This is a genomic window from Candidatus Zixiibacteriota bacterium (assembly GCA_017999435.1).
Classification (GTDB): Bacteria; Zixibacteria; MSB-5A5; order GN15; family FEB-12; genus JAGNLV01.
In genome coordinates this window covers 403,700-461,370 of the sequence record JAGNLV010000003.1, presented here as the reverse complement: position 1 = coordinate 461,370, position 57,671 = coordinate 403,700, and the positions used below count along the sequence as shown (strand labels likewise).

The 57,671-nt window shown below is 65.1% G+C and carries 50 protein-coding genes (2 of these 50 running past the window's edge); 26 read left to right on the top strand and 24 right to left on the bottom strand.

Going from position 1 to position 57,671, the window contains the following annotated elements:
• Together KA261_09985 and KA261_09980 are read left to right on the top strand one after the other, a co-directional pair.
• Positions 1-821: the 3' portion of a ribose-phosphate pyrophosphokinase gene (locus KA261_09985; protein ID MBP7698128.1), read on the top strand. Its footprint begins 139 nt before the window's first position; the window shows 821 of its 960 coding nt (coding positions 140-960); the start codon falls outside the window, past its left edge; its stop codon occupies positions 819-821.
• A 48-nt stretch (positions 822-869) separates the two neighbouring features.
• Positions 870-1,592 carry a 50S ribosomal protein L25/general stress protein Ctc gene (locus tag KA261_09980; protein MBP7698127.1) on the top strand — a complete coding sequence of 241 codons (723 nt, stop codon included), beginning with the start codon at positions 870-872 and terminating at the stop codon, positions 1,590-1,592.
• Positions 1,593-2,109: 517 nt separating this feature from the next.
• Here the strand turns inward: KA261_09980 and priA are convergent.
• From priA to KA261_09960, 4 genes are all read right to left on the bottom strand, one after another.
• A complete protein-coding gene (gene priA, locus KA261_09975; GenBank protein ID MBP7698126.1) occupies positions 2,110-4,458 on the bottom strand; it encodes a primosomal protein N' in 2,349 nt (782 codons plus the stop codon).
• Between the two features lie 139 nt (positions 4,459-4,597).
• Complete coding sequence (locus KA261_09970) at positions 4,598-6,001, bottom strand: tetratricopeptide repeat protein (GenBank protein MBP7698125.1); 1,404 nt, start codon at positions 5,999-6,001, stop codon at positions 4,598-4,600.
• A gap of 89 nt (positions 6,002-6,090) precedes the next feature.
• Positions 6,091-7,434, bottom strand: coding sequence for a DUF4139 domain-containing protein (locus KA261_09965; protein MBP7698124.1), 1,344 nt, complete (start codon positions 7,432-7,434; stop codon positions 6,091-6,093).
• A gap of 122 nt (positions 7,435-7,556) precedes the next feature.
• Entirely contained in the window at positions 7,557-8,486 is a 930-nt protein-coding gene (locus tag KA261_09960) for a squalene/phytoene synthase family protein (protein MBP7698123.1), read from the bottom strand.
• Between the two features lie 93 nt (positions 8,487-8,579).
• Between KA261_09960 and KA261_09955 the strand changes: the two genes are divergently transcribed.
• Positions 8,580-9,785: a glycosyltransferase family 4 protein gene (locus KA261_09955; protein ID MBP7698122.1), complete on the top strand. Its 1,206-nt coding sequence runs from the start codon at positions 8,580-8,582 to the stop codon at positions 9,783-9,785.
• A gap of 156 nt (positions 9,786-9,941) precedes the next feature.
• Here KA261_09955 and KA261_09950 read toward each other — a convergent pair whose 3' ends face one another.
• The 3 genes from KA261_09950 to KA261_09940 form a co-directional block, all read right to left on the bottom strand.
• The gene (locus tag KA261_09950; protein ID MBP7698121.1) at positions 9,942-11,495 is read right to left on the bottom strand and encodes a T9SS type A sorting domain-containing protein; all 1,554 of its coding nucleotides are present in this window, start codon (positions 11,493-11,495) and stop codon (positions 9,942-9,944) included.
• A gap of 111 nt (positions 11,496-11,606) precedes the next feature.
• Complete coding sequence (locus KA261_09945) at positions 11,607-11,954, bottom strand: CoA-binding protein (GenBank protein MBP7698120.1); 348 nt, start codon at positions 11,952-11,954, stop codon at positions 11,607-11,609.
• A 146-nt stretch (positions 11,955-12,100) separates the two neighbouring features.
• Positions 12,101-12,454, bottom strand: coding sequence for a VOC family protein (locus KA261_09940; GenBank protein ID MBP7698119.1), 354 nt, complete (start codon positions 12,452-12,454; stop codon positions 12,101-12,103).
• Between the two features lie 252 nt (positions 12,455-12,706).
• Between KA261_09940 and KA261_09935 the strand changes: the two genes are divergently transcribed.
• The 5 genes from KA261_09935 to KA261_09915 all read left to right on the top strand — a co-directional run bounded on the left by KA261_09935 (position 12,707) and on the right by KA261_09915 (position 18,896).
• Positions 12,707-13,933 (top strand): ABC transporter permease, encoded by a 1,227-nt coding sequence (locus KA261_09935; protein ID MBP7698118.1) that lies wholly within the window; start codon positions 12,707-12,709, stop codon positions 13,931-13,933.
• Positions 13,934-14,032: 99 nt separating this feature from the next.
• Positions 14,033-14,725, top strand: coding sequence for an ABC transporter ATP-binding protein (locus KA261_09930; GenBank protein MBP7698117.1), 693 nt, complete (start codon positions 14,033-14,035; stop codon positions 14,723-14,725).
• Positions 14,726-14,743: 18 nt separating this feature from the next.
• Positions 14,744-15,274 (top strand): UvrB/UvrC motif-containing protein, encoded by a 531-nt coding sequence (locus tag KA261_09925; protein ID MBP7698116.1) that lies wholly within the window; start codon positions 14,744-14,746, stop codon positions 15,272-15,274.
• 28 nt (positions 15,275-15,302) lie between these two features.
• Positions 15,303-16,352: a protein arginine kinase gene (locus KA261_09920; GenBank protein ID MBP7698115.1), complete on the top strand. Its 1,050-nt coding sequence runs from the start codon at positions 15,303-15,305 to the stop codon at positions 16,350-16,352.
• Between the two features lie 75 nt (positions 16,353-16,427).
• Entirely contained in the window at positions 16,428-18,896 is a 2,469-nt protein-coding gene (locus KA261_09915) for an ATP-dependent Clp protease ATP-binding subunit (protein ID MBP7698114.1), read from the top strand.
• 94 nt (positions 18,897-18,990) lie between these two features.
• Here the strand turns inward: KA261_09915 and KA261_09910 are convergent, their stop codons facing one another.
• Complete coding sequence (locus tag KA261_09910; protein ID MBP7698113.1) at positions 18,991-19,842, bottom strand: hypothetical protein; 852 nt, start codon at positions 19,840-19,842, stop codon at positions 18,991-18,993.
• Positions 19,843-20,162: 320 nt separating this feature from the next.
• On the opposite strand from KA261_09910, the gene rpmA reads away from it, so the two are divergent.
• The gene (gene rpmA, locus KA261_09905; protein ID MBP7698112.1) at positions 20,163-20,432 is read left to right on the top strand and encodes a 50S ribosomal protein L27; all 270 of its coding nucleotides are present in this window, start codon (positions 20,163-20,165) and stop codon (positions 20,430-20,432) included.
• 85 nt (positions 20,433-20,517) lie between these two features.
• Here rpmA and KA261_09900 read toward each other — a convergent pair whose 3' ends face one another.
• The gene (locus KA261_09900) at positions 20,518-21,096 is read right to left on the bottom strand and encodes a hypothetical protein (GenBank protein ID MBP7698111.1); all 579 of its coding nucleotides are present in this window, start codon (positions 21,094-21,096) and stop codon (positions 20,518-20,520) included.
• Between the two features lie 183 nt (positions 21,097-21,279).
• Complete coding sequence (locus KA261_09895; protein MBP7698110.1) at positions 21,280-21,861, bottom strand: hypothetical protein; 582 nt, start codon at positions 21,859-21,861, stop codon at positions 21,280-21,282.
• 128 nt (positions 21,862-21,989) lie between these two features.
• On the opposite strand from KA261_09895, the gene KA261_09890 reads away from it, so the two are divergent.
• The 4 genes from KA261_09890 to KA261_09875 all read left to right on the top strand — a co-directional run bounded on the left by KA261_09890 (position 21,990) and on the right by KA261_09875 (position 27,119).
• Positions 21,990-24,197: a UvrD-helicase domain-containing protein gene (locus KA261_09890; GenBank protein ID MBP7698109.1), complete on the top strand. Its 2,208-nt coding sequence runs from the start codon at positions 21,990-21,992 to the stop codon at positions 24,195-24,197.
• 370 nt (positions 24,198-24,567) lie between these two features.
• Positions 24,568-25,176: a sigma-70 family RNA polymerase sigma factor gene (locus KA261_09885; GenBank protein ID MBP7698108.1), complete on the top strand. Its 609-nt coding sequence runs from the start codon at positions 24,568-24,570 to the stop codon at positions 25,174-25,176.
• Positions 25,173-25,988 carry a zf-HC2 domain-containing protein gene (locus KA261_09880; protein MBP7698107.1) on the top strand — a complete coding sequence of 272 codons (816 nt, stop codon included), beginning with the start codon at positions 25,173-25,175 and terminating at the stop codon, positions 25,986-25,988. Before KA261_09885 ends, KA261_09880 begins: the two co-directional genes overlap by 4 nt.
• 81 nt (positions 25,989-26,069) lie before the next feature.
• Entirely contained in the window at positions 26,070-27,119 is a 1,050-nt protein-coding gene (locus tag KA261_09875) for a bacterial transcriptional activator domain-containing protein (protein ID MBP7698106.1), read from the top strand.
• Positions 27,120-27,310: 191 nt separating this feature from the next.
• Here KA261_09875 and KA261_09870 read toward each other — a convergent pair whose 3' ends face one another.
• On the bottom strand, positions 27,311-29,596 hold the full coding sequence (locus tag KA261_09870; GenBank protein ID MBP7698105.1) for a DUF4388 domain-containing protein: 2,286 nt from the start codon (positions 29,594-29,596) through the stop codon (positions 27,311-27,313).
• A complete protein-coding gene (locus KA261_09865) occupies positions 29,593-30,675 on the bottom strand; it encodes a type IV pilus twitching motility protein PilT (protein MBP7698104.1) in 1,083 nt (360 codons plus the stop codon). Before KA261_09865 ends, KA261_09870 begins: the two co-directional genes overlap by 4 nt.
• A 213-nt stretch (positions 30,676-30,888) precedes the next feature.
• Between KA261_09865 and KA261_09860 the strand changes: the two genes are divergently transcribed.
• Positions 30,889-31,254 carry a septum formation initiator family protein gene (locus tag KA261_09860; protein ID MBP7698103.1) on the top strand — a complete coding sequence of 122 codons (366 nt, stop codon included), beginning with the start codon at positions 30,889-30,891 and terminating at the stop codon, positions 31,252-31,254.
• 227 nt (positions 31,255-31,481) lie between these two features.
• On the top strand, positions 31,482-31,661 hold the full coding sequence (locus tag KA261_09855) for a hypothetical protein (protein MBP7698102.1): 180 nt from the start codon (positions 31,482-31,484) through the stop codon (positions 31,659-31,661).
• On the opposite strand, the gene KA261_09850 is transcribed toward KA261_09855, so the two are convergent.
• Positions 31,655-32,149, bottom strand: coding sequence for a DUF1579 domain-containing protein (locus KA261_09850; GenBank protein MBP7698101.1), 495 nt, complete (start codon positions 32,147-32,149; stop codon positions 31,655-31,657). The genes KA261_09855 and KA261_09850 overlap by 7 nt on opposite strands.
• A gap of 276 nt (positions 32,150-32,425) precedes the next feature.
• Here KA261_09850 and recO point away from each other — a divergent pair, with 276 nt between their 5' ends.
• Both recO and KA261_09840 read left to right on the top strand, forming a co-directional pair.
• The gene (recO, locus tag KA261_09845; GenBank protein ID MBP7698100.1) at positions 32,426-33,217 is read left to right on the top strand and encodes a DNA repair protein RecO; all 792 of its coding nucleotides are present in this window, start codon (positions 32,426-32,428) and stop codon (positions 33,215-33,217) included.
• Between the two features lie 62 nt (positions 33,218-33,279).
• Complete coding sequence (locus KA261_09840; GenBank protein MBP7698099.1) at positions 33,280-34,590, top strand: glycine--tRNA ligase; 1,311 nt, start codon at positions 33,280-33,282, stop codon at positions 34,588-34,590.
• A gap of 82 nt (positions 34,591-34,672) precedes the next feature.
• On the opposite strand, the gene KA261_09835 is transcribed toward KA261_09840, so the two are convergent.
• Both KA261_09835 and KA261_09830 read right to left on the bottom strand, forming a co-directional pair.
• The gene (locus KA261_09835; protein MBP7698098.1) at positions 34,673-36,478 is read right to left on the bottom strand and encodes a DNRLRE domain-containing protein; all 1,806 of its coding nucleotides are present in this window, start codon (positions 36,476-36,478) and stop codon (positions 34,673-34,675) included.
• 288 nt (positions 36,479-36,766) lie between these two features.
• A complete protein-coding gene (locus tag KA261_09830; GenBank protein ID MBP7698097.1) occupies positions 36,767-37,024 on the bottom strand; it encodes a hypothetical protein in 258 nt (85 codons plus the stop codon).
• A gap of 307 nt (positions 37,025-37,331) precedes the next feature.
• On the opposite strand from KA261_09830, the gene KA261_09825 reads away from it, so the two are divergent.
• Positions 37,332-37,913, top strand: coding sequence for a superoxide dismutase [Fe] (locus KA261_09825; GenBank protein ID MBP7698096.1), 582 nt, complete (start codon positions 37,332-37,334; stop codon positions 37,911-37,913).
• A gap of 283 nt (positions 37,914-38,196) precedes the next feature.
• Here the strand turns inward: KA261_09825 and KA261_09820 are convergent, their stop codons facing one another.
• Positions 38,197-38,448 carry a hypothetical protein gene (locus KA261_09820; GenBank protein ID MBP7698095.1) on the bottom strand — a complete coding sequence of 84 codons (252 nt, stop codon included), beginning with the start codon at positions 38,446-38,448 and terminating at the stop codon, positions 38,197-38,199.
• 560 nt (positions 38,449-39,008) lie between these two features.
• Between KA261_09820 and eno the strand changes: the two genes are divergently transcribed.
• A complete protein-coding gene (gene eno, locus KA261_09815; protein MBP7698094.1) occupies positions 39,009-40,307 on the top strand; it encodes a phosphopyruvate hydratase in 1,299 nt (432 codons plus the stop codon).
• Positions 40,308-40,614: 307 nt separating this feature from the next.
• Here eno and KA261_09810 read toward each other — a convergent pair whose 3' ends face one another.
• The 6 genes from KA261_09810 to selD form a co-directional block, all read right to left on the bottom strand.
• Positions 40,615-41,574: a DUF362 domain-containing protein gene (locus KA261_09810; GenBank protein MBP7698093.1), complete on the bottom strand. Its 960-nt coding sequence runs from the start codon at positions 41,572-41,574 to the stop codon at positions 40,615-40,617.
• 228 nt (positions 41,575-41,802) lie between these two features.
• Positions 41,803-44,490 carry a protein kinase gene (locus KA261_09805; GenBank protein MBP7698092.1) on the bottom strand — a complete coding sequence of 896 codons (2,688 nt, stop codon included), beginning with the start codon at positions 44,488-44,490 and terminating at the stop codon, positions 41,803-41,805.
• Positions 44,491-44,730: 240 nt separating this feature from the next.
• Positions 44,731-46,359 carry a chaperonin GroEL gene (gene groL / locus KA261_09800; GenBank protein MBP7698091.1) on the bottom strand — a complete coding sequence of 543 codons (1,629 nt, stop codon included), beginning with the start codon at positions 46,357-46,359 and terminating at the stop codon, positions 44,731-44,733.
• A gap of 37 nt (positions 46,360-46,396) precedes the next feature.
• Positions 46,397-46,687, bottom strand: coding sequence for a co-chaperone GroES (gene groES, locus KA261_09795; GenBank protein MBP7698090.1), 291 nt, complete (start codon positions 46,685-46,687; stop codon positions 46,397-46,399).
• A gap of 262 nt (positions 46,688-46,949) precedes the next feature.
• A complete protein-coding gene (locus KA261_09790; protein MBP7698089.1) occupies positions 46,950-49,142 on the bottom strand; it encodes a hypothetical protein in 2,193 nt (730 codons plus the stop codon).
• The gene (gene selD, locus KA261_09785) at positions 49,054-50,106 is read right to left on the bottom strand and encodes a selenide, water dikinase SelD (GenBank protein MBP7698088.1); all 1,053 of its coding nucleotides are present in this window, start codon (positions 50,104-50,106) and stop codon (positions 49,054-49,056) included. Before selD ends, KA261_09790 begins: the two co-directional genes overlap by 89 nt.
• Positions 50,107-50,275: 169 nt before the next feature.
• Here selD and KA261_09780 point away from each other — a divergent pair, with 169 nt between their 5' ends.
• From KA261_09780 to KA261_09765, 4 genes are all read left to right on the top strand, one after another.
• On the top strand, positions 50,276-51,286 hold the full coding sequence (locus KA261_09780; GenBank protein ID MBP7698087.1) for an isocitrate/isopropylmalate dehydrogenase family protein: 1,011 nt from the start codon (positions 50,276-50,278) through the stop codon (positions 51,284-51,286).
• A gap of 78 nt (positions 51,287-51,364) precedes the next feature.
• Positions 51,365-51,676 (top strand): hypothetical protein, encoded by a 312-nt coding sequence (locus KA261_09775; GenBank protein ID MBP7698086.1) that lies wholly within the window; start codon positions 51,365-51,367, stop codon positions 51,674-51,676.
• Positions 51,677-51,784: 108 nt separating this feature from the next.
• Positions 51,785-52,336: a peroxiredoxin gene (locus KA261_09770; protein ID MBP7698085.1), complete on the top strand. Its 552-nt coding sequence runs from the start codon at positions 51,785-51,787 to the stop codon at positions 52,334-52,336.
• 327 nt (positions 52,337-52,663) lie between these two features.
• On the top strand, positions 52,664-53,434 hold the full coding sequence (locus KA261_09765; protein ID MBP7698084.1) for an FAD-binding oxidoreductase: 771 nt from the start codon (positions 52,664-52,666) through the stop codon (positions 53,432-53,434).
• A gap of 17 nt (positions 53,435-53,451) precedes the next feature.
• On the opposite strand, the gene KA261_09760 is transcribed toward KA261_09765, so the two are convergent.
• Both KA261_09760 and KA261_09755 read right to left on the bottom strand, forming a co-directional pair.
• The gene (locus KA261_09760) at positions 53,452-54,081 is read right to left on the bottom strand and encodes a hypothetical protein (protein MBP7698083.1); all 630 of its coding nucleotides are present in this window, start codon (positions 54,079-54,081) and stop codon (positions 53,452-53,454) included.
• A 7-nt stretch (positions 54,082-54,088) separates the two neighbouring features.
• The gene (locus KA261_09755; protein ID MBP7698082.1) at positions 54,089-55,030 is read right to left on the bottom strand and encodes a hypothetical protein; all 942 of its coding nucleotides are present in this window, start codon (positions 55,028-55,030) and stop codon (positions 54,089-54,091) included.
• A gap of 124 nt (positions 55,031-55,154) precedes the next feature.
• Here KA261_09755 and KA261_09750 point away from each other — a divergent pair, with 124 nt between their 5' ends.
• The 3 genes from KA261_09750 to KA261_09740 all read left to right on the top strand — a co-directional run.
• Positions 55,155-56,027: a decaprenyl-phosphate phosphoribosyltransferase gene (locus KA261_09750; GenBank protein MBP7698081.1), complete on the top strand. Its 873-nt coding sequence runs from the start codon at positions 55,155-55,157 to the stop codon at positions 56,025-56,027.
• Positions 55,988-56,956 (top strand): hypothetical protein, encoded by a 969-nt coding sequence (locus tag KA261_09745; GenBank protein ID MBP7698080.1) that lies wholly within the window; start codon positions 55,988-55,990, stop codon positions 56,954-56,956. The genes KA261_09750 and KA261_09745 overlap by 40 nt, the downstream gene beginning before the upstream one ends.
• A gap of 171 nt (positions 56,957-57,127) precedes the next feature.
• Positions 57,128-57,671: the beginning of an SGNH/GDSL hydrolase family protein gene (locus KA261_09740; protein MBP7698079.1), read on the top strand. 1,001 nt of this gene lie beyond the right edge of the window; the window shows 544 of its 1,545 coding nt (coding positions 1-544); the start codon lies at positions 57,128-57,130; its stop codon lies off the right edge, out of view.

The window sequence follows — 57,671 nt, the reverse complement described above, 5'->3', positions numbered from 1 at the left end:
TCAACGACAACATCCGGGGCGCCGACGTGTTCGTCATTCAGTCCACCAACCCCCCGGCGGAGAACATCATGGAGCTCCTCATGCTCATCGAGGCCGCCCGCCGGGCCTCGGCCATGCGCATCACCGCCGTCATCCCCTACTACGGCTACGCCCGCGCCGACCGCAAGGACCGCCCCCGCGTCGCCATCACCGCCAAGCTTATCGCCAACCTCATCACCACCGTGGGCGCCGACCGCGTCATCACCATGGACCTCCACGCCAGCCAGATCCAGGGCTTCTTCGACCTCCCCCACGACCACATGTACTCCTCCGGCATCTTCAACAAGTACTTCCGCACCCTCAACCTCGACCCGCTGGTGGTGGTGTCCCCCGATGTCGGTTCGATCAAGCTGGCCCGCGCCACCGCCAAAGCCCTCAATGCCGAACTCGCCATCGTCGACAAGCGCCGCCCCCGCCCCAACCAGGCGCAGATCATGAACCTTATCGGCAACGTCGAGGGGAAAAACATCCTGATCCGCGACGACATGGTGGACACCGCCGGCACCATCTGCCAGGCGGCCCATTTCCTGAAAGAACGCGGCGCCCGCGACATCTACGCCGCCGCCACCCACGGTGTGCTCTCGGGCAACGCCATCACCCGCATCATCGAGTCCCCCATCAAGACCATGATCATCACCGATTCCATCGACCACAGCGGCAAGCCGCTCACCGATAAATTCGAAATCCTCACCTGCTCCGAGCTGATCGGGGAGGCCACCAAGCGCATCTTCGACGAGGAATCCGTCTCCTCTCTCTTTGAGGACCAGCCGCTCGTCGTGTGACCGAAATGAAATGTTGTTTATAGTCTCAACGAAGGACGTGTTTGCGCCATGAAAGAAGTACCTATCGCCGCCCGCCCCCGCGACCGGTTCGGGAAAGGTCCCGCCCGGCGGACCCGCATGGCCGGCGAAATCCCGGCCGTCGTCTACGGCCCCGAGGTCGAGTCCCGGACTATTGCTCTCGGCGAGCGGGAATTCCACGCCACCCTCAGGGCCGGCTCCGGAACCACCATCTTCAACCTCGCCGTCGAGGGCGTTACCAACCGGGTCATCCTGCGCGAGGTCCAGCGCGATCCGGTCAGCAGCCGGATTACCCATGTCGACTTCTACGCCATCAGCGAGTCCAAACCCCTCAACATCGATATTCCCCTGACCTTCGTCGGCACCCCCAAGGGCGTGAAAGATGAAGGCGGCATCATGCAGATCACGATGCGCGACATCGAGGTCTCCTGCCTGCCCAAGAATATCCCCGAGGTGGTCAACGTCGACGTCTCAAACCTGGGCATCGGCGACGCCATTCACGTCTCCGACCTCACTATCCCCAACGTCGAAATCCTCGCCGAATCCGATCGCACCGTCGTCGTGATCAGCGCGCCGACTGTCATCAAGGCGGTGGCGGCCGAGGCGGCGGAAGCGGCGGTGGCGGCTGAGGGCGAGGCCGCCCCGGCAGCCGAGGGAGAAGAGGGCGCCGAGGGGGCCAAGGACAAGGACAAAGAGAAGGAAAAGGGCAAGGAGAAGGAGAAGGGCAAGGAGAAGGACAAGGGAAAAGACTGAGCCCCTCCTTCGTTCCACACGATCACCATCAGCCATCAAGTGGCAGTTCGTTCTCGAAAGCCGCCGGTTCACCCCGGCGGCTTTCTGCTGTCCGGCGATGGCGCCCGCGACCACTCCCCGGAACGGCAATTCGTTTTTTCTCACGACCAAACCGGCCGATTTTAGGGGTGATTCGTGCGTCCGCGCGAATGCCCGCCGAAGCCATCAATTGGTTAAGTTCTTGCCGTACTGTGCGATCGCCGAATGTTGGGAATTGCGGAAACGATCCGGCACAAAACTTGTTACATACGCATGCGACGGGCGGATATGGAAGCCCGCCCGCGCTTCCTCACGCGGACCAGTCGGAAGGGAATTCCGGCTGCTCTGCAAAGAGGAGACCTCTTTGTGCGTCCTTCTTCCGAGAGAGCCACAGTGTCACAGTCGGAAGAACCGCCGGAGTCGGCTCTACGAGTGCTTTGAGGGGAACGAAAGGCATGGCCGGACCGGCGGTTTTTCTGTCTTGGCCGCCCCGGCCTGGCTACATCATATCGTTCGGATCGACATCCACGACAACCTTGATCTTCGCCGGCAGCCCGAACCGCGCGGTCTGCTGCTCCCAGGCCGACAGCATCACCACCAGCGCCCGGATCTGCCGCGTCTTGACAAAGAGGTGCCGGCGGTAGGTCGACCGCAGGTAGTACAGGGGGCAGGGGGCCGGACCGAGCACCCGCCCGTTCACCCCGGCCTCGCGCATGCGTGCATCGAGTTCCTCCCGGAATGCGAGCGCCGCCTCCTCGAGCCGCTTGGCGTCGTCGCCCGACAGCACGAAATTGACCAGCCGGGAGTAGGGGGGATAGCCGAGTTCCTCCCGCTTGCGGATTTCGGACTCATAAAACCCCCGGTAATCCTGGGCCGCGGCGCGGTCGATCACCGGGTGCTCCGGGTCGTAGGTCTGAATGAGCACCTCACCCGGCTTGGCCGCCCGCCCCGAGCGTCCGGCCACCTGCAGCAGTTGCGCAAACGCCCGCTCCGAGGCCCGGAAGTCGGGGAGGTCCAGCAGGGCGTCGGCCGCCAGCACCCCGACCAGCGTCACGCCCGGCAGGTCGAGCCCTTTCGTCACCATCTGCGTCCCCAGCAGCAGATTCGCTTTGCCTGCTGAAAAGTCCGTCAAAATCTCGTGCAGTCGCCGCCTGCCGGTTGCGGAATCGGAATCCAGCCGGAGCGCCGCCGCTCTCTCGAATAGCCGCGGGATCGTTTCTTCCACCCGCTGGGTTCCCGCGCCGACCGGAAAGAAGTGCGGGTCGCCGCACGAGGGGCAGGCGTCGTAGCGCTGCTCCACCCACCCGCAGTAGTGGCAGGACAGTTTCCGCCCCTCCTTATGATAGGTCAGTTTCACCTGGCAGTTCGGGCAGCCCGGCACCCGCCCGCAGCGGCTGCACTTCAGCTGCGGCGAGTAGCCGCGCCGGTTGAGAAACAGGATCACCTGCTCGTCGCGGGCCAGCCGCTCGTCAACCTCCTTCTTGAGCGAGTAGGAGAGGAAGGGGAGGTCGCCGCCCAGGCGGTCGGTTTTCATGTCGATCACCCGCACCGCCGGCAGCGTCGCTCCGGCCGGCCGCTCGGTCAATTCCAGCAGCCGGTACTTCCCGGTCTGCGCCTGGTAGTACGATTCGATCGAGGGGGAGGCGGAGCCGAGCAGCACCGGGACATCCTTGATCCGCCCGCGCATGATCGCGCAGTCCCGCCCGTGGAAGCGGGGCGCCGGATCGTCCTGCTTGTAGCTCGGATCGTGTTCCTCGTCGACAATCACCAGGCCGAGATGCGCAAGCGGCGCAAAGATGGCCGAGCGCGGCCCGATCACGATCGGGTATGTGCCGGCACGGATCCCGTTGAAGCTGGCCAGCCGCTCGCGGTCGCTCATCGCCGAGTGAATGACGGTCACCCGGTCGCCGAAAAATCCACGAAAGTACGCCAGGGTCGTGCCCGTGAGTGCAATCTCCGGCGTGAGCACGAGCACCGTCCGCCCGGCCGCGACCACCTCGCGCGCCAGGTGGCAGTACACAATCGTCTTGCCCGAGCCGGTCACCCCGTGGAGGAGGTGGACGCCGAAGGCCGGGTTGGCCGCCGCCGGGCGGAGTTGCCGGAAGATCGCCTCCTGTTGGTGCGTCAGCCGGATCTGCTCGAGGTTTTCGCGCGGTGCGATCATGTCGTAGAGGTCGGCGGTCTCCTCGCGGTAACAGGGCTCCAACAGCCCCTCGCGGATCGCCTTGGCCACATAGTGCGCCGTCCAGCCGGCGGCCAAGAGTTCGGCCCGGCTCTTCATGCCGTCGAACGGGTACGGCTTGACCTTGGCGCGCGCAAACCACTCCTCCCAGGCCGGGAGGCGGGCGGCGCGGTAGCCGACCACCGGCTGCCCGGTGTGGGCGTTGGCCTCGGGCCAGCGCTCCACCACGGCGCCGGCGGCCACCAGGCGCGCCACCGGGAGGCGCCGCCGCCGAAGCGCGGTCAGGTCGGACGGCCGCAGTTGCCGCCCCGGCCGGATCAGGTCGCGCAGCTCCGGAGCGGCCTCCGCCGCCGCCTCCGTCCACACCAGGTGCGCCTCGGCCCGGTTCTTGATCGTCGGCGGCAGGGCTGCGCTCAGGCAGTCGGCCGGGTTCGCCAGGTAGTACTCCGCCATCCACACGCACAGGGCAAACAACTCGTCGGAGAAATAGCTGTAGGGATCGATCGCCCGCCCGAGCGGCTTGGCCGCGATCCCCTCTGGAGGGCGGCCGGCCGGCCCGAGGTAGAAGCCCACGGTGCGGGAGCGCCCGAACGGCACCAGAACGCGCTGGCCGGGGGAGAGGGGTGCCGACCCCGGCGGCAGCGCATAAGTGAACGTTCGCTGCATCGGTCCCGCGACCGCCACGTTTACGTACGGTCCGCCTGAAGCGTGTCGTGCCGCCATGGTGGAAGAAAAACGGCAGGCCGAAGCCTGCCGTGGGTGAATCTCACAACATCGTTGCCGATGGTTCGCCGGGGAGTCCGGCTCATCCCTGCCCGGCCGCCGACAACTCCTGGACTTTCTTGGCCGCCTCGGCCGCTTTGTCCGCCTGGCCGGTCTCCTTGTAGAGGGCGCCCAGGTTCTCCCATATCTTGAGTTTGCCGGGCTGGAGCGCGGCGACTTTCTCGTACGCCCGCACGGCGTTCGGGAAGTCCGCCATCCGCAGATAGCAGTCGCCCAGCGAGATCCAGTTCTCCGCGTTGTCCGGTTTGGCCTCCGCGACCACCTCGAATCCCTTCACCGCCGCGGGGCAGTCCTCCAGCAGGGCCGAGGTGAAGGCAAACTGCTCGGCGATCGCCACGTCCGCGGGCGCCTGCTCCCAGGCTGTCCGGAAATAGGTCCGCGAGGAATCGAACATGGCGCGCCGCAGGAGATCGAACTGCGCGGCCGCGGCCGCATCCTGCCGGGTGCGCGCCGCCGAGGCCGAGTCGGACATGTCCTGCGCCTTGATGAGGAAGTACCGGCCGCCGGCCGCCCACACGTTCGGGTTCTCCGGCGCCCGCTCGAGGATCACCCGGTAGATCGTCATGGCCGAGTCGACATAGATCCGCTTCTCCGGCGCCAGGCCGCAGTTGTTGTAGCAGGCGGCGAGGTAGTTCATCGTGTTCAGCGAATCGGGATACGCCTTCAGGTACTCCTGGAAATACGGGATCGCCCCGCAGTAGTCATCCTGACGCACATGGTAGTACGCCAGCTGTTGCGAGAGCAGCAGCGGGTTCTTCGCCCGCTCGTAACCGCGCGTCATCCACTCGATCGCTTTCTCGTAGTTGCCCGCCCGGTCGTAGGAGTCGCCGATCGCCACATACGGGCTGTAGTCGCTCGAGTCGATCAGGATCGCCATGCTCATGTTGGCGATCACGGAGTCGATGTTGGTGTTGATCTGGTCGCGGATGTAGGCCAGACGCGTCGAGTCGGTTTCCCCCTCGAGGCTGCCGGCCAGCTGTTCGAGCGTCTTCACCTGACCGTGACCAAGATTATAGAAGAACCGGAAGTACTTGACCTTGGTGGAGTCGGCCAGCTGGATGTACTTCGCGCAGTCTTTCAGATACTTCTTGTCCTGCACCGGAATCTTCCCCTCGCAGGTCAGGTGCAGTGAGTCGATGTACGCCAGCATCTTCACCAGGTGGGGCCGCTTGGCGTCCAGTCCCGCCGCGCCCTCCATCTTGTCGGCGTACACCCGGAACGTCCACTGGTAGGCCTCCGGCACCGCCCCGAAACTGATTGCCACCGTGTCGAGCAGGAGCAGCGCTTCATCCGGCCGGCCCTCGATGATCGCGATCTTGGCGCCGCTGATCATCGCTTTCAGCGGTTTGCCCCCGCCCAAAGAGCTGCCCGCCAGCAGGGCCGCGGCCGCGAGCATCACTATGACTATCACAGCTGTTCTTTTCAAAACGGTACCTCCTGGGTTCATTCAGAGACCTTCCTCATTCGCTGGGCGAATCTACAGACTCGCACCGGGCTTGTCAACCGCTCTGTGCGTCACCACTTCACCCGCACTGTGTAATTCAGCGTCGTCGTGTCGCGGGCCGGAACCGGGACGTCAAACGTCAACGTCCGCGCATCCTTCCTCTCGTACCGGAAATCGGCGGCGATCACCTGCCAGTCGCCGGGAAGCGCCTTCTCCACGTGCACGGTCACCGGCTCATCTTTCCGGTTGCGCAGCTGGAGCTCGTAGGCGCGCTCTTCCACCTGCTGCGACACGCGCGTCTGGTTCATGAGCTTCTCCTCGGGCACGATGTCGAAGGCGTACCCGACGCGGATGTCGATCTTCTCGTCGCGCGGCGTGTGGTTGATCCGGTCCTCCCCGAGCAAAATCAGGGAACCGTCGGCATCCGCCTGGAAAACCCGCACCCGTCCCTCCGGCAGCGGCATCCCCAGCCCCGCCTGCTCGGCATTGACCACCTGGAGCGCCACCTCGACCTGCTGCGCATTCTGTTCGGGACGGTACACGAACCGCTTCTCCGCCGCCGTCCGCGCCGGCTCAAACAGAGAAATCTGCTTGACCTCCTTGCCGGCCACCGTCGACGGGCGCGGCAGCGTGTAGAGGTGATATTCAAAGAAGGCCTTTTCTTCGAACCCCGCTTCCGCGGTCGCCAGCATGTCCATCCGCGCCATGCCGGCCGCTTTCGCCTGCGGCGCCCGGCTGATATCCCCCGCGACCAGCGTCAGCGTCGCGTCCGCGAACGTCTTGCTCGTGTTGTTGGTGATCGAGGCCCAGCCCGAGAGGTCCAGCGTCTTCTCGTCGGCGCTCAGCACCCCGACATATTCCGCCTCCCACGACAGCCCGTAGGTCTGGTAACTCACGCGCGCCGGAAACGATCCCCCCGTTTCCGCCGCATACCGCCAGAACAGCGTCGGCCGCGTGATCAGCCCCTCCGGGAGTGTCGGGAAATTCACCTGCGTGACATTTTCCAGGAGAACCACTTTCACCCGCCCGGAGGCGTCCCGCAGCGTGATCGCTCCCTGGCCCGCCGCCAGGAGCGTCCCGCCGATCAGGTTCCCCTGCTTGTCGAGCACTTCGATGTCGTAATCCACGTAGCGCGAGTAGATCTTGTCGACACTCACCAGGTCGTAGGCGTAGTTTTGTTCCAGAATGGAAATGCCCTGCCGCGACCCCACCAGTTCGAAACGCACCGAAGCTGGATCGATCTGATCCGGGACGTCGCGAAACGCCACTTCCCCCGTCCCCGTGACGAACGACAGGTCGCGCACTTCGCTCACCACGCCGAGGTTGCTGTTGTACACCGTGACCGCGACCTCTTCCGCGCCGGCTGCGGCCGCCGTCAGTACGCCCACACAAATTATGCCGACTAGACGAGCCATTCGTTCCTCCACTGTTATACACCTTCCCGGCGGCGTTCACGCCGGCCTTTCGCCGGATCCTTCCGCCGCCGTCAGCATCACTACCAATGTAGGGCGGGGTTTCTTCCCCAGAAAGTGCAAACTCAGGCGGCCCGGAAAGTCCGGATGGTCGCCTCGATGCGCGCCTGCACGGCCGCCGGCGGGGGTTGCAGCTCGGCGGCCGACCAGTCCCCGTAGCGCGGGTCAACTCGTTCGAATATCTGAAGATAGAGCTGGTAGATAATCTCCAGACTGAGCCCGTAGCGGGGCGCCAGGTCCGGCTGGACCCGGTCGAGCATCCGCCGCGAGATCCGCCGGTAACGCTCGGCCAGCTCCCGGTACCGCCCCATCAGGTCCCGGACCGGGCGCACAATCTCTCCGCCGCGCGCCGCCTGCTGGAGATCCTCAGGGGCGGCTCCCTCCTCCGCCATGAGGTCGTCGGCGAAATACTGCAGGTGCGCCGTCTGATCTTTCCGGAAATCGCGCATGATATGCACGAGGTAGGAGAACACCGCCAGCGGCCGCGCCGCCCGGCGAATGTCAAAAGCCGGCTCGAGAATCCCGGTCGCGTGCGGCCGCACCGCGCACAGGTGCATAAACACCGAGGCCGGCGCTACCGCCGCCCCTTCCGTGTAGCGAAGAAACTCCCGGAAGGTTGCGAATCCGTTGTGGTACAGATCGTACACCATCGCCTCGGCCAGCTTCTCCCAGGGCCACAGGGGCAGCCGGTAGCGGTGCAGCGTCTCCAGAAACTGCTCCTGGAACGCGTCGGCCGGCCGGCCGCGGCGCAGCGAATTGATCCAGTCGTCGATCATCGAGGCGAACAAACACTGCTCCTCCACCGCCAGCGTCCGCCCCCCCGCCTTCTGATTGTCCACCAGGTCGTCGATGATCCGCATCGACCGGTAGCATACGCGGAAGGCCTCGTACCGGTCGTCCTCCCACACCCGGGCCGCGATATCCAGAATCGGGTTGGTCAGAATCTCGCGAAAATCGAGATCGAGCGCGAAATCTATCGGAGTCCGGGTCTTCATAGTCACCGCCGAGTAAGCCGGAGTATAACACATAAGCGCGCCGCCCGAAAATTATATTTGGCGCGGCCGCGGCCCTTTTCCTACTCTGCGGTGATGGCGAACGCGATAAACCTGCTCGTCCTGACCCACAACTACCCCCGCCGGGCCGGGGATCACGCCGGCGTGTTCATCGCCCTCCTGGCGAAACACCTGGAGCCCCACGGTCTGCGTCCCATCGTGCTTGCCCCCCACGATCCCGGCGCCGCCGAGCGCGAGGACCTCGAGGGCGTGCGCGTGCACCGCTTCCGCTACGCTGCCCGGGATCAGGACGAGGACGTCGCCTACCGCGGCCACATGCAGCACATCGTCCTCGGCTCGGTATCGGGCGTCTTCCGGTTCCGGCGCTTCCTCCACTGCTGGCGCGCCGCCGCGTTCGATCTGCTCGTGCGCGAGCGCATCGACGCGGTTGCCGGCCACTGGCTCGTCCCCTCCGGGTTTGTCCTGAAAACAATCGCCGACCGCACCACCCTGCCGCTCGTGCTCTCGTCGCACGGCACCGATGTGCGACTGATCCGCAAGTTCGCCGGCGCCGCCTACCGCTATTTCCGGCCGCTCGGCCGGCGGCTCGACCGCTGGACTTTCGTCTCGACTTTCCTCCGCGACGCTATCGCCGGGCTCGATCCCGGGCTGGCGCCGATTCTCGAGGTCCTCCCGCTGCCGCATGACGAGACCGTATTCCACCGCGACCCGGCCGTCCCGCGCGAACCGCACACGATCGTCGCCGTCACCCGCTTCACCCCCCAGAAACGCGTCGACGCCCTCGTGAAAGCTTTCGCTCTCGTCGCCGCGCACCGCCCCGACACCCGCCTGGAGATATACGGCGCCGGTCCGGGTGAACACGGGATCCGCGCCCTGATCGACCGTTTCGGCCTGGGCGAGCGCGTACGCATCTCGCCGCCCATTCCCCAGGACCGCCTCCGCACCGTCTACAACCGGGCCGGCATGGTGGTCCTCAACTCGCACGAGGAGGGATTCGGGCTGGCGCTCTCGGAGGCGATGCTCTGCGGCGCCCCCGTGATCGGCGCCGCTTCCGGCGGCATCACCGACATCATCGCCCACGAACGGCGCGGCCTGCTCGTCGAACCCGACAACACCGCCGCCCTCGCCGAGGCGATCCTCCGCCTACTCGCCGACCATCCTCTGCGCGCCCGCCTCGCCGAGGCGGGGTGCGCTTTTGCCCGCGAGCAGTTCGCCGCCCGGCCGCTCGCCGCCCGCTACGCCGCCATCATCCACGATGCTGTCGCCCGCCGCACGGGGTGACGTCCCCGCCCGCCGCGTCCGCCCCAGGACCGTCAACGTGACACACTGCGACAGAACCCCGCCCCGCCCTGATCTCCTGTAGGTCAGGACCCTTGTGGTCCTGACATTCTTCGCGATCAACGCAAATGGTCCCGTCAGGACCATAACGGTCCCGGTCTACCTGAGCAACACCATGCGCCGGGTCGCCGCAAAATCCCCTGCCCGGAGTCGATACAGGTACACGCCCGAGGCGCATTGGCCAGCGTCCCATGTCACCGCCACCCGGCCGTCAGCGTGCCCCGCGAACATCGCCACCCGCTGCCCCAGCACATTGAGAACGTCCAATTGCCAGTCCACCGCCTGCGGCAGCACAAACTCGATGCACGTTGTCGGGTTAAACGGGTTCGGGTAGTTCTGCGCGAGCGCGAAAGTCTGCGGCAGGGGGGATGCTTCCTTGACCGCCACCGTTTCGCCGGAGGGGCCGACGAGTTCCGCCAACGCCGCCTCGGCCGCGGGATCCTCTACGCGGATGGTGACCGTCTCGCCTGGCGGCACGGCCAGCCGGAGACCGTCCAAATCCGCCAGCAGTACACTCGCCCGTCCGTCAAACCGGCCCAACGCCGCCGGCGCGCCGGTCACCGCAATCGCCGCCGCCTCGTCCGCGTCGAACCGCAGCCAGCCGGCTCCGATCCCGGACGGCGCCGTCAGCGTGAACGTCACCCCGGCGGCATCCCGCACCGCTGTCAGCGTCGCCTCCGCAGTTTTCGAGCGAGCCGCTTTCCACGTCGCCGGGTACCAGTCGCCCGCGATCCGCCGCATCATCGCGTAGAGGTCGTGAACCGAGAGGGTGCTCCCGTCGCAGTCGATATCGCTCGCCGCAATCTGCCCCTCGACACTCACCCGGAACACACCCAGCCCGAACTGGAAGTAGTCTGCATAGAGGACAAGGTCGGAGGCCTCCAGCCGGAAGCCGTTGAGATTGAGGTCGCCGCTGAAGTCGTTGCAGTCCCACGCGCGGTCGGAGCAGACAAAATCGACTCCCCCCCAGTGGCCGTTCAGTCCGCGCACCAGCGTCACCCCCGCGGGCCCCTCACACGATGGATCCGGAGGACCGAAACCGGGGAATGCGTAAAACGTGCTGATGTCCTCCCCTTGAAGGGAGAACAGCGCCCCGACCGCCTCCATGGTGTCTCCCTGTCGGCTGACAAGAGCGTTGTCGAGACAATCCCGCCAGAAAAACACCACCGGCACGGCGAGGCACTCCCAATCCCGATCGTTGGTGGCCAAGAGGTGGAGGCGGGCCAGTTCGACCGTCGCGCCGGCACCCGCGCAGGGGTAGTCGCCGCCCGGCGCGGCCAGCGTCCCCGTGATCTCGATCAGCCGCGTGAACGGTCCCAGATCGTAGTTCCCCGCGGTATCGGTTATCAGGCGGTAGCCGAACTGCTCGTACCCGCACGCTGCGAGCGTGGCTCCCGGATCCACCCGCACCGGCGCCGTCGCCGCCTCATTGACCGCAATCAGCAGGCGGAACCGACCCAGCGCGAAATCGAGATTCTCAACGGAAACGGAGACGTCCCCCGGGCAACCCTGATAGGCGAGATACGCTTTCTCAATTTTCAGATCGGCGCTCAGACCGGCCACCGGCAGGCCGACCATTGCGAGCGCCGCAACCGCGGCGGCTAATCTGACAATCTGCATGGCACTCCCCCGGATTTCACGGATCGTGGACATGACGGTATCCTTGCCACAAGATACCGCAAACAGCCCCGATCGTCAACCGGTTTTATGCGCGTCCCTCGCGGCCCCTGCGCGCGCCCCCGTTTGCCCGGGCACACTCCGCGGTCAGAACACACCTGTCCGCAACATCACCAGCGTGCACGCCTCCACCACCTCGATCCCCTGCGCCCGCAGTTCCGCGGCCAGATCATCGTTCTCCGCCCCGGGGTTGAATATCACGCGCCGCGGGCGAAGGCGAAGCATCGCGTCACGGAGATCCGAGGAAATGCCGGCGTTGACATAGACGGTGAGCGTGTCGGGGGGCGGCGCTACCTCGTCCAGCGAGCTCACCCCCGGGACGCTGTCGACCGCATGCCCGGCCGGGTGGACCGGGATGGGGTGAAAGCCGTGTTCCTTCAGCAGACGGACCGCCTGGAAAGAGGTGCGGTCCGGTTTGGGCGATGCGCCGAGCACGGCCACGCGGGCGGCGGCGGGAGCTTGGGTCATGGCGATCGTTCCTCCTGGTTGTCGCAAGCACGTTTAAAAGTCAATCTGTCATCCCCCTGCCCCCCAACACGCCGACTGCCGCCGGGGTTCCGGCGGCGGGTGCGGTCCGGCGCCTACTTCGCCTTGAACAGCCCGATCACGTTCCCGTCGGGATCGGCGAACATGGCGAATTCCCCGATGCCGGGAATGGGCGAGGGCGGCGTCACGGTTTTCCCGCCGAGCTGCTGCGCCCGCTCGAGGTAGGTCTGGAGATCGTCGACCATCACGTACACCGTCACCCCGGGCCGACCGCCCGGCGCGACCGGGCTGATCCCGCCGCCGATGGCCCGCTCTCCGGCCGCCTGCACCATGCCGTAGGGAAAGGCGCCGACCTCTTCGATCGTCCAGTCAAAAAGGTTTCGATAGAACGCGATTGATTTCCGGTAGTCCCGCCCGGCGATTTCAAAATGCACGACCGGCTGTCCCATTTGCTCCTCCTTCAGCCGCGGCCGGGTCGGACGCCCCCACCCGCGGCTCGGTTGACTGCTGACCGGATACTTCAGGTTCTTGCCGGCCTCAACTTCGCATGTGCTCCGTCTGCTGTCAAGGGGGCCGCATGGTCCGCCGGTCCGAAAAAGATTGCGTTGCCTCCGGCGGGGCGTATAATACCCTGAGTGCCGCTGCGCACCGGCCTTCACAATGAGTGCCGTGCCGGTTTTGCACCAGGGATGGATGGATGCATGGGCTATGAACGTTTTGTGGCGCGACGATATCTTCGGTCGGGGCGGTTCTTCATCTCCGTCTCGACCTGGATCACGATCCTCGGGGTGGCCCTCGGCGTAGGCGTCGTCTGTTTCGTCATGTCCATGCACAACGGGTTCGAGGCCGAGATCCGCACCCGTCTGCTCGGCACCACCTCCCACATCTCGATCTTCCCGGTTCGGGAGGAGTTCATCGCGAATTACCGCGCCCTGGTCGATTCCCTCGCCCGCGTTCCCGGCGTCGCCGCCGCCTCGCCCTTCATCTACTACAAGGCCGCCATCGCTTCCGAAAGCGCCGGTGACGGCATCATCGTGCGCGGCATCGTCCCCGAACTCGAGCGCCGCGCCTCCCAGATCGAAAAGAACATCGTCGGGGGAACCTACAATTTCAACGAGATCGTCATCGCCGACGACACCGTGCCGGGCATCATCCTCGGCAAGAATCTCGCCGACCGTCTGGGCGCCGTCCTCGGCTCCGAGGTTGTCCTCTACTCCCTCAAGGGCGATGAAATCCGCAGCAACACCCGCCCGCGGGTCGCCAAGTTCTATGTCGCCGGCATCTTCGAAAGCGGCATGTTCGAGTTTGACTCCGAGCTCGCCTACATCTCGCTGCCCGCGGCCCAGAGACTCTTCCGTACCGGCGACGCCGTCACCACCATCCACCTGCGCCTCGACGACGTCTACCGGGCCGAGGCGATCCGCCCGGTCGTCGATTCACTCCTCGAGCACCGTTTCGAAGTGGTCCCATGGAACGTCCTCCACCGGAATCTGTTCGCCTGGATCGCCATCGAGAAGAAGGTGCTCTTCCTGGGGTTCATTCTGATCGTGCTGGTTGCCGCTTTTTCCATCATCTCGACACTGGTTATGTTGACGATGGAGAAGCGGGCTGAAATCGGCATTCTGAAAACGATCGGTTCGACTCCCGGATCGATCCGCAAGATATTCGTGTACAAGGGCTTAGGGATCGGCGCGGGGGGCGTCGCGGGCGGCTGGGGGCTGGCGCTGGCGGCTGCCTGGCTGCAAAACCGGTACCATCTGGTCAGCCTGCCCCCCGACATCTATTTCATCAGCTACCTCCCGATCGATATCCACCCGGTCGATTTCCTGCTGGCCGGCCTGGTGACGGTGGCGATCTGCTTTTTGGCCGCCCTGTATCCGGCCCACCAGGCCTCGCGGGTGTCGGTCGTGGAGGTTTTGCGGCGCTAAATGGCGGAAAACACGCGCAATGGTAAACGTTTACGGAATTCTGGCGAAAATACTACTGTATGCCCGTAACGGGGCCCAAGAGGACGAGTAAACCGAACGATGGACACCCACGACGACACCATCTTGCGAGCCGTTGACCTCCACCGCGAGTTCCGGACCCCGGACGCGACCCTGCACGTCCTGCGCGGCATCAACCTGACCATGCCTCGCGGCGACACCGTGGCTGTCACCGGCGCCTCCGGGGTCGGCAAATCGACCCTCCTGCACCTCCTCGGCGGCCTGGATCGGCCGACGGCCGGGGCAGTCGAGATCGACGGGACCCGGGTGGACAACCAGTCGGAGGCGGACTTGGCGGCGTTCCGCAACCGCAATGTCGGTTTCGTGTTCCAGTTTCACTACTTGCTGGAGGATTTCTCGGCGGCCGAAAACGTCATGATGCCCGTCCTCGTCGCCGGCCAGAGCCGCACCCAGGCCCGCCGGCGGGCGGAACTGTTGCTCGACATGGTCGGTTTAAGTGAGAGAAAGAACCACCGCCCGGCGCAGCTCTCCGGCGGTGAACAGCAACGGGTGGCGGTCGCCCGGGCCCTGGCCAACGATCCCCGGATCGTTCTGGCCGACGAACCCTCCGGCGACCTCGACAGTGCAACGGGACGGATGCTTCACGAACTGCTCTTCCGCCTCAATCGCGAACAGAGCATCGCCCTCCTCATCGCGACCCACAATCGCGAACTGGCCGACCGCTGCAACCGCACTTTGGAGATCGTCGAAGGCAAGTTCTGCGAGCGCTCGTAACCGCATGGGAATGTGACTATGTTGTGTCAGGACTGCAACAAGAACGAGGCGACGGTTCACCTCACGCAGATTGTCAACAACCAGAAGACGATGCTGAACCTGTGCAAGCAGTGCGCGGCCGCCCGCGGCTTCCACTCCCCCCTGGAAAACGTTCCCTTCCCCCTGGCCGAAATCCTCTCCGGCTTCGCCTCCTCCCCCCAGGGCGCGCCGCCGGTCGACACCGGCGACCCGCTCACCTGCCCCGGCTGCGGCCTCACCTTCCAGGCTTTCACCCGCCAGGGCCGCTTCGGCTGCGGCGAATGCTACAAAGCTTTCCGCTCCCGCCTCGAACCGATCATGCGCAAAATCCACGGCGCCTCCCTCCACCGCGGCCAGCGCCCCGTCACCGTCATCGACGGCGCGGCGGACGATGATGCCATCCCCGTCAAAGAGGAGGAGCGCCTCGAGGCGGAGCTGGCCAAAGCTATCGAGAGCGAAGATTTCGAGCGGGCCGCTGAAATCCGCGACAAACTCAAAACGATCCGCGAGGAATCATCCCTTCACCGGTAGCCGCGGGGGGAGATGGGGAAGATGGACGATGTTTGAAGATATGGTCAAGTCACCGGCCGTCTGGCTGTCGGGCAAGGGCGAGGAATCGGCCGCCGTGCTGTCCAGCCGGGTTCGCCTGGCCCGCAACATCGCCGGCTGCAAATATCCCCCCTCGGCCGACAGCGAAACCGGCACCCGCATCGTGAACTATGTCGACTCCACCGTCTCCCGCTCCGACCTTCTCGGCCGCGGCCGCTACGTCCGCGCCGGCGACATCAGCCCCCTCGACCGCGACTTCCTCGTCGAGCGCCACCTCATCTCCCCCGCCTTCCTCTCCGGCGACCTCCCCAAAGCCCTCTACATCGGGTCGCAGGAACAGGTGTCGATCATGGTCAACGAGGAAGACCACCTGCGGATACAGGCGCTGGCCTCCGGACTCGACCCGCGGGGTGCGTACGCGGCGGCCAAGCAGTACGACCAGGAGATCGGCCGCCACCTCGAGTACGACTACGACCCGGACTTTGGTTTTCTCACGGCCTGCCCGACCAACGCCGGCACGGGCATGCGCGCCTCGGTCCTCATCCACCTCCCCGGGCTCGTCCTCACCCGCGAGATCGACCATGTCATCCGCCACATCACCGCGACCGGCCTCATCGTGCGCGGGTTTTACGGGGAGGGTTCCGACGTGCTGGGGAACCTCTTCCAGATCTCCAACCAGAACACGCTCGGCATCACGGAGGACGACATCCTGGCGCAGATCATGCGCGTGACGCGCGACATCATCGAGAAGGAGGCCGCCGCCCGCCGGCGGCTGGTCGACGAGGCCTCCGATATGATCGAGGACAAGATCTGGCGGGCTTACGGCATCCTCAAACACGCCCGCGTGCTCACGTCCGAAGAGGTGATGAACCTGCTCTCTGCCGTGCGGCTGGGCCAGGCCATGGGCATCATCGACTTCCTCAGCGTGGCCCAGATCAACGACATGCTCCTGCTGTCGCAGCCCGCCCACCTCCAGCGGTTCTACGGCTCCGAGATGGACAACAACCGGCGCGATTTCGTCCGCGCCCAGATGGTGCGCGAGAAACTCCGGAACACATAGGCCCGATATGATGTATTTACAGGTGCATATTGGCGTGACAAGAAGTCTTGGACATAGACGCAAGGAAGGTTCGCGATGAATGAGATGTTCACCGAAGGTGCCCGCAAAGCCATCGAGTACGCCCGCGACGAGGCCTCCCGGCTCCGGCACGACTACATCGGAACCGAACACCTGCTGCTGGGACTGATCCGGCTGGGTGAGGGCCGAGCGGTCGAGATTATCGTCAACCTCGGACTCGACCTCAACGACCTGAAGCAGTCCGTGGAAGAGGTGGTCCAGCCCTCCGGCGGCACCATGACCATGGGCCAGCTGCCCCTCACTGCCCGGGCCAAGAAGACCCTCGAGGTGTCCGGCCAGGAAGCGCGGGCGCTCAAATCGAAGGATATCGACACCGAACACATCCTCCTGGCGCTGCTCAAGGACGAAGAGGGCGTCGCCGCCCAGGTCCTCTCCACCTACGAGATCGACTACAAAGAGGCCTACGAGGAGCTCAAGAACATTCAGAACGGGCGTCCTTCCTCTTACAAGAAGAAGCGCAAAAAGTCGAAGACTCCGGCGCTGGACCACTTCGGCCGCGACCTGACCGAGCTGGCCCGCCGCGGCAAGCTCGATCCCATCGTCGGCCGCGCCAACGAAATCGAGCGCGTCGCCCAGGTCCTCTCGCGCCGCAAGAAGAACAACCCCGTCCTCATCGGCGAACCGGGCGTTGGCAAGACCGCCATCGTCGAGGGCCTCGCCCAGCGCATCGTCGAAAACCGCGTCCCCCAGACCCTCGAAAACAAACGGGTCGTCACCCTCGACATGGCCTCCCTCGTCGCCGGCACCAAGTACCGCGGCCAGTTCGAGGAACGCCTCAAAGCCGTCCTCAACGAGATTATCAACGCCGAGGACGTCATCATCTTCATCGATGAAATCCACACCATCGTCGGCGCCGGCGGCGCCGAGGGTTCACTCGATGCCTCCAACATCTTCAAGCCCTCGCTCGCCCGCGGCGAACTCCGCTGCATCGGCGCCACCACCATGAACGAGTACCGGAAGTACATCGAGAAGGACGGCGCTCTCGACCGCCGCTTCCAGACGGTCATGGTCGACCCCCCCTCCGAGGAAGACACGATCCGCATCCTCAAGGGGCTTCGCTCGCAGTACGAGAAACACCACCGCCTGGTGATCTCCGACGAGGCGATTGAAGCGGCGGTGAAGATGTCCAACCGGTATATTACGGGCAAATTCCAGCCGGACAAGGCGATCGACCTCATCGACGAGGCCGGCTCCCGCGCCCACCTCGCCACCTTCACCCGCCCGGCCAGGTTCGCGGAAATCGAAGGCCAGATCCAGGAACTCCAGCAGCGCAAGGAGAAATCGGTCAAGAACCAGGCTTTCGAAACCGCCGCCCAGCTGCGCGATGAACTGAAAGCGAAAAAGGATGAACTCGCCCGTTTGACCGAAACCTGGGAAAAGACCCGCGAGAGCGAGACGGTCACCCTGACGGCCGATGATGTCGCGACCGTGCTGTCGAAAATCACCGGCATCCCTCTCTTCCGCCTCGAGGAGAGCGAGTCCAAGCGCCTCCTGCGCATGGAGGAAGAGTTGCGCAAGGCGATCGTCGGCCAGGACGAGGCCATCTCGGCCATCTCCAAAGCCATCCGCCGGGCCCGCGCCGGCCTCGGCGACCCGCGCCGGCCGATCGGCACCTTCATGTTCCTCGGCCCGACCGGGGTCGGCAAGACCGAACTCGCCCGCGCCCTGGCCATGTTCCTCTTCGAGGACGCCAACTCCCTCATCCGCATCGACATGTCCGAGTATATGGAGAAGTTCGCCGTCTCCCGCCTCATCGGAGCGCCCCCGGGATACGTCGGCTACGAAGAGGGCGGCCAGCTGACCGAAAAGGTCCGCCGCAAACCCTACTCGGTCGTCCTCCTCGACGAAATCGAGAAGGCCCATCCCGACGTCTTCAACATCCTCCTCCAGTTGTTCGACGACGGCGCGCTCACCGACAGCTTCGGCCGCAAGGTCGACTTCAAGAATACCGTGGTCATCATGACCTCCAACCTCGGCACCCGCCAGTTGCGCGACCAGAAGACGGTCGGGTTCGACGCCGAGGCGGTGGATCTGGGGTACGACTCAATGTCCCGGAAGATTCGCGAGGAGCTCAAGAAGGCCTTCAATCCGGAACTGCTCAACCGGATCGACGAGACGGTCGTGTTCCGCTCGCTGACCAAGGAGGATATCAAGCAGATCATCGATATCCAGGTGCAGGACACCGCCAAGCAGCTCGCGGAGAAAGGCATCGCCTTCAAACTGACCGACTCGGCCAAGGAGTTCATCTGCGAGAAGGGCTGGGAACCCGAGTACGGCGCCCGGCCGCTCCGCCGCTCGCTGCGCAAGTACCTCGAGGACCCGCTCTCCGAGGAGTTGCTGCGCGGGCAGTACGCCGGCGACTGCGAACTGGTGGTCACCGCCGGCCGCACGGAGCTGATCTTCAGCTTCAACACGAAAGAGCCTGAGGCGGCCGGTTCGGGCGGCCAGCACGCTCTCGAGCGCTAGCCGCGCCGGCGCCGGAATAGCCCCCGTCAACACCACGGCCGGGAGCCTCTTGCTCCCGGCCGTTTCACGTTTTCTCCGGCCGCACCGCCGGTCATCACCGCCGCGGCTGCCGCATGCTCGCGCGGATATTCGGCGGCTCCTCGGTCATGTACGAATCGCATCCTTCGCACAGGAGCACGCGCAGCACGAAAGCCACCGAGTCCTTGACTCCCTCGCGGACCGGGGGTGTGTAGCGGCTCCGCAGGAGCGCCGACTCCACCTCCCGGCCGAATCCCTGCCCGGCCGGCGTCTCGCTGAGAATCCGGTACCGGACTGTCCCGTCCGGACGAATGAGCAGCCAGACATACACGATCGCCGTATCGCGCCGCTCGCGGCCGAGGCGGGCCCCCGGCGGCCAGCTCGGCGCCCAGAATTCCACTGCGGCGTCCCGCGTCTCGCCTCGCGGAAGCTGCTCCATCCCCCATTGCGGCGCACGCCGAGTGGCCGGCAGGTACGGCTCCGACGGCGCCAGGCCGAACGGATCATCCCCTAAGCCGTAGCTGTCCCCCCGGCCGCCGCCGGTCGTGGCGGGGAAGTCAAGTTGCGCCAGCATCGGTGCGGCCGGTGGATCCTCGCGGCCCCGTTTCGGGACCGAGATTCTCGGCCACTCGACATCGCGCACAATCCTCACCGCGCCCACAAAGCCCAGCCGGAATTTCCCGCCCGGCGCGCCTCCCCCGCTCATCGGCCGGGGCAGACGAGTGCCGGCGGCGGCGGGGCGTTCGGCCGAGGCTGTCGGCGCCCCCGCGGCCGCTGCTCCCGCTGCCGGCGCCGGGCGCTCCACCCCGGATCCCGACAGAAGAAACAGACTCCCCCCAATGACTATCGCGTAAGTGGCCAGACACGCCAGCAGGAAACTCCCCTGGTACCGCCGTTTCTGCTCGTGCCCGATATACCAGCGTCTCATCGCCTCACCTGTGGCGTAGTTCCCGGTGATTTTCGTCCGTTGCCTGCCTGCCTGGAAGACGCGCTCCTCTTGGGGATCGTGCAGAGGATTTGCAGGCAGACGACCACGGCGCGTCTCCGCACGGGGGCGGCTCACCGCCCGGACGCCGATGTAAGCGTCACGCAGAGAGTGCGTTACACTTTCCACTTGCCTTTGGGCGCGGGTTTTATATATTGGTTGGCTGTCGCCGGGGGTCACCGCGGTCGGGAACCTGACCGCGCCCCCGATGTTCCCTGGTCCGGAGAGGCGAGAAGAAAACGAGAGACTGATAGAGGTTTACCATGGCCCACAAGAAAGGCGTCGGCTCCTCCAAGAACGGCCGTGACTCCCGCGGCCAGCGGCGGGGGACCAAGCTGTACGACGGCCAGTTGATTTCGGCCGGCTCGATCATCGTCCGTCAGTGCGGTACCCGCATCCGCCCCGGCGCGAACGTCGGCATCGGCAAGGACAACACGCTCTTTGCGAAGATCGACGGCATCGTCAAATTCCAGCGGGTCGGGCGCGAACACAAGCAGGTGTCGGTTTTCGCCGCCGCCCCGGAAACCGCCTGATCGGCGCACCGCGCCAGACGCTATAAATGCGAAACGCCGCCCGGTCGACCGGACGGCGTTTTCTTTTCTTGGTGGTCCCGCCAGCTTAGCGCATTGCCTCGACCGCCCCTGCAAAATCGATCTTTTCCGCCAGCGCCAGCACTTCGTCCGCCGTCGCCGGTCCGGTCGCTTTGACCGCCGCCAGCACACCGCCTTTCAGCTCGGCGAGCAGCACGATCTTCTCGACCGAACCGTCCTCGTTCGTCTTGACCACCAGTCGGGCCGGCTGGTCTCTCACGGTCACGTCCCGGATCTCCTTGTTCGGCTTGACCACGGCGCTGTCGATAGGGACAAACAGCAGATCGAACGCCGGACGGAGCACCTGCGAGCTGACGAATGAGACAGTCAGCGTGACCAGCTGGCTGTCGGCGGTCTGCCTGGTGAAAGTGCGGGTGACCATCTCCGCCGGCGTCGTCGCGCCGAGACCGGTCGAATCCCATCCGCTGTGGTGCACCTCCGAGGCCGTGTACCCCGCCAGTTCGGCCGGGAGAAACGCCTCCAGAGCGCTCAGGTCGAAAGTCTTGTCATTCGCTTCCGCGGGCGTGTCCCCCTGGATGTCGGCCAGACCGATTGTCGGGACAGCCCACAGGAGGGCAACCCAAAAAACACGACTCAGCGTCTTCATGACATCACTCCTCCTTGCACGCTTGAAACCGATTCTGCTCATCCACGATAACAATGGCCGCGGAGCGGAGCGCTGTCAAGCGAAATGACGGCGCTTCACCCGCCCCCCCGAGGGCCCAAAAAAGAACGCGGCCGATCTTGTGCTCGGCCGCGCCCCGGGCTTTCCGCATGCCCCGATAACCGGTTACTTCTTGGCCTTCATCGCTTTCTCAAGCCCCTCGAAATCAATCGCGCCGGCCACCCCGCGCACTTCATCCATATCCCGCACCCCTTCGCCCTGTACAATCACCGCCAATCTTTCCTCCACCAGGACATACACCAGGCCGAGCGCGATATCGCTCTCGCCATACTCAATGATCTGTGTCGCCCGGCGCCCCTTGATCTCCACCGTCTGCCGGTCATCCGACGGTACAAAGCTCAACTCCGGCAGAAACGGGTCGAGCACGAGCCGACTGCGTCCGGCGTCGACAATCGTCACGTTGATGAAGCTCTGCTCCCCCTCGGCCGTCTCACGAATGTAGCTGCGCCGGACGCTGCTGTGGGTGATCGAGCGTTCGGGCGAGGCCGGGTCCTCCACGGCCCGCGATCCGCCCGTCGGTTCGCCCGCGGTGTACCCAGGGATGCTCTCGGGGAGAAATTCGGCGAGCGTTTCCCAGGCCAGGGCGCCGGAGGGTTTCGAGGTCTTGTCCGCCGACTGCTGCGCGGCCAGGGGCAGCACCGCCGGCGCCGCCATGAGGCCAATCACGGCCAAGCGAATTAGGTTCATGCTTTCGTCTCCTGATCCAGGAAGTGTGACTGTCCTGTCATAAATATGTCTTTCGCCGTTGCGCCCGGCCACAGAAAAATCGTGAAATCCGATTGCGCCGACCCCGGGCGAACCTATATTCGCTCGGTATGAGTCGCCTTCTCGATGACCTCAACGACGCGCAGCGGGAGGCGGTGCAGACGACCGAGGGCCCGCTGCTCATCATCGCCGGGGCCGGTTCCGGCAAGACCCGGGTCCTGACCCGCCGGCTTGCCTATATCCTGACCCGGCGACTGGCGCAGCCGCACGAAATCCTTGCTGTTACTTTTACCAACAAGGCGGCCGGAGAGATGAAAGAACGGGTGGCCGCCCTGCTCGGGGGGGCCATGATGGACATGAACGTCTCGACCTTCCACTCGTTCTGCGCCCGTTTCCTCCGGCGTGAGGGCGGGGCGATCGGCTACGGAGGGGATTTCACGATTTTCGACGCCGCCGATTCCGAGACGCTCATGAAGAGCTGCATCAAAGCGCTCAACCTGCCGGTCTCGCAGTTCGCGCCGAAAGCCCAGTTGCGCAAGGTCTCGAACGCCAAGAACCGGTTCCAGTCGGCCGAGGGTTTCGCCCGCAGCGCCGGCGGCTACTTCGAACAGCGCACCGCCCAACTGTACTCCCTCTACCAGGCGCGGCTGCGCGAGTGCAACGCCATGGATTTCGACGACCTCCTCCTCAACACCGTCGCCCTCCTCCAGCAGCACAGCGAAATCGGCGAGCGCTACCGGTCCCGCTTCCGCTATCTCCTGGTGGACGAGTACCAGGACACCAACCACGTGCAGTACCTCCTGCTGAAAAGCCTCGTCGGGCCGCACCGGAACATCTGCGTGGTCGGCGATGAGGACCAGTCGATCTACGGCTGGCGCGGCGCCGATATCCGCAACATCCTCGATTTCGAGCACGACTTCCCTGGCGCCAAAGTGATCAAACTGGAAATGAACTACCGCTCCACCGACGTCATCCTGGCGGCCGCCTCGGCCGTGATCGCCCACAACGTCGCCCGCAAGGACAAGGTGCTGCGCACCACGCGCCGCGGGGGGGAGAAGATCAGCCTCCTCTTGGTCGATTCGGCGGAGGAAGAGGCCGAGCGGGTGATCGATCTGGTCGTCCGGGACCGGAGCCGCACGCCGCTGTCGGAGATGGTGATCCTGTACCGCACCAACGCGCAGTCCCGCGCCTTCGAGGAACAGCTCCGGCGGCGCGCCATCCCCTACCAGATCGTCGGCGGCATCTCGTTCTACCAGCGCAAGGAGATCAAAGACCTCCTGGCCTACCTCAAGCTGATCGTCAATCCGAAAGACGACATCAGTTTCGGGCGCATCGTGAACTACCCGAAACGCGGCCTCGGCGACAAAAGCCTCGCCGACCTGGGCGAACTCACCGCCCGCGAGGGGAAGTCGCTCTATGAGACGGCGACCCTGCCTGACCCGGATCTCTCCGGGCTGGGCGCCCGGGCCGTCCGCCAACTCCGCTCCTTCACCGCCCTCATTGAACGCTACCGGGAACAGCAGGACGCCGTCTCGACCGATCTGCTGGTGGGCGATCTGATCCGCGACCTCGGCCTGCTCGAGGCGATCCGGGCGGAGGAAGAGGAGATTGTCGCCGCCACCCGCATCGAGAACCTCGAGGCGTTCATCGGCGGCGTGGCTGATTACACCCGGCACCGCCCCCACGCCACCCTCGCCGAATACCTGGCCGAGATCTCGCTCTTCACCGACATCGACGAGTACAATGAGTCCGAGGACAAACTGGCCCTCATGTCGGTCCACTCGGCCAAGGGGCTGGAGTTTGACACCGTGTTCATCGTGGGGCTGGAAGAAGGACTGTTTCCCCTCGCCCGTACCGTCGGGGAGGAAATGGAGCTGGAAGAGGAGCGGCGGCTGTTCTATGTCGGCTCCACCCGCGCCCGCCACAAGCTGTACCTGGCCAGCGCTACTGCGCGCTTCCGCTTCGGCCAGTCGGTCTCGATCCCCTCGCGATTCATCAAGGAGGTTCCCGACCATCTGATTGAGCGCACCGACTTCCGGACCAACCGCCACTACGAACTCGTGTCCGCCGGCGACCGCCCCGCCACGGCCCGCGACCTCCCGTTGGGACGGCTTCCGGCAGAGGAAGGGGTCCACTATGAGTACGAAGAGGAGGAGGCGCTGCGCGTCGGACGGCTCGTGCGCCACCCTACTTTCGGACGGGGCAAAGTGCTCAAAGTCGAAGGGCGCGGCGAGTCGCTGATGCTCGAGATCCATTTCCAGGGACTCGGGGTGAAGAGAGTGATGGCCAAGTACGCCAGGCTGACCGTCATCGGCTGAGGCCGGAAGGCGCGGGAGGCAGGCCCCTGGGGGAGGTTGAGGGCAATCTCCATGGAAACTATCCCGATATTCTCGGCGGTCGGCCTTCTGGGTGGTACAACTTTCAGGATGCCGGAACCGTCGAACCGACCAAGGTCGGTCCGAATTCTCTTGTAGGGGGCATGCGGGCGGCTTATATTGAATTGGTGGATGGGATTAGCCTTTGGCGGCCGGCCCACGCCCAGGGAGTCTCTCAACAATAAGGATGGAGATCAGCCGGCGGCCGGGAACAGAGGGTGCAACCACGGGAACTTTCGCGACCGCAGCCGTTGTTTCTAAGTATAGGCAATGGCTTGCTTTACCGGTCGCGGGGAAGTGAGATATGGTTTCCATGACGGACGGTAAAGCGAAAACCGGTGACGATAAGAGGAAGGAACTCGAGAAGCGACGGGCATTCGAGAAAGAGGCGCTGCCCCACATGGACGCCCTCTACCGCACCGCTCTTCGGATGACCAAGAACAACAACGACGCCGAAGATCTGGTGCAGGAGGCGTATGTCAAGGCGTATCGCTTCTGGGATCGGTTTGAGCCGGGGTCGAATTGTCGGGCATGGTTGTTCAAAATCATGACCAACATTTTCATCAACGACTACCGCTCCAAGTCCCGCTCCCCGATGTCGGTCAATGTCGACGAAATCGACGACAGCTTTCTCTACGGTCAGCTCGCGGCCACCGCCCCGAGCGACAATCCCGAGAAAGAGTTGTTCGCGAAGATTTTCGACGATGACGTGAAACGCGCCATCGAAGGGTTGCCCGAGGATTTTCGCCTCGTCGTCGTGCTGTCGTTCCTCGAAGGGTTTTCGTATCAGGAGATCGCCGATATTGCCGATCTCCAGCTAGGGACGGTGAAATCGCGCCTGCACCGAGGGAGGAAACTGCTTCAAAAAGCCTTGTATGACTACGCAATCAAGAACGGCTACATCAAGGATACGGCCAGATGAATTGTCAGGAAGCGCTGAACCTGTTGTACGACATAATCGATAAAGAAGCCTCGGAAATCGACACCAGACAGGTCAGAGAACACCTCGAAAGATGCAGCGACTGCTTCGAGAAGTATCGCCTTCAAACGGAAATCCAGAATTTCCTGAACGAGAAAATCCGGCACGGGCAAGTCGAGGTCGCCCACGAGCGGCTCAAATCCCGCATCCTTGACCGTCTCGACGCTCTGGACGGGGCAGGGGAGGCGGCCGATCGCGGACATACCAAGGCGCGGGGGAACCCCCGCCCTTTTAGGCGCGCCGCCATCTCCCTGATGGCGGCGGCTGCGGCACTCATTCTCATCGGCGCCGGCATGCTCGGCGTCCGGCTCTACTCCCACCAGACAAAATTCGCCCCGCTCCAGCAAGCTCACGTGAACCTCGCCGCCGCTGTCCGCGAGGGCGGTTCTTACGACGCGGCGCGCGCGGCGGCCGGGGCGCGGGAGAAGTTCGGGTACCAAATCCGCCCGGCCGTGGGCGAATTCCACCTGATCGCGGGGCGCAGCGAGACCATCATGGGCGAGCAGATGCTGCACTTTGTCTACGCCCGCGACCGGCAAACCGTGTCGGTCTTCCTCGCGCCGGCGGCCTGGTTCGCACAGGTTAACGACGGGCGTCTCAGCGAAGTGGTCCGCGACAATGTCCGCTTCTTTGACCACAACTGCCGGGGCTGCCGAATCGTCTTCCACCGCGCCGGGGACACCATGGTCGTGGCGGCCTCGAACGACCACCGCATCGACCTGCTCGCGTTCGTGCCGGGACGGCCCGCGATCTGACAACCGCCCCGGCCGCCTCCCGGCCGAGCTGCCAACTTTTCCCCCGCTCAATCGCCGACCCTATTGGCCGATACTAGGCATGTGACGGTCCGGCTCACATACTCCCGGCGTGCGACGGCCGCGGTCGTCGCCGTAGTCCTGGCGGCGCTCCTCCCCGCGCACACGAGCGCACGGGCAGCCGCGTACCCGGATTCCCAGCAGGTGCGGCTGCTGGCCGCGCTTCAGGAAGACCTCTACAACGACCGGTACGACGCAGCCGAGAAGGTCGCGCGACTTATGGTGTCCTCGTACCCGGATGACCCGCTGGGACACCTGTTCACGGGCATCACGCTGGTCACGGCGGCCTACGACGCCGAGGAGGCGCTGCGCGAACGCGAGTTCCGCACAAGCCTCGCCGCGGCGGAGCGCTTGGCGGGATTACAGATCGCGTCGGGAGATCGGCACACGCGGGCCTGGGGATTCCTCGTGCTCGGACACGCCGCCTCCTACCGCGCGGTCTGGGAAGCCAAGTTCGGATCAAAGCTCACCGCCGCGCGCGCCGGGAGAACCGCGGCCGGACTCTACGAACGGGGACTGCGGGCCGACAGCACGGTGTACGACCTGTACTTTGGGTTGGGGCTGTACCATTACTGGAAGTCGGCGAAGGCGGGAGTACTGCGATGGCTGGGAATTGTATCCGATGACAAGGAACGGGGCCTGCGGGAGCTGGAGACGGCGGCGGAGGGGTCGCTCATTTCGAGGGAGGCCGCGAGATCATCGCTGGTCTGGGTGCGGCTGGATCGTAAGGAGTACCGGGAAGCGGTTGCGCTCGGCGACAGCCTGATGCGCCGCTACCCGCACAGCCGGAGCTTCCTGTGGCCGGTGGCCGAGGCGCAGTATCGCCTGGGACGCTATGCCGATGCGGCGGCGGCGTACGGCCGGTTGCGGGAAATGCTGCGCGAAGAGCCCGGCAACTATTACAACCTGATCGAGTGCGACTATCGGATCGCCCGGTGCTTTGAGATGATGGGCCTGCCGGGCGAATGGGCGGGCACGGCCGCCGATGTGTCGGGATACATGGGAGAGGTGTCGGAAGAGACGCAGGAGCGGCAGCGGGAGCGGCTGGAGTATCTGGGGGTGGCCGGGGAGTAAGCCGCCGGTGAAGGCGATCGCGACACGGGCCGGATAACCTCCGCGAAATAGGTCTTGTAAGTCAGGACCTTTATGATCCTGACGGGGCTGCTCACATCGATGGTCAGAATGTCAGGACCACAAGGGTCCTGACCCACAAGAGATCCGGGGGACGGCTGTTACCTGTGTGCCCGGCGCCATCGGAGGAAAGGTCAAAACAACTTGCCGGCGTGGAGGCGTTCGTCGAGGAGGCGGCAGCCTTCCATGAGAATCGACTCATTGGAGAGGTCGTTGTTCGGAGCGGGAAGGGCCTCGCGGGACACCGGTTCCACCGACCAGTACCCATCCGCCCAGCCGATTGTTTCATAGACCGCCTCGGCGCCGATTTTGTCCCGGTACTGGGCGAAGACGATCGCTCCGCGGTCGAGGTAGAGGATGAGATGGTCGTTCAGGCGGCGGTCTTTCTGGTCGGGGCGGCGATCGGGCCGGCCGGGAGTGCTTCCGGCGCTGGCGGCGTCGCCGGAACGGCCGGCGCGCGAATTGTCGGAGAAACCGCCGCGCGGGTCGGGCTCAAGGCCCGGGCGAGAATCGTCGGCTCGGGCGGCGGAGGGGCCGGGGGTGACGGTGATGCGGGCCGTCCTGCGGCTCGGGCCGAGGGCCTGCAGGAGGTCGATGAGATTCATGTCGGCGAGACGGCCGGTGGCGCCGGACTTGTGGTCGGCGGTTTCGCGCTGCTTCTGCTTCGCCTGCAGCACCGCCTGGATCTTCTGCATCTTCACCACCAGCAGGTCGAGGCCGGCATCGACGGGAAGAATGTCCTCGATCCCCTTCTCCAGGAGCCCGGTGAGCGAGGGGACAACGGCGCTGTCGACCAAAGCAAAGGCTGGGGTGTGATCGAAATCAACGTCGCGTTGGCGCAGGCGCTCGATGAAAGCGACGACGTCCTCGGCCGACCCGGAGACCGCGAGGACAATGATGTCGGGGCGGCTGCGGCGGTAGAGATCGACGAAGGAGTCGAGGCCGGCAGGGGCCATGGTGCGGAAACCCTCGTTGCGCAGGCGGAGGTAAGCGGGGGTGAGAGAGCCGGGCCGATCGGACAGCAGCATCACCTGGGCGACCTGCAGAGAGGTCTGCTGCGCCAGCAGTTCCTCCTGGATGAGGCCGATGAAGGCCTCCGCGACTTCGGCCATGAAGAGGCGGCCGGTGAGGTCGCGGAATTTCTTCTTGATCGCGTCGAATTTGTCCAGGAGGAGGCGCTCGTTGGCGGCGACATTTTCGCAGTAGAGGTCGACGATGGTCAGGATGTTGCCGCCGAGGGCCTCGATGGGGAGGCGCTTGGTGTACTTGCCCTTGAGGTCGACGTACATTTTCCGCAGCATTTCAACGACCACCGGCGGGTAGTTCAGCGACTGGAGGAGACGGGTGGTGAGTTTGATGGTCGTGCGGGTGTCGCGGGTCTCGGACGGGGTGTAGTGGAAGCGGGCGAGGTCGTGGAGGTAGGCGGCCGAGACAATCTGGAGGCGGTCTTTGTCGGGCAGGCCGAGGCGGCGGCAGAGGCGGTCGGCGTAGTGGCCGACGCGGCCGCTGTGGTTGTCGGGCTGGCGCGCCTGCGTCGACATCATGGCCGTGAAAAGGTCGAGGTTCTTGACGAGGAGGTCCCCCTCGGTCGTGAAGAGATCGTCGACCAGGAGCAGGCGGGCGGCCGATTCGTAGTAGCGCACCCGGGTGCGCGGCGAGATCTTGCGGAGCCTGTCGATCAGGTCGAGGTAATCGCCGGGGACGGTGTCTTTGATGAAGACGCTGTGGAAGCGGCGGTTGCCGATCGCCTCAATCGCATCGTCGGCGGAATCGGTCGTGGTCACGTCGAAATTGTCGCGTTCGAAGATCGCCTGAAGGAGCGGTCCGCAGTACTCCTCGTCGGTGACGAGGAGGATAGCTTCGCGGTCGGACGGGGCGGGGCCGTTCCCGGCGGCGGCCGGGACCGCGATCGGGCCGGTGTCGGTGGCGGCGTCCGGAATCGCCAGGGCGAGGCTCTCCTCGAGCGACCGGGACTGTTTGAGGTAGCAGCGGGCGATGGCGACGTCGAGGGCGAGTTCGGCGGCGACGCAGAGTTTCACGGGGCGGCCGCCCAGAGCGAACTGGAGCTCGCGCTGGAGAGCGGCGTCGGTCGGATCTTCGCAGGCGACGGTGACAGTCTGGGTGGCGCCGTCGAAAGCGACGGGGAGGACGCGCCGGGCGAGGGCGATCTTCTTGGGAATCAACTCGAGGATGGAGTCCGGGATGTCGAGGTTGGCCAGGACCACCCCTTCGCAGGCGAACTGAATGGCGAGGGCCTTGACCAGGCCGGCCTCGTCGACATAGCGGTGGTAGAGCAGGTGGGAGCCGAGTTTGCCGCCCCGGGCTTTCTGGCGCATGAGGGCCTCGCGAATCTGCGTGTCGCTGGCGAGGCCCTCGGCGACGAGAATCTCATCGAGTCGTTTTTTCGGCGACGGGCTCATGGCGCGGGCACCATCTCTTCCGGCTGCTCGGATTTGGCGAGGAACGGCGACGGGTCGTGGGCGACGCGCACCGCCTCCTCGGGTCTGATAATCCCGGCATCGACAAGCGCCTTGAGGTGATTGTCCAGAAGCCGCATGCCGAGCTTCCGGCTGGATTGGATGATCATCGACAACTGGTGCGTCTTGCTCTCGCGGATGAGATTCTGCACCGAGGGCGTGCGGACGAGCAGTTCGTACGCGAGGACGCGGCCGGGGCCGTCGGCCCGGGTGAGCAGGTGCTGGGAGACGACTCCGAGCAGGGTATCGGCGAGCATGATGCGAATCTGCTGCTGCTGGTCCGGCGGGAAGACATCGACGATGCGGTCGACGGTGGCGGCGGCGCTCGTGGTGTGCAGGGTGCCGAGGACCAGCAGGCCGGTCTCGGCGGCGGTGATAGCCTGGGCGATTGTCTCGGTGTCGCGGAGTTCGCCGACCGTGATCACATCGGGATCCTCGCGCAGCGCGGCGCGCAGACCGGCGGCGAACGACCCGACGTGGCGGCCGACCTGGCGCTGGGACACGAGCGAGTTCTTGCTCTCGTGGATGTACTCGATCGGGTCCTCGAGGGTGAGAATGTGGCGGGCGAAACCGGTGTTGATCTGGTCGATCATGGCCGCCAGGGTCGTGGTCTTGCCGGAGTTGGTGGGGCCGGTGACCAGGATCAGCCCGGAACGCTGTTCCGTGAGGCGGGCGACGGTGTCGGCGAAGCCGAGGGAGTCGAGGCTCGGCGGCCGGTCGGGGATGAGCCGGATCGCGGCGGCCACGCCGCACTGCATGTGGAAAATGTTGATGCGGAAACGGGCGCCCCCGGGAACACCATACGCGACATCGAGATCCCCCTCGCGCTCAAACAGGCGGATCTGATCGTCCGAGAGCATCTCGTAAACGAGCGCCTTGATCGTCTCGCTCGTGAGGCGCTTGTGGCTCGTCTTCTCCAGCCGGCCGGAGACGCGCACGATCGGGACGCTCCCGGCGGCCAGGTGGAGGTCGGAGGCGTGGGCGTCGCGCACAATATTCAGGAGTTGGTCGATCTTTGCCATGTGGGTCCGCCGTCGCGTGATCAATCTCGGACGTTTTGAGTAGTATCGGCAGGAAGGGCGGAGGGATGAAGGGGACGGGGTGCGCAGAAGTTGCACAGGGCGGGGTTGAAACGGCCGGGCGCGGTTGCCGCGGGCAGGGCGCATTTCCGGGTCAACCCGGGCGGCGGCGATTTTATGTTGCCGAACAGCGTCGGCCGCTGTAACAATCTCCCCATGCCGAGACGGGTAAAACAGGGCCGGCCGTTCTGGGCGCCGGTGGCTGAGAATTTCAGGGCGCGACTGGCCTCCGGCGACTCGCGCCTGCGCCGCCAGATCGTGCGCTACGGGCTGTGGGTGGTCGGGGGGATGTTTGTCTGGTCCCTGGCCGTCGGGGAGTACAGCATTCCCCGGATTATCCGGCTGCACCTCGAACACGGGGCGCTCCTGGAGGCCAACCGCCAGTACACGGTGGCGCTGGCCGATGCGGCCCGCATCCGGCATATGCTGGAGACGGACCCGAGCTACCTCGAGTACATCGCCCGCACACGCTACCGCATGGTACGGCCCAACGAGGTGATCTACCGGTATCGCGGCCAGTGACGGGGGCGGGGGATTCCCCCCACACGTGCACAAACGACAGAGACCGCCCGCCAAGGTCTCCGCAGCGCGGGAGGCGGGAGGTCTCGCTTTGCGCCGTTTCATCCCCCGGGAGACACAGGCGGTCAGGGCTCCGGAGGTGGGCGGTCAGGTTCCTCGCCCGCAGGCCGGCCCCCGCCTGCCGTTTGAGTTCGCGGGCAATTCCGGCGGGATCATCTTCCACGAGGCGCATGGCGGTTCACTCGGCCCGTTCGCGGGTACAGGAGGAGACGATCGTCGGCGAACTGCTGCAACTCATCATCGACAGCATGCCGAAAGATGTCGCCGCCGCAGCCGGGAAATCAACCGTCGAGGTTGACCGGATTGAAGACGCCCGGTCGCCTCATCGAGGCAGGTCCTTCGTCTACTGAGTCGCAGTCCGGCGAACCCGCCGATACCGGCTGGTCATCATGTCCTGCCACTGCCCATCGGGTCCGAGGATCTTTCCGGTGAGGGTGCGCTCATTCTCGGAGACCCAGGTGTGGACGTCTTGGTACCGGGTGGTCTTTCCTTCGGCGCCGAAGACGGGGCCCTCGCAGTCGAGGGTGAGCACTTTCCCGGCGGCATCGAGGGCGCCCTCGTATATCCAGAAGTGGGTCATTACGGAGGCAATGAAGCTGCCGACGAACCGCCGGCGCTGCGGGTCAAAGCCGAGCGTGAGGATGGAGTCGAACGAGCCGCCGGGCGTCTCCCCGTGGCCTTCGGCGACAATCCACAGCCCGCCGAGGGAGCGGACGGTTTCGCGCCCGGTGTGGGTGGTCGGCGGTTCGCCGGGTCCCATCACCGCCTGGATCTCAATGGTCCAGTCGCCGACAAAGCGCTGCAGCCAGATGTGTTCCGGGTGCGGTTCGGTCTGCATAGCGATCTCCCATTTCAAGAGGTTTACTGTCCGGTGAGGGCAAGATAGGCCCTCGGGCGGCCGGGCGCAATCACATTGTGAACCTTTTTGACCCATGTTCACTCGCCCGGACCGGGCCGGTCGCGGCCCGGAAGCCTTTCGAACGCAGCCGGCGGGGGGCAGAGCGCTTAGCGGTGGCGCAGCAGCCGCAAAATGCCGTTATTGCGGGGCGCGGTCCGGGCCGCCGGCATAGGGGCGGCGCCGACCCGCACTCAAAACGGGAACTGCGGTGAGACCATGGCGATAAAGGCGACGGAAGCGATTCTCCTGCGCGCGCACAACTGGTCGGAGTCCTCGCGGACGGTGGTGTTTTTCACCCGCGATTTCGGGCGGCTGGCTCTGACCGACCGGGGCGGGCGGCGGCTGACCGGCAAACGGGGGCGGCTCGTTCCGTTCGCCCGCCTGGAGCTGACGTTCTACCACTCGGAGAAGGAATCGGCGGGGTACCTGTCGGACGTCAGCCTCGTACAGGCGTGGCAGTTCGAGCGGGAGGGGACGCTCGGGCGGCTGGCTTTCGCCTCGGCGGCGATCGAACTGCTGCTGAGTCTGCTGGGGGACCGGGCGCCGCACCCGGACCTCTATACCTACACGGTTTCCTACCTCGAATTGGTGGAGACGGCGCCGAAACAAGGGCTGGGGCCGCTCTTCGTGAATTACTACATCCGGCTGATCTCGCGGCTCGGGTACCACCCCTCGCTCACCCGGTGCGTGGCGTGCGGGGCGACGGGGGAGCGGCTGGCCGACGCCGCCGGGGGGGTGCAGTTCTCGGCCGAGCGTGGGGGAATGGTCTGCCGGGCTTGCGAATCGGTCGGAGATTGCTATATTCCCTTTTCTTCGGAGAGCCACCGGCTGATCCGGGCGCTGGAGGGAGCGTCGTTGGGACAGGCGGCCACGCTTCCGATAAGTTACCGTGAGACGGTCCGGCTGACAGAAGCGCTGACCAGGTTCCTGAGCTTCCAGGCGGATGTGCGGGCGGAGCTGAAAGCGCTGACTTTTTTGGAGAAGCTCAGGAAGGACGCCGAAGCCTGAGGAAAGGAAAGCACGAAGACGGTATGACGACCAAGAGCGAACAGAAGAAGAATGACGAGTTGATGGACAAGCTGGTGTCGCTGTGCAAGCGGCGCGGCTTCATCTACCCCTCCAGCGAGATCTACGGCGGGCTGTCGTCGTGCTGGGACTACGGTCCCCTCGGTGCCGAGCTGAAGCGGAATCTCAAGACGGTGTGGTGGAACGCGATGACGCACCGGCGGGACGATGTCGAGGGGCTCGATGCCGCGATCTTCATGCACCCGCAGGTGTGGCATACCTCGGGGCACGTGACCGAATTCCACGATCCCATGGTGGACTGCAAGAAGTGCAAGGCGCGTTTTCGGGCCGACAAGCTTGAATCCTCGCGCTGTCCCCTGAAACCGTCGAAGTCGCCCCTGGAGTGCGGCGGAGAACTGACCGAGGCGCGCCAGTTCAACCTCATGTTCAAGACGCACATGGGGCCGATGGAGGATTCCGCGAGCGAGGTGTTCCTCCGGCCGGAAACGGCGCAGGGGATCTATGTCAATTTCCTCAACGTCAAGAACTCCTCGCGCCAGAAAATCCCGTTCGGGATCGCCCAGATCGGGAAGGCGTTCCGCAACGAAATCACCCCGGGAAATTTCATTTTCCGCACGCGCGAGTTCGAGCAGATGGAGATGCAGTATTTCGTCGCGCCGGGCGAAGATGAGAAGTGGATGGAGTACTGGCGGGCGCAGCGCTGGCAGTTCTATCTCGACCTGGGGATCCGGGAGGCCCGGCTGCGCTGGCACCAGCACGGCCCCGGGGAACTGGCGCACTACGCCAAGGCGGCCTGGGATATCGAGTACGAGTACCCCTTCGGCTGGCAGGAACTCGAGGGCGTGCACAACCGGACCGACTTCGACCTCGGGCGGCACATGCAGGCCACCGGCAAAGACCTGCGCTACAGCGACGACGTCTACACCGAGAAGTTCGTCCCGTACATTATCGAGACCTCGGCCGGGTGCGACCGAACGCTCCTCACGCTCCTGGTCGACGCGTACGACGAGGAAGAAATCAAAGGGGAGACGCGGGTGTTTTTGCGCCTCTCGCCGAAGGTGGCGCCGATCAAGGCGGCCGTGTTCCCGCTGGTCAAGAAGGACGGAATGCCGGAGTTCGCCGAGAAGGTGTACGCCGAACTGAAGCGGCATTTCAAGGTGTTCTACGATGTCTCCGGCGCCGTGGGCCGCCGGTATGCGCGCATGGATGAGGCGGGCTGCCCGTTCTGCATCACGATCGACGGCCAGACAATCGAGGACGAGACGATGACGCTGCGCTTCCGCGATACCCAGGAGCAGAAGCGGATGAAGACGGCGGAGGTCGCGGCGTTCCTGCGGGAGCAGACTCAGATCTAGCCGCGGGCCGGACAAGCCACGAGGAAGGCCCGGTGCGCAAGCGCCGGGCCTTTCTGTCTTGGCTGATCAGCGGGAGCGGGTCTCAGTAATCGCCGTCGCTGTCGCCGTCATCATCGTACGCCGCATCGCCATCGCAGCGACCCGGGCCGAGGTTCCCCCCGTTGTACATCTCAAGACGGCCCTTCCACCTCTGGACCATGGTCTGCCGGTCCGGAGCGAGCATCTCCCAGTCGTTCCAGTCGTACTCCGACAGGAAGGCGTCGATCTCGTCGATCAACGGGTACACCGCCTCGGGGTTGGCGAAGTTGACGATATTCAGCTTGGCGGTGAGCAGGTGGGCGTAGAGCTTCGTGATCCCGTTGCTCGGATGGCCATAGGTGTGCTGCTGGAGGATGTCGAAAGCAGTGCGGGCGTCGGCCACCGCGATCGTCTTAGTGCCCTCCGGCGTCCCGAGGTAGATCGGCAGGAGAAGCCGGGTCACCTCGTCGGGTTGCGGCCCGAAGCCGGCGTGGTTCTTCCAGTACCCCTTCCCGTGCGTGCAGCCGTCGGTCTCGATCAAACCGGCATCGCGGGAGTAATCCTCCTCGCCGGGAGAGAGGGCGAAGCAGGTCGTGGTCTTGTAGTACCGGTCGACGTCGCTGTCGATCAGGTCGTCGCCGCCGACGCCGGCATAGGTGAAGATCCAGCCGAAGGGATTGGCAAGCTGCAGGTAGTAGTCGCCGGGCTCCAGGTTTTCGAAGAGGTACCGGCCGGAAGAGTCGGTGACGGCGGAGGCGACAGGGCGGCCGTCGCAGGCGAACAGGTTGACGGCGATGCCCGCCAGCCCAGGCTCGCCGGCATCCTGGAGGCCGTTCTCGTTCATGTCATTCCAAACGAAGTCGCCGACCGCGGCATAGGCGAGGGTGTAGCCGGCGTCGAGCGCCCGGTAGTCGTCGCCGGGGGCCAGATCCACGCAGGCGCTCCGGCCGGTCGCCGGGTCAAGATCGCTGTCGGCGGTCTCGTCCCCGCCCTGATCCGGGAGGGCGTACATGAGGCTGTCCGGCAGGGCCGCGGCGATGTAGTAGGCGCCGGGGGCCAGGGAATCGAAGCGGTAGTAACCGGAGAGGTCGGTGGCGGCCGAAGCGACCAGCGTGTCGCCGTCGCACGCGAACAGATCAATCGTGATGCTGGCCAGGCCCGGTTCGCCGTCGTCCTGAACGCCGTTGCGGTCGGTGTCCAGCCAGACGAAGTCGCCGAGCGTAGCCGGCGGCGTGTACACCGGGATCTCAACGTGCACCAAAGCCGCGCGCGAGGTGCCTTCGGCAGTGTCGCGGCCGGTGAACAGCTCGGCGGCGGCGCCGAAGTTCGCATCCGGGGCGGCCTCGTCGATGTAGGCGTCGGCGACCGCCGTGAAAACCTCGCACATCGTGTCGGCCTTCCAGCTATAGCAGAGGCGCAGGTAAGGTTCAAGGCCGGCCGCCTCGCGGCTGTCCCAGCCGACGAAGCCCGCCGCCGTGTCCGCTTGCCGGAAAATGAGGCCGAAATTGTCCCGACCCTCGACCCAGTCGGCTGCCAGGCCGCTGATCGGGATCATGATCCAGCCGGTGTCGACGACAGTGAAGACCGCGAGGGTATCAAGTGTATCGACGGCCGGGCGGCCGGCGTAGGTGAGTTCGGTCTCGGTCCACTCGCCCAGAACGGGGTGAACCGCGACCGTCTGGGTGTCAGGCCGGCTGACGTGGATGGCGACCCAGGCGGAGTCGATGGTGGCGGTGGTGGGCACGCCGGCAAGAGCCTTGTACGCCTGGGGAGCGGCGGCCGGGGTGGTGGGCATCGGGTCGCCGCCGCACCCGGCCAGGACCAGGGCCGCGGCGACGATGGTCAATCCTGCTTTCAGCAGCATTTGCATAGGATCTGTCTCCTTTCGCACGTCCGGGCGCACGGAGCAACCCGGGAAATACACGAATCGTTGAGTTTTCTCAGCCCGCTTGCAGGTACAGGTAAAGGTCGTTGCAGTAACAATGGGTTGACCCCGTTATAGTATCGGCGGGGCGGGACAAAGTAAAGCGTTTTCTGGGAAATCCCGCGCCGGACGCGGGTTTTCGGGCCGGGCGCCGGCCGGACACGAGAACGGCGCGGCCGGGGGGCCGCGCCGTAAACTGACAAAATGTGCGGTCGAGTACCTTCTGCTAACCCGTTACAAAGACCACGCGTGTTGCTCGATGGCCCGGGCGATGTCGGCGAGGGCCGGAAACATCCGGCCATGGCCATCACGCGGCTTGGCGCGGCGGTCTCGAACAGCCTCGCCGTTGATGACCACGGTCGGGGAAGCGACCGGTTGATGGTCCTCGACAATCTGGGCCAGGATTCCCCGATCTCGAAGGTACGAGTGCACAAAATCCCGCGTCTCAGTCTGGCGAGGGTCATCCTTTGAATAAATCAAGCCAATCTCCATGGCCTTTCACCCCATGAGTAACCAGATGTAAAGTGTTAGGACGCCAGGATGCGGTCAACTAAAAAGCTCTTTGTCTCTTTAACGAACCAACCGCACGACTGGTTTCCCAATAAACGAACAAAACGTCCGATTTCCGTTAAGTCACCATCAGTCTTCACTCAGATTATCGGAGACGCGGCGACCGAACTTGACAATTATCTGCGGCGGGACCAACGTCGGCCTCCGCTTGACACCGCCATGACAGAGTGGTAACGTTCGGGCAAACCTAATGACGGCTCAATCGCCGGTCCGGGGAAAGGAGCCTCCCATGACCCATTCGCTGCCCGACCTGCCGTACGCAAAAGATGCGCTCGCGCCGCATGTTTCCGCCGAAACGCTGGAGTATCACTACGGCAAACACCACCTGGCTTACGTCACCAAGCTCAATGAGCTCATCCGGGGAACTCAGTACGAGGACGCCTCGCTGGAGGAGATTATCCGGAAATCGGAGGGGGGGATCTTCAACAACGGCGCCCAGGTGTGGAACCACACGTTCTACTGGCACTGTCTGTCGCCCGCGGGCGGCGGGGAACCGAAGGGCAAGCTCGCCGAAGCGCTCACGCGGTCGTTCGGGTCGTTCGACAAATTCAAGGAGCAGTTCACCGCGGCCGCGGTCGGGCTGTTTGGCGCGGGCTGGGTCTGGCTGGCGAGGAAAGCCGACGGGGGACTGGAGATCGTGCCGAAGGGAAATGCGGGGAATCCGCTGCGGGACGGTCAGAAGCCGCTGCTGACGTGCGACGTCTGGGAACACGCCTATTACATCGACTACCGCAACCTCCGGGCGAAATACCTGGAAACATTCTGGAAACTGGTGAACTGGGAGTTTGTCGGAAAGCAGTTTTCGGCGTAGAGCGGCGCAGAGGCGGGGGTGGTGTGGGGCGCGGCCAGCCGGGGCGAAGGGCGCGGGAGGGGGCGGTCGCTCTCTCCGGGTGTCAGCCGGCCGAGGCTGCACTCCCGGTAGAGATCATTGCCAAAGATGAGGCAAAGGCGGCCGTTGCAAGGGCGAGCGCGCTGAATAGGCCGAGTAAGGTAGGCCCGGGGCACCTCGCTTTCGGAAATGAGTTGCCCCTTATACGCCGGGGTTTGCTCGCCGCGAAGCGCTGCAGAACGCACGGGAGGCTGAACCGGCCGGGCTACTCGACGTCGAACAGAGTTTTCTGGCGCCCGGCCCACTTGTCGGGCTCAATTTTGTACTCGAAACGGTAGCGGCAGTTGCCGTCGCGGCAAGTTTTCGGTTTCCGTCCGTGATAGTCGAACGGTTTCCCGCACACGACGCAGGTAGCGGTCTTCCAGTTCAGGTCGGGGAGGGAGATTTTCGGTTTTTCGCCGGTCTGCGGTTGGGCAGCCTCGGCCGGCTGAGCGGAGGACGAAGGAGTGGTAGCCATAGTGTCTCTCGGGTTGTCAATCCTCGGGCGCCCCGGCCGCTCTGGCCAATCGGACGCCGGTCGGGTTTTCGCTTCCGCGGCCGGCGACCGTTTCCCGCGGGGGCAGGCGGCTCGCGTCGGCCTCGTGTTCAGATTGGGTTTAACGCGCTTTTGCACCGGTTTGTCGAGTTTTTTCTTTAGCGCGAGTCGAAAACCGCCATCCGCCGGCTGTTTCGGGCCGCGCTAAGCCAGAAACTACCCGTGGCGGGGGAGAGCACAATCACATTTGGTGAGGGAATAAAAAAGGGGCCGGTTAGCGGCCGGCCCCGACCGGCATCTTTTAATCCGCCGGTCTTGCTGTCCTACCCAAGGTACACGGCCTACGTATCAAACCGGGTGCCGGCGCCAAGCGTGTTGCCGCACAAAGGGATCGGGACCGGCCACAGCGCGGAAGTCGCGGCCGGGCCCCATACTCTGAGGGCTTGTCCCCCCAATGACTGTTAAAACTTGCATGCGTCCGGGGCGGATGGTAGCATCTACGGCGGATGTGAAACGGCAATTGGCTGACGAGAGGTTTCTCCATGTCGGACTACGAATTCATTCATGCGCGACAGATTTTCGACTCACGCGGCACGCCCACGGTGGAGGTCGATGTGATCCTTTCGGACGGCACGCTCGGGCGGGCCGCCGTGCCGTCGGGGGCCTCGACCGGGGCGCACGAAGCGGTCGAACTGCGCGATGGCGATAAAAGCAAGTATCTCGGCAAAGGGGTGCAGAAGGCGGTCGACAACGTCAACGAGAAGATCGCCCCGGCGCTGCTCAAAGACGGGATCGATCCGTACGATCAGGTGGCGGTCGACAACTACCTGATTGGGCTCGACGGGACCGAGAACAAGGGGAAGCTCGGGGCCAATGCCTTGCTCGGCGTGTCGCTGGCGACGGCGAAAGCGGCGGCCGAGTCGCGCGGCCGGTTTCTCTACGAGTACATCGGGGGCTGCAACTGCAAGCTCCTGCCGGTGCCGATGATGAACATCATCAACGGGGGCAAGCACGCGGACAACAATGTCGACCTGCAGGAGTTCATGATCATGCCGGTGGGCGCGGGGAGTCTCAGCGAGGCGCTCCGCATGGGCTCCGAGGTGTTCCACCACCTGAAAAAAGTGCTGGCCGCCAAGAAGTACAACACGGCGGTGGGGGACGAAGGGGGCTTCGCTCCGGATCTCAAGTCCAACGAGGAAGCGCTCCAGGTGATCATGGAGGCGATCGCCAAAGCCGGCTACCAGCCCGGCGAACAGATCCGGATCGCCCTCGACCCGGCCTCGACCGAGTTCTACGACGCCAAGTCGGGCAAGTACAACCTCAAGGCGGAGGGGAAAAAGCTCTCGTCGAGCGAAATGATCGACTTCTACGAACGCCTGTGCGACAAGTACCCGATCATCTCGATCGAGGACGGGCTGGCGGAGGACGACTGGAAGGGGTGGAAAGAGATGACCGAGCGGCTGGGGAGCCGGATCCAGCTGGTCGGCGACGATCTGTTCGTGACGAACATCAAGCGGCTCGGGCGGGGGATCGCGGAGGGGATCGCCAATTCGATTCTCATCAAGCTGAACCAGATCGGAACGCTGACTGAGACGCTCGACGCGATCCGCATGGCGCAGCACGCGGGGTATACGGCGGTCGTGTCGCACCGGTCGGGGGAGACGGAAGACGCGACGATCGCGGACGTGGTGGTGGCGACCAGCGCGGGGCAGATCAAGACGGGGTCGATGTCGCGGACCGACCGGATCGCGAAGTACAACCAGCTCCTCCGGATCGAGGAGCAGATCGGCAAATATGCGGAGTACCCGGGAATGAACGCCTTTTCGAGCGTGCGGAGGTAGCGGGAGCGCCGAAGCGGGGGGGTTCCGGGGAGACCGACACACGCGGCGGCCGGCGTCCCGGCCGCGCGGCGGACCAGGCGCCGTCGAAATCGCCTGGGCCTGATGGGCGGACGTTTCGCGGGGGTGAGCGATGGCGCGCGGGCAGGAGCGCGATCGCTCACTGTCGAGACGTTCGCGACAAATGGGTGGCCCACCGCCGTAGTGGCAAGAGAAAGAGCCATTGCGATCAACCCTGCCCTGGAGAAGGTGGCCACCCATATTGTTTTCCCCCCGACCGCGGATTGCACGCGGACTTTCGCTCAAGAGCCTAGATGCCGCCCAGTTCGAGGAACCCGGCGCGGCGGTAGTCGATCTCGCCAAGGCCCTGCTGCGCGGCGAGGATGATATGGCGAATGTCGCGGCCGGCGGCGCCGAGGAAACCGGCGGCGCAGGAGTCACCGGCGACCTGGTCGGTAGCGCAGATCACCGCATTGCGGACGGCGACATCCTCGAACGCACCGCCCCCCGGGCCGTGCCGCATGAGCACGCGGGTCGCATCGATCACCGTGAGGGTAGGCCGGAAGTAGGCGGCCAGATCGACAATCGCCTGGTCGAGCTGATCGTGGAGCACGTCGCGGACACCGCCGATAGCGCCGAAGAAGTTCTTCATCGAGGCGGTGCCGGCGACGAGGCCGTGGTGTTTGGCGATCGGCATGTTGATGAAGCGGTCGACCTCGAAAACGTGGCGCAGGACCGGCCAGGCGCCAATGAAGCGGCCGCCCAGATCATCCTCCAGAAAATCGTCCTCCTCAAGATAGATCACCCGGCCGCCGTTCTGTGCGACGGCGGCGGCGATGCCGGAGCGGGTGAAAGCCTCCTCTGGTCGCGGGCCGCCATGATCGGTGACGAGGACCTCGGCGGCGCCTGCAAGGCGGCACTGGCGCACCATCTCCCCCACCACGAGCGGATTCGTGTTGACCGCCTGCGCCGGCACGCGATCCCAGGCGGCGTTCGGTTTGAGGAGGACCCGTTCTCCCGGCTGGATGAAGCGCCGAATGCCGCCGATCCCCTCGAGGGCGGCGCCCAGCGCCGCCGCATGATCCTCGTCGCGGGCAAGAACGACGCCCGGAAGACGGGGATCGGGCGGGACGAGGAAGTCGGGTTTGGGACCGGAGGCTCGCCGATACCCGGCCGACTGACAGCCCAGGCTGATCAGTCCAGGTTGACCGGCGACGATGGCCAGCGTGGCTAGGCGCCCGGCCTCGGTCAAGAATTCCCTGCGGTTCATCCCGGTAGTTTCCTACGTTTACAGCAAGATACCACACACCCGGCCGAACGCAACATGATGTTGACGTCTGCGCGGGAGAGAGTCTGCCGACAGGCGCGCCCGCCGATGGGCCTCGGTTCCGGCGACTGAGGCTCCTGCAGGCATTGCCGAAAGAAAAGATGACTCGGCTTGCGCTTCCCAAGGCGGTCGCACGCCGTCCGGGGCCGAGCCGACGCCGTGCGGCGCGCGTCACTTCCTCTTCAGTTCGGCGTTCCAGTTGAGGACAATCTCAATTTCGTTCGGCTCCTGCTCTTCCGGGCCGACCGGAGCGACGAAGAGGAACCGGCGGCCATCGTACGATACGTCATACCCCCGGAGTGTCGTCCGTCCGGCGACCAAATGGCGACGGAAGAGGGTGTCGGGAGCGCCGAAGGCGAATCCTCCCCTGAGGTCGATATCCAGTGCGACAAGGTTGTCGCCTTCAAAGTAGAATATCTCATCACCCGCCGGGCTCCAACGGGCCGCGGTCCCCGACCCCGGCAGAAGCCAGGCATTGTCGGGTTGGAGGAGGTCGCGCACGTGCAACCCGCTCTCGACCCCGGAGGTCATTCCGACCAGCAGGTAACGTCCGTCGGGGGAGACATCGTAGAGAACGCCCGCGTCCCCTCCGGTGAGAAGCGTATCGAGGCGGCCAGTGTCTTCCGGATCGATCGCCACCAGCCTCCACGCGGTATCGGTCGAGACGGCGGACAGGGGGATGGCTCCGACGATCAGGTTTCCGGAGGCCGTCCAGCCAAGCGGGAGGAGACCGTCCCCGGTCGACTGCCGCAGGACGGAGGCCTCGCTCCGGCTGATCAGTTGGCGGCACAGACTCGCGGTGAGATCCGTCGCCGAAACGGAGAGGTACACCAGGGACCGGCTGTCGGAGAACCACAGCGGGGTCGCATCAAACCAGTTTCCGGCGCCGGACGTGAGGATTGAGACCGATCCCCGGGCGACGTCCGCCACCCATAGACGTGTGAACTCCACTCCTGTTTCGGCGATGGTGCAGGCTATCCGCCTGTTGTCGGGAGACAGCCGGATCTCCCGGTAATTTGCCGGTGGGCCCACCGTATCCTGCGCAACGCCGGCCCGGTCGGTCCAGACCATACGGCTTTTCGCCTGTCCCTTCGTCTGCCAGGCCAGTATGCCGGTGGCCGAGGCCGCGACATTCACCCCCAGGTTCGAACCGGCTGAAATCCCGACACGGTCGGTAAGCGGGACCGGCTCGCCTTCCAGCTCCAGACGCTTCAGATTGAACCGGTGCGCTACCAAAAAGCCGTTCTTCATGTAGAGCACGTACTCCGGTTCGCAGAAGACCGCCCGGGATTCCACGGTGCCGAGTGTACGGCTTTCGCCGCCGTCAATATCCCCGAGCTTGAGAAACACCTGATCCGTGCCTCGAAGTGAGTCGCTGCCGCAGGTGAAGATGAAGTGCTGCCCGTCGGGTAGGAAGCACGGCCAGGTGGCGGTCAGTTCTCCGGCCGCCGTGTCAGGGGCGACGGCCAGCCGGGGCTCCCCGCCCGATGCCGACACCTGGCCGATGGATCGGTAGTCGCGGTAATCGTCGAACAGGATGATGTTGTTGCGGCCCCAGGTACCGTCGGAGCCGGCCGTTTTGCAGATTATCTGCGGTTGCCCCCCGGCCACGGGGACCTTCATGAGCCGGTCCGAGGACCGATCGAAGAAGGCCAGAAACTCGCCGTCGGGCGACCAGAAGGGGCGGCGGGCATTGGCGGTTCCGGGGAGCGGGTACGGCTGGGGTGAACTCAGGGGTCGGATCCAGATTTGCGTTTCGCCGCTGGTATCGGTCGCCAGGAGCGACAGATAGCGGCCGTCGGGCGAGAGCTGCGGCCAGTCGGTTCTCGCCAGGCCCTCCGGCTTCGGCATCCGGAAGCGCATGGTCCGGGCAACGGGCGTTTTCTGCGTCAGCCATTGGGCCCCGAGGAGCGCCGCGGTCAGGGCGAACACCGCGGCCAGTATCCATGCGAGGCGCAGACGGAAACGCCGCTGGAGCGCCACCGGGGCGGCAAGGCCAGCCTGTGAACCGGCCGAGGCGATCCAGTCCAACTCGTCTTTCAGGTCGCCGGCGGTCTGCCAGCGGCGGTCGGGGCTCTTCTGCAGGCACTTCCTGACCAGGCGGTCGAGGACGGGCGGGGCGCTCGGCAGCCGTTCGACAATGGCGCGGGGCTGTTCGCTCATGATGGCGCCGATGAGGCCGGCCTTGCTGTCGCCGGTGAAAGCGCGCTCACCGGTGATCATCTCGTAGAGCGTCGCGCCCAGGGCGAAGATGTCCGAGCGGGCGTCGGCTTCGCGGCCCTCGAGTTGCTCGGGCGACATGTACAGCAGGGTTCCGACAATGGCTCCCGCGCCGGTGACAGGGGTGGTGCGAGTCTCCCCGTCCAGCCCCTGGACAAACTCAGCCTGGGGTTTGGCGAGGCCGAAATCAAGGAGTTTGGCGCCGTCTTCAGTCAGGAAGATGTTGCCGGGTTTGAGATCGCGGTGGACCAGCCCTTTGCGGTGGGCGGCCTCGAGGGCGGCGGCGACCTGGGAGGCGATGGTCAGAACCTCGCTGAGGTCAAGCCGGCCGCGGCGGAGGCGATCCTCCAGCGTTTCGCCCTCGAGATACTCCATGACCAGGAAGTCAACGCCTTCCTGCCGGCCGAGATCATGGAGCACGCAGATGTGCGGATGGTTCAGGCTCGAGACCGTCCTGGCCTCGCGTTCGAAACGGGCTCTGGCCTCGGGGTTTAAGGCGGAGTGTTCGGGGAGGACCTTGATGGCGACCGTGCGGTCGAGGCGGGTGTCTTTGGCCCGGTAGACCTCGCCCATGCCGCCCGAGCCGGTTTTGCCCTCGATCTCGTAGGGACCGAGCCTGTGGCCTTTCGCGAGGGTCATGGGTCTCCTTCTCGGCGCGCAGGGCTGCCGGCCGCGACGGTGATCACTTTCGCCCTGCAACGAGGCGGCGGCAGTCGAGTGGGGCTGGGAGAAATATGGTCGAAGGGGGAGGAATTGCCAAAGAGTATTTTCCGTTGATGGGGCGATGTTTCGGGCGCGGCCGGGTGCGATGCGGGCGCAAGCAAAAGCCCCGGTCGCGGCGACCGGGGCTTCTTTCGCATCACAAGAGGAGGGGTCAGTCTAGTACATGCCGCCCATGCCGCCCATGTCGGGGGCAGCGGGGGCCGGCTTCTTCTCCTCGGGCTGCTCGACCACGACCGCCTCGGTCGTGAGGAGGAGTCCGGCGATGGAAGCGGCGTTTTCGAGGGCGGTGCGAGTGACCTTGGTCGGGTCGATGACGCCGGCCTTGAGCAGGTCCTCGTAGGTGTCGGTCTGGGCGTTGTAGCCGAAGGCGCCGGTCTGTGCGAGGACCTTGTCGACCACGACGGAGGCCTCGGCGCCGGCGTTGCTGGCGATCTGCCGGATCGGCTCTTCGAGAGCCTTGCGGACGATCATGACGCCGACCTGCTCTTCCTCGGTGACTTTCAGGCTGTCGAGGGCTTTCATGCAGCGCAGGAGGGCGACGCCGCCGCCGGGCACGATCCCTTCCTCGACCGCGGCGCGGGTGGCGTGGAGGGCGTCCTCGACCCGGGCCTTCTTCTCTTTCATCTCGGTCTCGGTGGCGGCGCCGACGTTGATGACGGCCACGCCGCCGGCGAGTTTGGCCAGCCGCTCCTGGAGTTTCTCACGGTCGTAGTCGCTCGTGGTGTCCTCGATCTGCTTGCGGATCTGGTTGATCCGGGCCTTGATGGCCTCTTTCTGGCCGCCGCCCTCGACGATCGTGGTGTTGTCCTTGTCGAGGGTGACTTTCTTGGCATGGCCGAGGTCGGACATGACGGCGTTCTCGAGTTTGAAACCGGCCTCTTCGCTGATCACCTTGCCGCCGGTGAGGACGGCGATGTCTTCGAGCATGGCCTTGCGGCGATCGCCGAAGCCGGGGGCTTTGGCCGCGCCCACCTTGATCGTGCCGCGCAGCTTGTTGACCACGAGAGTGGCGAGCGCTTCGCCCTCGATGTCCTCGGCGATGATCATGAGCGGCCGGCCGGCCTGGGCCACCTTCTCCAGGATCGGCAGAAGATCCTTCATCGAGGAAACCTTCTTGTCGTGGATCAGGATGAGCGGCTCATCGAGGACCGCTTCCATGTTGTCGGGGTCGGTCACAAAGTAGGGGGAGACATAGCCGCGGTCGAACTGCATCCCCTCGACCACCTCGAGCGTGGTGTCGGCGGACTTGGACTCCTCGACCGTGATGACGCCGTCCTTGCCGACTTTCTCCATGGCCTCGGCGATGAGGTCGCCGATCTGCTTGTCGGAGTTGGCGGAGATGGTGCCCACCTGGGCGATCTCCTGCTTGCCCGAGACCGGCTTGGACATCTTCTTGATCTCGCCGCCGACGACTTCGACGGCGCGGTCGATGCCGCGCTTGATCGCCATCGGATTGTGGCCGGCGGTGACGTTCTTGAGGCCTTCCCGGTAGATCGCCTGGGCGATCAAGGTGGCCGTCGTCGTGCCGTCGCCGGCGTCGTCGGAGGTCTTGGACGCCACTTCCTTGACCATCTGGGCGCCGATGTTTTCGAAGTGGTCTTCGAGCTCGATCTCCTTGGCCACCGTGACGCCGTCCTTGGTGACGGTCGGGGAGCCGAATTTCTTGTCGATGACGACGTTGCGGCCCTTGGGGCCGAGCGTCACTTTGACCGCATTGGCCAGTTTGTCAACGCCTCTTTTGAGCTTGGCGCGGGCTTCGGTGTTGTAGTCAATCTGCTTTGCCATATGGAATCAGCCTTTCTCTCTTCTTGTGTCGTGTGGTTTACCCCTGGACGATGGCGAAGATGTCGGATTCGCGCATGATGAGGTACTCGGTGCCGCCGATCGTAACTTCGGTGCCGGAGTACTTGCCGTAGAGGACGCGGTCACCCTTCTTGACTTCCATGGGCGTCTTCTTGCCCTCCTCGTTGACCCGGCCGGGGCCGACTTCCACGACCTCACCCTGCATCGGTTTCTCTTTGGCGGTGTCAGGGATAATGATTCCGCCCTTGACAGTTTCAGCCTCTTCGAAAGGCTTCACGACCACGCGGTCGGCCAGCGGTTTAATCTGCATGGCTTTTTTACCTCCTGTGAATTCAGCCAATGGTTACCGGAACGTTATGTCGATTAGTTTTGGCTATGTTAGCTGGGCCGCACTTCGTTGCTGCAGGCTCTTAAGCTATTCAATCTCATGTTCTTAGCAGCTATTAGCAGTCACTATCAATGAGTGCTGACAGCGGTCTTGAATATAATTGTAACGCGGAACTTGTCAAGAGGTTTCAGGCGGAAATCCGGTTTTTTTCACCGGACCGGCTCGATAGCGGCGCTCATTATGCTTAGGGCTGACCCTGCGCCCCGGAGAGCATCTGCGACCAGATGTTCATGGCGTACTTTCCCCGGTAGGGATTGATGCGCACCGATTCGGCGAAATAGCGCTCGGCGGTGCGCTGGAGGTTAAGATCTTTCTTCTGAATGGCGGCCAGGAGGAGGAACCGGCCGACCTGGAGCTGGATGGAGAAATCGGTCGGGAAGCGGCGGGAGAGGTTCATCAAGACGTCATACGCGGCATCCCCCTGCCGGGCACGCATCTGAAGTTCGGCGACCAGCAGGCCGGCCGACTTGGATTCCGGGTGGGCGGCGTAGACGGGGAGGGCCAGAGCGAGAGCGCTGTCGACCCGGTCGGCTTGGAGGAAGGCGACGGCGCGCTCAAAGGGGCTCACGGCGTAAGCCTCGGCGGTCGGATTGCCGAATCCGGTGTCGATCCGGTAGACACCCACCTCGATGTCGCGGATGAAGTAGTGGGTGATGGGCGTGAGGCCGGCCATGGCGGGGTAGTTGCGAACCGCCTCGGCGTAGTTGGAGGGGTCCATAATGAGGTGGGTGATCGGATATTTCGCAAAGAGGTCGGGGTCTACCTCGGCCACCTGGAAGAGGTGAATGAAGGAGCGGAGGCTGGTGTTCAAGGTCAGGGTGGGGCCGTAGGGACCGGAGACGACCGCGCCGGGGCCGAGAATCGCCGCCAGGTCGGCGTTCGCTTCGGCGATGCTGAAAATGCGCTCCCGGATGTGAAAGCGGTAGATGCGCTCGGCGTTGAAACCGACCACGGATGCCAGGACGCATGCGAGCGCGGCATACCAGAGGACGCGCCCGCGGCGGGGCCACGCGCGGCGGAAGAGAATGAAGAGGCCCCAGGCGGCGGCCGCCGCGGGAACCAGAGTCGCCCAGGTGAGAGAACGGATAGGGCGCGGGAAGGTGTTGAAATAGAAAAGGTTGCCCGCGAGGTGGAAAAAGGCCGCCCAGAGCGAAAACAGCAATACAACCAACGTCCACTTGCCCGGCCGGTCGGCGGCGCGGGGGTGGGCCGAGGCCGTCTGGTCGAATATGGTCACGGCCAGTAGAATGACCGCCGGGATGAACAGCAGGGTGTAGCGGATCGGGGAGTAGTTGAGGGGCATGAGGCCGACAATTCCGCACACGGCCCAGCAGAGGGCAAAGCGCGTGGTCGGGGCGAGCCGGTCACCCTCGAAACGGAAACGCGCGGCCAGCAGGCCGGCGGCCACGAGCATGATCACGAGATCGGGGTTGACGTAGGAGAGGCGGTTGTCGAATCCGTAGGAGATGAGGTGCTCGAAGAAGGCCCAGGGTGATTTCAGACCGTCGGGAAATCCGCGCAGCCCGTACGACTGCTCGCCGGTGTAGGCGAAGGCGGCCGCAAGATCGCCGGCGTAGAGCAGGGGGACGAGAACCAGCGCGGCGGCGGCGCAGGCGGCGCCGGCGAGGACAGCGCGGCCCCAGGCGCGCGGCCGGCCGTCGAACGCGACCGCCAGCATCAAGGCCGGCGCGAGCAGGGCGCCGAACAGCTTGCCGGTGAGCGCCGCGGCGGCGGCCAGAGCGCCCGCGGCGATCACTCCCGCGGAGCGCTCCCCCCAGCGGCTGTAAACAAAGAACATGGCGCCGGCCCAGAAGATGAGGCCGTCCTCGAGATACGACAACCGGCCGTGAGTGAGCAGGGTGACGTTGAGAGCAAATGCCAAAGCGGCCGCGGCGGCCGCCCAGGCACGGTGCCGACGAAGGAGGCCGAGGAGCATGAGGACCAGACCGCCGAACGACAGCAGCACGCCCGTCAGGTTGGCGCTGCGGAGATCGACGCCGCCGAGAGACATCACCACCCACGACACGAGCGACACGAGGGAGTGCCGGTAGACCGCCCAGCGGGGGTAGTCAAACGGGTCCCAGTCGCCGAAAAGGATCCGGTTGCGGGCGTGGTGGACATACTGCGCGGGATCGGTACCGAGCGACTGCTCGATGCCGGAGAAATACATGGGCGGATCTTTGACGAGATCCGACTGCCACCAGATGAAGCCCCCGGCGACGATCGCGGCGGCCAGCAGGAGCAGCCAGCGGCCGCGGCCCAGAGCCGCGCCGGCGGCCGGCGCCGGCTCAGGCGACGAGGAGCGCGACGGCCCCGCGGGGTTCGACTTCCCCGATGCATCGCCCGGGGACGCTGCGTTTCTGGAGTTCTCTTTCAAACTGCAGTGCTCGGTCCGGCGGGACGGCGACGAACAGCCCGCCGGAAGTTTGCGGATCGTACATCACGTGTTCGAGGTTTTTGTCGACGGTCGGGGCGACCGAGACTTTGCCGGCGAGGAAAGCGCGGTTGGCCCCCGCGCCCCCGGGGATCATCCCCGCTCCCGCCAACCGGGCCGCCTCCGGAAGGAGCGGCAGGCGGTCGGCGGCCAGGCGGATGGTGACCTCGGAGGCGGCGGCCATTTCGTAGGCGTGGCCGAGAAGGCCGAAGCCGGTGATGTCGGTCGCGGCCCGGGCCTCGACAGCGACCATTGCCTCGGCCGCCTCGCGGTTGAGCTCCGCCATCTGCGCGGTGACCAGCGCGACCAGGGCGGGGTCGACCGCGCCGCGCTTGAGACCGGTCGTGATCAGGCCGGTGCCGAGGGGCTTGGTGAGATAGATCCGGTCGCCGGGCCGGGCGCCGGCATTGGTGACCACCTTCCGCGGATCGATGAGGCCGGTGACGGCCACGCCGTACTTGACCTCCTTGTCGTTGACCGAGTGGCCGCCGACGATCACCGCGCCCGCCTCCTCGATCTTCTGCGCGCCCCCGCGGAGGATCTCGCCGAGGATCCACGGGTCCATGGCGGCCGGGAAGCCGACGATGTTGAGGGCGGTCAGCGGACGGCCTCCCATGGCGTAGATATCCGAGAGGGCGTTGGCGGCGGCGATGCGGCCGAAATCGAAGGGGTCGTCGACGATCGGCGGGAAAAAGTCGACTGTCTGGACCAGGGCGACCGTTTCCGACAGACGAAATACCCCGGCATCATCGGCCTTGTTGAAGCCGACCAGCAGGTCCGGGTGGGTCGACACCGCGAGGTTTCTCAATGCGTCCGCCAACAACTGTGGCGCGAGCTTGGACGCTCACCCCGCACAGGTCACCTCGGCGGTGAGGCGGACGGTGGTCTGTTTGCGCTTGTCTTCCATACGGGTCGCGCTTCCCGGCTGCCCCACGGCCCCGGGGAGTCATCGGAGAAGGTACGCCAAAGGCGGGGGCAAAGTCAACCGGGGATCGCGCGCGGAGGGGAAGTTGACAGGTCTGCGGAAATGCGATATACTGCGGCGCCCATTACAGAAAGGATGCCGGTACATCAGCATGGTGCACAAAGTGACGCTCATTCCCGGCGATGGGATCGGCCCGGAGATCACCGAGGCGGCCGTCCGGGTCATCGAGGCGGCGGGGGTAGAAATCGCCTGGGACCGCCAGGAGGCCGGCATTCCGGCGGTCCAGACCCACGGCACGTCGGTGCCCGACCAACTGCTCGACTCGATCCACGCCAACAAAGTGGCGCTCAAGGGGCCGATCACGACGCTGGTGGGGAAGGGGTTCCGGTCGGCGAACGTGACGCTCCGCCAGCGGCTTGATTTGTACGTGAACCTGCGCCCGGTGCGGACCATCGGCGGCGTGCCGAGCCGGTACAGCAAGGTCAACCTCGTGATCGTGCGGGAGAACACCGAGGACTTGTACTCGGGGATCGAAAACATGATCACGCCGGGGGTGACGCAGGCGATCAAGGTGGTGACCGAGCGGGCGTCGGAGCGGGTGGCCCGGTGGGCCTTCAACTACGCCCGCAAAATGGGCCGGAAGAAGATCACGTTCGTGCACAAGGCGAACATCATGAAACTCTCCGACGGTCTTTTCCTCAAGGTGTTCGAGGACGTCGCCAAGGACTATCCCGACATTGAGGCGGAGGACCGCATTGTCGATGCCCTGTGCATGCGGCTGGTCATGGATCCGACGCAGTTCGACATGCTGCTCATGGGGAACCTGTTCGGCGATATCGTCTCCGATCTCGCGGCCGGGCTGGTCGGCGGGCTCGGGGTGGTGCCGGGGGCGAACATCGGCGACGAGTACGCGGTGTTCGAGGCGGTGCACGGCTCGGCTCCGGATATCGCGGGCAAGAACCTCGCGAACCCGACCGCCCTCATCTTCTCCGCCCTGCTCATGCTGCGGCATCTCGGCGAGGATGCGGCGGCCGACCGGATATGGAAATCGATGGTGGTGACGCTCGCGGAGGGGCACAAGCTCACGCGGGACCTCGGCGGGACGTGCTCGACGACCGAGTTTACCGACGAGCTGGTGAGAGAGATCAAGAGTCGCACGTGAGCCGCCGCGGCGCGGATTCATGAAAGTCCGCGCGCGGGAACCGGCCGCGGCGGCGGCGTCTGCCGGAGGAGGTTGATCATGGCTGACAGCGGTCTGTTGTGCTGGAACTGCGGACGGGCAACGGGCGTGGAGGGACATCCGACGCGGAACGACAGTTGCCCTCACTGCCTGGCCGACCTGCGCGCATGCCGCGGGTGCCGGCATTTCGACCCCTACGCCCGCGCCCAGTGCCGCGAGACGATCGAGGCTCCGGTGCGGGACAAGGAAAAAAGCAACTTCTGCGACTTCTTTCAGGTTCGCGATGCGATCAAACGGCCGGGGGGGATTCGGGCCTCGACGGACAGCAAGGAAGAGCGGAAGAAGCGGTTCGACGACCTCTTCAACGACTAGCCTCCGGACGCGGGTCCGGACGCCGCACTCCCGTTCCGGCGCGACCGGGGAACCCCCGGGCCGGCCGCTCCGTTCTGAGCCGAAAAACCAATCACGAGAGAAACGGCGATGCGCAAAATCCATGTCACTCTGTTTATCCCGGCGGCGGTGCTTCTCTGGGCGGTGGGCGGCCGTGCCGCTGAGACAGTCAAAGTCGGCGACCCGGCGCCGGCGTTCACGCTCCCGTTTGCGACCAGAGATTCCGTTGACCTGAAAGGGCTCAGCTCGGCGGAACTGGCCGGGAAACGGTATGTGCTGGCGTTCTATCCGGCCGACTGGTCGAGCGGGTGCACGGCCGAGATGTGCATGCTGCGGGATGAGTTCGCCGGGTTCGAGAAATTGGGAGTGATCGTCCTCCCGGTGTCGGGGGACTACGTGTTCAGCCATCGGGAGTGGGCGCAGTACCACAATCTGCCCTTCCGGCTTCTGTCCGATCCGACGCGCGAGTTCGGCAGGAAGATGGGCGTGTACCGGGAGGACACCGGGATGTTTCAGCGGTCCGTGTTTGTGGTCGGGCCCACGGGGACGCTGGAGTATGTCGATTACGAGTACTCGGTGAAGGACCGGGACGATTTCGAGGCTTTGCGGGACGCCCTGGGATCGGCCGAATCGCGCGAATAAGAGGGGTTCGGCCGGGGCGGCCGCAACACGGGCTCGCCTACCCCCGCGAAACAGGTTCTGTAGGTCAGGACCTTCATGGCCCTAACTGGACCGCTTGCGCAGATGACGAAGATGTCAGGACCACAGGGATCCTGACGTACAAGGGATCATGGCGAGGCGGGTTTTTCTCTCAGTAGGTACGTTCCGTGACCCTCCGCCCCACGTCTGGTGTGAAATGTATGCGCGGACAAGGAAGGGTGACCTCCCGGCCGGGTCAAACGGTGTGAGGCCGGGAGCGAGAAGGAACGAAAGGATTGACTCCTCTGCCAAATCGGGTATTTTGGCTGCATGGCCAATCTTGATGCGTTTGTGCGGGTCATCAAGGGCGAGTTTCCCGACGACCGGTTGACGTGGCAGAAGGGGATTGCGACGTTTCATCCGGAATCGGCGGCCGAAGCGGCCGGGCTTTTCGGGCTGGCGAACGAGCACCGGCAACCGCTTTTCATCACCGGTTTCGGGAACAACATCGAACCGGCCGGGGAGGCGTTTGCCGGCCTGGTGGCTGTTCGCACCGACCGGCTGAACCGGTTTCTCGACGTGTCGAAAGAGGATTTCGCGGTGGAAGTCGGGGCGGGGTATCCGCTGCGGGAGCTCAACGATCGGCTGCGGGCGGAGGAGTTGTATCTGCCGCATGCGGCGCTCCCCTATGTCGGGTCGGCCGGCGGGGCTGTGGCGGTGGGGTTGGCGGGGGAACTGCACGGAGCGGAAGTGCCGATCAAGAAGTATTTTATCACGGCGGAGATAGTCACCGGCGAGGGGGAGATCATCCAGCCGGGGTCGCGCTGTTTCAAGTCGGTGTCGGGGTACGACATTGTCCGGATTTTCGCCGGCGCCTGGGGACTGCTGGGGCTGATCGTGCGGGCGACGTTCCGCGTGATGCCGATCGCCGGGGCGGGAGATTTCGCAACCATGCGTCAGCGGGCGATCACGCGCTCGCCGCTGGCGGCCGCCCTCGACCGGGACAACGACGCCGCCGACGCCGTGTACTCGCGCAAAATCAAGGACAAGTTTGACCCGCGCGGCGTGCTGCCCGCGGTCGAGCGCGCCGGCTCGCTGTGAGCTGCGGCGGAAGAGAGTCAGAAAGTCAGCGAGAGTGTGGCGGTGACGCCGCCTTCGGGGGCGGGCTCCAGGTTGAGGCTCAGACCCGGTTCGCTTCGGCGGGCGCGGTCGGCATCGGGAAATCCCGAGAAGTGGGCATCGACATACGCATCAAACATGGACACGAACGAGACAATCACCGCAAACCACGTATACTTGTTGCGCCGGCTACGCTCGTCATCGTAACGGTCATACCAGAGGTTGCGGTCGGTGACGTCCGCGGCCGATTGGTAGCTGTCGAAGTAGTCGGAGGCCTTCCGCCCGTGGTCGATGGCCGAGCTGACCAGCCAGGCGTCCAGGCCGAAGAAAAGAATCGCTTTGACATAGGCGCCGTTGCCGAACTGGCCCCACCCCGGAACCAGCATCGATTTGAACAGGGCGACCATCGGGTTCTGCGAGAGGCGCCGTTCGAGGTCGACCGAGTCGGTGGAGGGGAGGAAGCGGTCGAGGTCAGACGTGCGCAGGTAGCGAACGGTGTCGCGCGGCGGGGCGGGGGCCACCGTGTCGGACGGGGCGGCGACGGAGTCCGCGGGAGCGTCATCCGACCAGGCGCCGACAGGAACGGCCAAGGTGAGGGCACACAGAAGGATGGGGAGGAGGGGCCTCATGGACGACTCAGCAGAAGAGGTTCAGTCTGGTCGGGCTGATCCGGAAGTTGTACTCCTGCGCGGGGAGTTCCACCAGATCGCCGTCGAGCAGGGCCGGCTGCGCCTTGCCGGGGTTAAAATTGAGATAGGCGCCCCGGTAGAGCCGCACGGCGCTGCCGTACACATATTTCCCTTTATACACGTCGCGGATGTAGCGCCCGAGATCTCTGTCCGAGCAGCGGGCGTCGAAAATGATCTCCATCTCGCCATCATCGGAAAGCGAGGCCGGGGAGAGCGGGAGCCCCAGTCCGTAGGCGAGCAGGTTGATCGAAAACATCTTGGCCTCGATTGGGAAGCGGAACGCATCGAGTTTGAGGGTGAATCTGAGGGGTTCGACGGCGGCGGCGGCCCGGGCGGCGATCGCGGACCAGCGGAAAGCGAAGCGCGGGGCGCCCTTGCCGGCCAGTTGGCGCTGGAGGCTCGGAACAAGTCCGAGCGCGAGCGAGCCAACGACGACGCGTTCGCCGGAGCGGACGACATCGATGGGCCGGTACTTGCGGTTGATGATGGCGTCGACGGCGGCCCGGAAGTCGCCGTGGCTGCACAGCGAGCGGGCGATGTTGTTGGCCTGTCCCATGGGGAGGATGCCCATCGGCAGATCGGCCTCGAGAGCCACGGCGGCGAGGGCGTTGACGGTGCCGTCACCGCCGGCGGCGACCAGGGCGGTCACCCGGCCCCGTTTGGCCACCGGGGGCGGCGCCGGGCGGGCGGCCTTGGCCAGCCCGCAGTACTCGCGCGCCGTCGCTCCCAGATCGGCGGCCGAGGCCGGCTCGATAACCGTGTAGTGACTCCCCTGACTCCGAATGGCGCCCGTGAGCCGGCGCAGGAGGCGGTCGGAAAACTGCCCGGCCTGCTGGTTCACTGCGATCAGGTAATGGCCGCCGGCGCCTTTAAGCTGTCGTTTTCGCATTTGCGGTAAGTATAGGCAAAGGGGCGGTCAAGCAAAAGAAAATAACCGGGGGCGGAGCGGGGGCCGTCCCGGCCGGTCAGTTTCAACTTGAACCGGATTTTGCCTTGTCGTATCCTTCGTCGAGATGATCCACGATATCCTCAGGCTCGTTCGTCCCGCGCAGTGGCTCAAGAACGGGATCATGGTGCTGGCGATCGTGTTCGCCGGGGAATTGGCGCACGCGGACAAGATCATTCTCATGGCCTGCGCGATCGCCCTCTACTGCCTGTTGTCCTCGGCCGTCTACACGTTCAACGATGTCGTGGACGCGGAGCGGGACCGCCTGCACCCGTTGAAAAAGAACCGGCCGCTGGCGGCCGGGCGGATCCGGGTGGCGACGGGGGCGGTGCTGGCGGGGGTGCTGGCCGCCGCCGGGCTGGTCGGAGCGTGGTTCATCAACGGCCCGTTCTTCTTGTCCGCGGTCACGTTCCTGGCGCTCAATCTCCTGTACAGCCTGTGGTGGAAGCACGTGGTGATCCTCGATGTCCTCACGATCGCTCTGGGGTTCGTGGTCCGGGCCTACGCCGGGGCGTTTGCGATCGACGTGCCCGCCTCGACCTGGTTCCTCATCAACACCCTGCTTTTGGCGCTGTTTCTCGGGCTGGGAAAGCGGAGGCACGAACTGCTCTACCTGGACAAGGAGGCGCAGGCGCACCGGAAAACGCTGGTGATGTACTCGCCCTACCTGCTGGACCAGTTGATTGCGGTGGTCACCGCGGCGATGCTGGTCATTTATATGCTCTACACTTTTTCGACGGAAGTGATGCACAAGCTCGGGACGGACAAGCTGTTCGTGACGATCCCGTTTGTCGTCTACGGCGTCTTCCGGTATCTCTACCTGATCCACCGGAAGGACCAGGGGGGATCGCCGACGCGGGTGCTGATCGACGACCGTCCGATTCTTCTCACGGTGATGTTATGGCTGGTGACGGCAAGTTTCGTGCTCTACGTTTTGTGAGGTGGGCGGCCGGGCCGGCGGCCGCGGCGGCGCTCTGGCTCGGGGCCTGCGGGGATGACGCCCAGGAGCGGGCAGCCAGGCTCTTTCCGGCGGGGCCGCCGATCGCGCATCTGGAAGAATTTCCGTTCAATGCCGACTCGCTGCTGCCGGGCGGCGGGGCAGGACCGGAGGAGCCGCCCACGGTCCGGAAAATCGGCGCGCTCGCGGTTGACAGCAGCTCGGATCCGGGATACCTGGCCTACGACTTCATCGGGGAAGCGGCGGCGCGGTACACGGCGGACGAGGCGGAGGTACGGGTGACGATCGCCCAGTTTGCCGAGCCGATCGCGGCCTATGGGTGGTATGCCGCGCACCGGCCCAACGGGGCGGCGACCGACACGATCGGGCGGCAGTCGTTCTGGACGGGGACGAGGCTCTACGTGTACAAGGGGAGCTACGCGATCGTCGCCGAGGCCGGGGACACCTCGGCCGCGGCCCGCGCGGCGGCCGAGCGGCTCGCGCGCGAGGCGGCGAACCGGGCGACGGGCGAGATGCGTCTGTCCCCCTATCACATTCTGTTTCCCATGCACGATCGGGTGGCGGCCTCCGACCGGTACGTCGGCTACGGTTTCCTCGGCGCGCCCCGGCTCAATGACGTCTACACGATGGACTTTGTGGCGGGAATCGACACCGCGCGGTGGTTCTTGACGACTGATACGAGCGGACTGAAACTCGTGGTGCTGCGGGACTGGGCCGAGGACGGGACCCGGCGGCTCACGGTCCCGGCGGTGCTGCCGTTCGAGCCGGAATCGGCCGTATATGTGGAACACCCGCGCTACGGGCGAATCATCGCCGGTATGGCGGCCCAGAAGCTGGTCGGCGTGGTCGGATACCGGCCCGAGCGGCAGGAACAGAAGCTGCGGAGTTGGCTGGAGGGTCTGCGAAAATAGCGGCACGCGGGCGCGGGCCGGCGCGAGGCTCAAATGCACTGGCTTCATAAGGCCCGTCAGGGTCGGAAAACACGCCCGCGACTTCCGGCCCGGAGGGAGCGCGGGCGCTTGTCGAATCCGGCCGGCCGCACCCTTTGACAACGGCACGATTGTGCGCTAGGTTTGTCTATCATGAGAGCACCAAGCGCCCCGCCGCTGCCGTGGAGGCGGCGGCTCATGTATGCCGCCGTGACGACGGTCGTTCTGCTCGGGCTGATCGAAGGCGGCGCCCGGTTGCTGACCTCGCAACTCGATTCTCACGCGATGCCCGCCGGGGGTATCGGCTGGCAGGCGGTCTTCTTCCGATCGCTCTTCACCTGGAACGAGCCCGACCCGGATCTCCTCTGGCGGTTTCGCCCCAACCTGCACAATCCCCTCATCAGGACCAATTCCCGCGGCCTCATCGCCGATGAGGTACCGTACGCAAGGCCGGCGGGCACGCTGCGGGTGATGGTGCTCGGCGACTCCTCGCCGGTCGGCCTCGGTCTGAAAGACCGCACCTTCGCCTTTCCCGAGGTGTTGACCCGCCTTCTGGCCGCGGCCCTTGATCCGGACGTGCGCGTGGAGATGATCAACGCCTCGGTCACCGGGTACACCAGCGAGCAGCTCGCCCGCCTCTATGAGAGGGAGCTTCTCCGGTACGAGCCGGACTATGTCGTTGTGTACTGCGGCAACA

Coding starts and splice junctions, on each gene's coding strand:
- groL (MBP7698091.1), bottom strand. CDS start 46,359: ATGGCAAAGCAGATTGACTACAACACCGAAGCCCGCGCCAAGCTCAAA.
- KA261_09890 (MBP7698109.1), top strand. CDS start 21,990: ATGAGTCGCCTTCTCGATGACCTCAACGACGCGCAGCGGGAGGCGGTG.
- KA261_09775 (MBP7698086.1), top strand. CDS start 51,365: ATGGCTGACAGCGGTCTGTTGTGCTGGAACTGCGGACGGGCAACGGGC.
- KA261_09935 (MBP7698118.1), top strand. CDS start 12,707: ATGGGCTATGAACGTTTTGTGGCGCGACGATATCTTCGGTCGGGGCGG.
- priA (MBP7698126.1), bottom strand. CDS start 4,458: ATGCAGCGAACGTTCACTTATGCGCTGCCGCCGGGGTCGGCACCCCTC.
- KA261_09895 (MBP7698110.1), bottom strand. CDS start 21,861: ATGAACCTAATTCGCTTGGCCGTGATTGGCCTCATGGCGGCGCCGGCG.
- KA261_09780 (MBP7698087.1), top strand. CDS start 50,276: ATGGTGCACAAAGTGACGCTCATTCCCGGCGATGGGATCGGCCCGGAG.
- KA261_09900 (MBP7698111.1), bottom strand. CDS start 21,096: ATGAAGACGCTGAGTCGTGTTTTTTGGGTTGCCCTCCTGTGGGCTGTC.
- groES (MBP7698090.1), bottom strand. CDS start 46,687: ATGCAGATTAAACCGCTGGCCGACCGCGTGGTCGTGAAGCCTTTCGAA.
- KA261_09865 (MBP7698104.1), bottom strand. CDS start 30,675: ATGGCAAAGATCGACCAACTCCTGAATATTGTGCGCGACGCCCACGCC.
- KA261_09760 (MBP7698083.1), bottom strand. CDS start 54,081: ATGAGGCCCCTCCTCCCCATCCTTCTGTGTGCCCTCACCTTGGCCGTT.
- KA261_09810 (MBP7698093.1), bottom strand. CDS start 41,574: ATGAACCGCAGGGAATTCTTGACCGAGGCCGGGCGCCTAGCCACGCTG.
- rpmA (MBP7698112.1), top strand. CDS start 20,163: ATGGCCCACAAGAAAGGCGTCGGCTCCTCCAAGAACGGCCGTGACTCC.
- KA261_09860 (MBP7698103.1), top strand. CDS start 30,889: ATGCCGAGACGGGTAAAACAGGGCCGGCCGTTCTGGGCGCCGGTGGCT.
- KA261_09980 (MBP7698127.1), top strand. CDS start 870: ATGAAAGAAGTACCTATCGCCGCCCGCCCCCGCGACCGGTTCGGGAAA.
- KA261_09850 (MBP7698101.1), bottom strand. CDS start 32,149: ATGCAGACCGAACCGCACCCGGAACACATCTGGCTGCAGCGCTTTGTC.
- KA261_09915 (MBP7698114.1), top strand. CDS start 16,428: ATGAATGAGATGTTCACCGAAGGTGCCCGCAAAGCCATCGAGTACGCC.
- KA261_09825 (MBP7698096.1), top strand. CDS start 37,332: ATGACCCATTCGCTGCCCGACCTGCCGTACGCAAAAGATGCGCTCGCG.
- eno (MBP7698094.1), top strand. CDS start 39,009: ATGTCGGACTACGAATTCATTCATGCGCGACAGATTTTCGACTCACGC.
- KA261_09855 (MBP7698102.1), top strand. CDS start 31,482: ATGGCGGTTCACTCGGCCCGTTCGCGGGTACAGGAGGAGACGATCGTC.
- KA261_09910 (MBP7698113.1), bottom strand. CDS start 19,842: ATGAGACGCTGGTATATCGGGCACGAGCAGAAACGGCGGTACCAGGGG.
- KA261_09950 (MBP7698121.1), bottom strand. CDS start 11,495: ATGTCCACGATCCGTGAAATCCGGGGGAGTGCCATGCAGATTGTCAGA.
- KA261_09835 (MBP7698098.1), bottom strand. CDS start 36,478: ATGCAAATGCTGCTGAAAGCAGGATTGACCATCGTCGCCGCGGCCCTG.
- KA261_09960 (MBP7698123.1), bottom strand. CDS start 8,486: ATGAAGACCCGGACTCCGATAGATTTCGCGCTCGATCTCGATTTTCGC.
- KA261_09820 (MBP7698095.1), bottom strand. CDS start 38,448: ATGGCTACCACTCCTTCGTCCTCCGCTCAGCCGGCCGAGGCTGCCCAA.
- KA261_09830 (MBP7698097.1), bottom strand. CDS start 37,024: ATGGAGATTGGCTTGATTTATTCAAAGGATGACCCTCGCCAGACTGAG.
- KA261_09805 (MBP7698092.1), bottom strand. CDS start 44,490: ATGACCCTCGCGAAAGGCCACAGGCTCGGTCCCTACGAGATCGAGGGC.
- KA261_09870 (MBP7698105.1), bottom strand. CDS start 29,596: ATGAGCCCGTCGCCGAAAAAACGACTCGATGAGATTCTCGTCGCCGAG.
- KA261_09765 (MBP7698084.1), top strand. CDS start 52,664: ATGGCCAATCTTGATGCGTTTGTGCGGGTCATCAAGGGCGAGTTTCCC.
- KA261_09750 (MBP7698081.1), top strand. CDS start 55,155: ATGATCCACGATATCCTCAGGCTCGTTCGTCCCGCGCAGTGGCTCAAG.
- KA261_09885 (MBP7698108.1), top strand. CDS start 24,568: ATGACGGACGGTAAAGCGAAAACCGGTGACGATAAGAGGAAGGAACTC.
- KA261_09965 (MBP7698124.1), bottom strand. CDS start 7,434: ATGGCTCGTCTAGTCGGCATAATTTGTGTGGGCGTACTGACGGCGGCC.
- KA261_09920 (MBP7698115.1), top strand. CDS start 15,303: ATGTTTGAAGATATGGTCAAGTCACCGGCCGTCTGGCTGTCGGGCAAG.
- KA261_09940 (MBP7698119.1), bottom strand. CDS start 12,454: ATGGGACAGCCGGTCGTGCATTTTGAAATCGCCGGGCGGGACTACCGG.
- KA261_09745 (MBP7698080.1), top strand. CDS start 55,988: ATGGCTGGTGACGGCAAGTTTCGTGCTCTACGTTTTGTGAGGTGGGCG.
- KA261_09840 (MBP7698099.1), top strand. CDS start 33,280: ATGGACAAGCTGGTGTCGCTGTGCAAGCGGCGCGGCTTCATCTACCCC.
- KA261_09925 (MBP7698116.1), top strand. CDS start 14,744: ATGTTGTGTCAGGACTGCAACAAGAACGAGGCGACGGTTCACCTCACG.
- KA261_09930 (MBP7698117.1), top strand. CDS start 14,033: ATGGACACCCACGACGACACCATCTTGCGAGCCGTTGACCTCCACCGC.
- KA261_09880 (MBP7698107.1), top strand. CDS start 25,173: ATGAATTGTCAGGAAGCGCTGAACCTGTTGTACGACATAATCGATAAA.
- recO (MBP7698100.1), top strand. CDS start 32,426: ATGGCGATAAAGGCGACGGAAGCGATTCTCCTGCGCGCGCACAACTGG.
- KA261_09770 (MBP7698085.1), top strand. CDS start 51,785: ATGCGCAAAATCCATGTCACTCTGTTTATCCCGGCGGCGGTGCTTCTC.
- KA261_09755 (MBP7698082.1), bottom strand. CDS start 55,030: ATGCGAAAACGACAGCTTAAAGGCGCCGGCGGCCATTACCTGATCGCA.
- KA261_09955 (MBP7698122.1), top strand. CDS start 8,580: ATGGCGAACGCGATAAACCTGCTCGTCCTGACCCACAACTACCCCCGC.